52 protein-coding genes, 5 tRNA genes and 1 other RNA gene (2 of these 58 cut by a window edge) are annotated in these 57,671 nt (G+C 48.3%); 30 read left to right on the top strand and 28 right to left on the bottom strand.

Translation table 11 applies throughout. The annotated features are described in order from the left end of the window. Positions 1-571, bottom strand: partial view of a substrate-binding periplasmic protein gene (locus JQX58_RS11130; protein WP_204146927.1) — the 5' portion only. The gene continues 257 nt to the left of window position 1, outside the view; 571 of the gene's 828 nt are visible here — the first part of the coding sequence; its start codon is at positions 569-571; the stop codon falls past the left edge of the window. 141 nt (positions 572-712) lie between these two features. Continuing rightward, positions 713-2,905, bottom strand: coding sequence for a penicillin-binding protein 1B (mrcB, locus tag JQX58_RS11125; protein WP_239090302.1), 2,193 nt, complete (start codon positions 2,903-2,905; stop codon positions 713-715). Positions 2,906-3,131: 226 nt separating this feature from the next. Between mrcB and JQX58_RS11120 the strand changes: the two genes are divergently transcribed. Both JQX58_RS11120 and JQX58_RS11115 read left to right on the top strand, forming a co-directional pair. Further along, positions 3,132-3,476 carry a Rieske (2Fe-2S) protein gene (locus JQX58_RS11120; RefSeq protein ID WP_204146925.1) on the top strand — a complete coding sequence of 115 codons (345 nt, stop codon included), beginning with the start codon at positions 3,132-3,134 and terminating at the stop codon, positions 3,474-3,476. 70 nt (positions 3,477-3,546) lie between these two features. Continuing rightward, positions 3,547-4,005, top strand: a complete 459-nt coding sequence (locus tag JQX58_RS11115) for a MarR family winged helix-turn-helix transcriptional regulator (protein WP_204146924.1) — start codon at positions 3,547-3,549, stop codon at positions 4,003-4,005. On the opposite strand, the gene JQX58_RS11110 is transcribed toward JQX58_RS11115, so the two are convergent. Together JQX58_RS11110 and JQX58_RS11105 are read right to left on the bottom strand one after the other, a co-directional pair. Further along, a complete protein-coding gene (locus JQX58_RS11110; RefSeq protein WP_239090301.1) occupies positions 3,968-4,639 on the bottom strand; it encodes an HD domain-containing protein in 672 nt (223 codons plus the stop codon). The genes JQX58_RS11115 and JQX58_RS11110 overlap by 38 nt on opposite strands. Before the next feature lie 3 nt (positions 4,640-4,642). Further along, positions 4,643-7,771: an EAL domain-containing protein gene (locus JQX58_RS11105; protein ID WP_204146923.1), complete on the bottom strand. Its 3,129-nt coding sequence runs from the start codon at positions 7,769-7,771 to the stop codon at positions 4,643-4,645. Between the two features lie 348 nt (positions 7,772-8,119). Here JQX58_RS11105 and JQX58_RS11100 point away from each other — a divergent pair, with 348 nt between their 5' ends. Next, positions 8,120-8,998: a putative bifunctional diguanylate cyclase/phosphodiesterase gene (locus JQX58_RS11100; RefSeq protein WP_204146922.1), complete on the top strand. Its 879-nt coding sequence runs from the start codon at positions 8,120-8,122 to the stop codon at positions 8,996-8,998. An 86-nt stretch (positions 8,999-9,084) separates the two neighbouring features. On the opposite strand, the gene JQX58_RS11095 is transcribed toward JQX58_RS11100, so the two are convergent. The 4 genes from JQX58_RS11095 to ectA form a co-directional block, all read right to left on the bottom strand. Continuing rightward, the gene (locus tag JQX58_RS11095) at positions 9,085-10,527 is read right to left on the bottom strand and encodes an aspartate kinase (protein ID WP_204146921.1); all 1,443 of its coding nucleotides are present in this window, start codon (positions 10,525-10,527) and stop codon (positions 9,085-9,087) included. A gap of 158 nt (positions 10,528-10,685) precedes the next feature. Continuing rightward, positions 10,686-11,075 (bottom strand): ectoine synthase, encoded by a 390-nt coding sequence (locus tag JQX58_RS11090; protein WP_204146920.1) that lies wholly within the window; start codon positions 11,073-11,075, stop codon positions 10,686-10,688. Positions 11,076-11,089: 14 nt separating this feature from the next. Next, positions 11,090-12,400 carry a diaminobutyrate--2-oxoglutarate transaminase gene (gene ectB / locus JQX58_RS11085; protein ID WP_204146919.1) on the bottom strand — a complete coding sequence of 437 codons (1,311 nt, stop codon included), beginning with the start codon at positions 12,398-12,400 and terminating at the stop codon, positions 11,090-11,092. Between the two features lie 39 nt (positions 12,401-12,439). After that, positions 12,440-12,934 carry a diaminobutyrate acetyltransferase gene (gene ectA, locus JQX58_RS11080; protein ID WP_338040734.1) on the bottom strand — a complete coding sequence of 165 codons (495 nt, stop codon included), beginning with the start codon at positions 12,932-12,934 and terminating at the stop codon, positions 12,440-12,442. A 487-nt stretch (positions 12,935-13,421) separates the two neighbouring features. Here ectA and JQX58_RS11075 point away from each other — a divergent pair, with 487 nt between their 5' ends. Then, on the top strand, positions 13,422-14,771 hold the full coding sequence (locus tag JQX58_RS11075; protein ID WP_204146918.1) for a sodium-dependent transporter: 1,350 nt from the start codon (positions 13,422-13,424) through the stop codon (positions 14,769-14,771). A gap of 91 nt (positions 14,772-14,862) precedes the next feature. Here the strand turns inward: JQX58_RS11075 and argH are convergent, their stop codons facing one another. Then, positions 14,863-16,263 carry an argininosuccinate lyase gene (gene argH, locus JQX58_RS11070; protein ID WP_204146917.1) on the bottom strand — a complete coding sequence of 467 codons (1,401 nt, stop codon included), beginning with the start codon at positions 16,261-16,263 and terminating at the stop codon, positions 14,863-14,865. Between the two features lie 157 nt (positions 16,264-16,420). Here argH and hemC point away from each other — a divergent pair, with 157 nt between their 5' ends. From hemC to JQX58_RS11050, 4 genes are read left to right on the top strand one after another with little or no spacing between them, the layout of a single operon-like run. Further along, positions 16,421-17,347 carry a hydroxymethylbilane synthase gene (gene hemC, locus JQX58_RS11065; protein WP_204146916.1) on the top strand — a complete coding sequence of 309 codons (927 nt, stop codon included), beginning with the start codon at positions 16,421-16,423 and terminating at the stop codon, positions 17,345-17,347. A gap of 10 nt (positions 17,348-17,357) precedes the next feature. After that, positions 17,358-18,113, top strand: coding sequence for a uroporphyrinogen-III synthase (locus tag JQX58_RS11060; protein WP_204146915.1), 756 nt, complete (start codon positions 17,358-17,360; stop codon positions 18,111-18,113). A gap of 1 nt (position 18,114) precedes the next feature. Next, positions 18,115-19,293, top strand: a complete 1,179-nt coding sequence (locus tag JQX58_RS11055) for a uroporphyrinogen-III C-methyltransferase (RefSeq protein ID WP_204146914.1) — start codon at positions 18,115-18,117, stop codon at positions 19,291-19,293. After that, positions 19,290-20,525: a heme biosynthesis HemY N-terminal domain-containing protein gene (locus JQX58_RS11050; protein WP_204146913.1), complete on the top strand. Its 1,236-nt coding sequence runs from the start codon at positions 19,290-19,292 to the stop codon at positions 20,523-20,525. Before JQX58_RS11055 ends, JQX58_RS11050 begins: the two co-directional genes overlap by 4 nt. A gap of 50 nt (positions 20,526-20,575) precedes the next feature. Here JQX58_RS11050 and JQX58_RS11045 read toward each other — a convergent pair whose 3' ends face one another. The 3 genes from JQX58_RS11045 to JQX58_RS11035 form a co-directional block, all read right to left on the bottom strand. Beyond that, positions 20,576-22,123 carry a methyl-accepting chemotaxis protein gene (locus tag JQX58_RS11045; RefSeq protein WP_204146912.1) on the bottom strand — a complete coding sequence of 516 codons (1,548 nt, stop codon included), beginning with the start codon at positions 22,121-22,123 and terminating at the stop codon, positions 20,576-20,578. Between the two features lie 178 nt (positions 22,124-22,301). Next, the gene (locus JQX58_RS11040; RefSeq protein ID WP_204146911.1) at positions 22,302-23,219 is read right to left on the bottom strand and encodes a hypothetical protein; all 918 of its coding nucleotides are present in this window, start codon (positions 23,217-23,219) and stop codon (positions 22,302-22,304) included. A gap of 24 nt (positions 23,220-23,243) precedes the next feature. After that, positions 23,244-23,447 carry a hypothetical protein gene (locus JQX58_RS11035; protein ID WP_204146910.1) on the bottom strand — a complete coding sequence of 68 codons (204 nt, stop codon included), beginning with the start codon at positions 23,445-23,447 and terminating at the stop codon, positions 23,244-23,246. Positions 23,448-23,535: 88 nt separating this feature from the next. On the opposite strand from JQX58_RS11035, the gene yaaA reads away from it, so the two are divergent. Further along, on the top strand, positions 23,536-24,312 hold the full coding sequence (yaaA, locus tag JQX58_RS11030) for a peroxide stress protein YaaA (RefSeq protein WP_204146909.1): 777 nt from the start codon (positions 23,536-23,538) through the stop codon (positions 24,310-24,312). 25 nt (positions 24,313-24,337) lie between these two features. On the opposite strand, the gene prmC is transcribed toward yaaA, so the two are convergent. Genes prmC through hemA form a run of 3 tightly spaced genes read right to left on the bottom strand, consistent with a single transcriptional unit; the run spans position 24,338 to position 27,567 of the window. Continuing rightward, the gene (gene prmC, locus JQX58_RS11025) at positions 24,338-25,186 is read right to left on the bottom strand and encodes a peptide chain release factor N(5)-glutamine methyltransferase (protein WP_338040733.1); all 849 of its coding nucleotides are present in this window, start codon (positions 25,184-25,186) and stop codon (positions 24,338-24,340) included. A gap of 24 nt (positions 25,187-25,210) precedes the next feature. Then, positions 25,211-26,299, bottom strand: coding sequence for a peptide chain release factor 1 (gene prfA, locus JQX58_RS11020; RefSeq protein WP_204146908.1), 1,089 nt, complete (start codon positions 26,297-26,299; stop codon positions 25,211-25,213). Beyond that, positions 26,299-27,567 (bottom strand): glutamyl-tRNA reductase, encoded by a 1,269-nt coding sequence (hemA, locus tag JQX58_RS11015; protein WP_204146907.1) that lies wholly within the window; start codon positions 27,565-27,567, stop codon positions 26,299-26,301. The genes prfA and hemA overlap by 1 nt, the downstream gene beginning before the upstream one ends. Before the next feature lie 230 nt (positions 27,568-27,797). On the opposite strand from hemA, the gene JQX58_RS11010 reads away from it, so the two are divergent. The 13 genes from JQX58_RS11010 to JQX58_RS10950 all read left to right on the top strand — a co-directional run bounded on the left by JQX58_RS11010 (position 27,798) and on the right by JQX58_RS10950 (position 35,643). Then, positions 27,798-29,537: a tetratricopeptide repeat protein gene (locus tag JQX58_RS11010; RefSeq protein ID WP_204146906.1), complete on the top strand. Its 1,740-nt coding sequence runs from the start codon at positions 27,798-27,800 to the stop codon at positions 29,535-29,537. Next, a complete protein-coding gene (gene lolB / locus JQX58_RS11005; RefSeq protein WP_204146905.1) occupies positions 29,534-30,109 on the top strand; it encodes a lipoprotein insertase outer membrane protein LolB in 576 nt (191 codons plus the stop codon). The genes JQX58_RS11010 and lolB overlap by 4 nt, the downstream gene beginning before the upstream one ends. After that, entirely contained in the window at positions 30,106-30,963 is an 858-nt protein-coding gene (gene ispE, locus JQX58_RS11000) for a 4-(cytidine 5'-diphospho)-2-C-methyl-D-erythritol kinase (RefSeq protein ID WP_204146904.1), read from the top strand. Before lolB ends, ispE begins: the two co-directional genes overlap by 4 nt. 55 nt (positions 30,964-31,018) lie before the next feature. Further along, the gene (locus JQX58_RS10995) at positions 31,019-31,966 is read left to right on the top strand and encodes a ribose-phosphate diphosphokinase (RefSeq protein ID WP_204146903.1); all 948 of its coding nucleotides are present in this window, start codon (positions 31,019-31,021) and stop codon (positions 31,964-31,966) included. 68 nt (positions 31,967-32,034) lie between these two features. Then, positions 32,035-32,610 (top strand): 50S ribosomal protein L25/general stress protein Ctc, encoded by a 576-nt coding sequence (locus JQX58_RS10990; protein WP_204146902.1) that lies wholly within the window; start codon positions 32,035-32,037, stop codon positions 32,608-32,610. 16 nt (positions 32,611-32,626) lie between these two features. Then, complete coding sequence (gene pth / locus JQX58_RS10985) at positions 32,627-33,211, top strand: aminoacyl-tRNA hydrolase (RefSeq protein WP_204146901.1); 585 nt, start codon at positions 32,627-32,629, stop codon at positions 33,209-33,211. A gap of 23 nt (positions 33,212-33,234) precedes the next feature. Beyond that, positions 33,235-34,326 carry a redox-regulated ATPase YchF gene (gene ychF, locus JQX58_RS10980; RefSeq protein WP_204146900.1) on the top strand — a complete coding sequence of 364 codons (1,092 nt, stop codon included), beginning with the start codon at positions 33,235-33,237 and terminating at the stop codon, positions 34,324-34,326. Positions 34,327-34,433: 107 nt separating this feature from the next. After that, positions 34,434-34,508 (top strand) — tRNA-Gln (locus JQX58_RS10975). 13 nt (positions 34,509-34,521) lie between these two features. Next, positions 34,522-34,598 (top strand) — tRNA-Met (locus tag JQX58_RS10970). 12 nt (positions 34,599-34,610) lie between these two features. Then, a tRNA-Gln gene (locus JQX58_RS10965) sits at positions 34,611-34,685 on the top strand. Positions 34,686-34,706: 21 nt separating this feature from the next. Then, positions 34,707-34,783: transfer RNA gene (locus JQX58_RS10960), tRNA-Met, on the top strand. A 14-nt stretch (positions 34,784-34,797) separates the two neighbouring features. Further along, positions 34,798-34,872: transfer RNA gene (locus tag JQX58_RS10955), tRNA-Gln, on the top strand. A gap of 114 nt (positions 34,873-34,986) precedes the next feature. Then, on the top strand, positions 34,987-35,643 hold the full coding sequence (locus tag JQX58_RS10950) for a TIGR04219 family outer membrane beta-barrel protein (RefSeq protein ID WP_204146899.1): 657 nt from the start codon (positions 34,987-34,989) through the stop codon (positions 35,641-35,643). 66 nt (positions 35,644-35,709) lie between these two features. On the opposite strand, the gene clpB is transcribed toward JQX58_RS10950, so the two are convergent. From clpB to rluD, 3 genes are all read right to left on the bottom strand, one after another. Next, positions 35,710-38,313, bottom strand: a complete 2,604-nt coding sequence (clpB, locus tag JQX58_RS10945) for an ATP-dependent chaperone ClpB (protein WP_204146898.1) — start codon at positions 38,311-38,313, stop codon at positions 35,710-35,712. Between the two features lie 99 nt (positions 38,314-38,412). Then, complete coding sequence (pgeF, locus tag JQX58_RS10940; RefSeq protein ID WP_204146897.1) at positions 38,413-39,144, bottom strand: peptidoglycan editing factor PgeF; 732 nt, start codon at positions 39,142-39,144, stop codon at positions 38,413-38,415. A 52-nt stretch (positions 39,145-39,196) separates the two neighbouring features. After that, positions 39,197-40,177 (bottom strand): 23S rRNA pseudouridine(1911/1915/1917) synthase RluD, encoded by a 981-nt coding sequence (rluD, locus tag JQX58_RS10935; RefSeq protein ID WP_204146896.1) that lies wholly within the window; start codon positions 40,175-40,177, stop codon positions 39,197-39,199. A gap of 107 nt (positions 40,178-40,284) precedes the next feature. On the opposite strand from rluD, the gene JQX58_RS10930 reads away from it, so the two are divergent. Beyond that, positions 40,285-41,127, top strand: a complete 843-nt coding sequence (locus JQX58_RS10930) for an outer membrane protein assembly factor BamD (RefSeq protein WP_204146895.1) — start codon at positions 40,285-40,287, stop codon at positions 41,125-41,127. A gap of 60 nt (positions 41,128-41,187) precedes the next feature. Here the strand turns inward: JQX58_RS10930 and dapB are convergent, their stop codons facing one another. The 3 genes from dapB to pomA form a co-directional block, all read right to left on the bottom strand. Beyond that, a complete protein-coding gene (gene dapB / locus JQX58_RS10925) occupies positions 41,188-41,988 on the bottom strand; it encodes a 4-hydroxy-tetrahydrodipicolinate reductase (RefSeq protein ID WP_204146894.1) in 801 nt (266 codons plus the stop codon). Between the two features lie 105 nt (positions 41,989-42,093). Then, on the bottom strand, positions 42,094-43,104 hold the full coding sequence (locus JQX58_RS10920) for a flagellar motor protein MotB (protein WP_204146893.1): 1,011 nt from the start codon (positions 43,102-43,104) through the stop codon (positions 42,094-42,096). Between the two features lie 33 nt (positions 43,105-43,137). Beyond that, entirely contained in the window at positions 43,138-43,893 is a 756-nt protein-coding gene (gene pomA, locus JQX58_RS10915; RefSeq protein ID WP_204146892.1) for a flagellar motor protein PomA, read from the bottom strand. Between the two features lie 171 nt (positions 43,894-44,064). Between pomA and JQX58_RS10910 the strand changes: the two genes are divergently transcribed. The 4 genes from JQX58_RS10910 (at position 44,065) to JQX58_RS10895 (ending at position 47,942) form a co-directional block, all read left to right on the top strand. Next, positions 44,065-44,307 (top strand): exodeoxyribonuclease VII small subunit, encoded by a 243-nt coding sequence (locus tag JQX58_RS10910; protein ID WP_204146891.1) that lies wholly within the window; start codon positions 44,065-44,067, stop codon positions 44,305-44,307. Beyond that, the gene (ispA, locus tag JQX58_RS10905; RefSeq protein ID WP_204146890.1) at positions 44,304-45,185 is read left to right on the top strand and encodes a (2E,6E)-farnesyl diphosphate synthase; all 882 of its coding nucleotides are present in this window, start codon (positions 44,304-44,306) and stop codon (positions 45,183-45,185) included. The genes JQX58_RS10910 and ispA overlap by 4 nt, the downstream gene beginning before the upstream one ends. A 47-nt stretch (positions 45,186-45,232) precedes the next feature. Next, positions 45,233-47,116, top strand: a complete 1,884-nt coding sequence (dxs, locus tag JQX58_RS10900) for a 1-deoxy-D-xylulose-5-phosphate synthase (RefSeq protein ID WP_204146889.1) — start codon at positions 45,233-45,235, stop codon at positions 47,114-47,116. A gap of 175 nt (positions 47,117-47,291) precedes the next feature. Next, complete coding sequence (locus JQX58_RS10895; RefSeq protein WP_204146888.1) at positions 47,292-47,942, top strand: SDR family oxidoreductase; 651 nt, start codon at positions 47,292-47,294, stop codon at positions 47,940-47,942. A gap of 48 nt (positions 47,943-47,990) precedes the next feature. On the opposite strand, the gene JQX58_RS10890 is transcribed toward JQX58_RS10895, so the two are convergent. The 4 genes from JQX58_RS10890 to prfB all read right to left on the bottom strand — a co-directional run bounded on the left by JQX58_RS10890 (position 47,991) and on the right by prfB (position 53,693). Continuing rightward, positions 47,991-49,484, bottom strand: coding sequence for an acetyl-CoA hydrolase/transferase family protein (locus JQX58_RS10890; RefSeq protein ID WP_204146887.1), 1,494 nt, complete (start codon positions 49,482-49,484; stop codon positions 47,991-47,993). Positions 49,485-49,879: 395 nt separating this feature from the next. Beyond that, positions 49,880-50,938: a histidinol-phosphate transaminase gene (gene hisC, locus JQX58_RS10885; RefSeq protein WP_204146886.1), complete on the bottom strand. Its 1,059-nt coding sequence runs from the start codon at positions 50,936-50,938 to the stop codon at positions 49,880-49,882. A 121-nt stretch (positions 50,939-51,059) separates the two neighbouring features. Further along, entirely contained in the window at positions 51,060-52,562 is a 1,503-nt protein-coding gene (gene lysS / locus JQX58_RS10880) for a lysine--tRNA ligase (protein WP_204146885.1), read from the bottom strand. Between the two features lie 35 nt (positions 52,563-52,597). After that, positions 52,598-53,693 (bottom strand): peptide chain release factor 2 gene (prfB, locus tag JQX58_RS10875; RefSeq protein WP_204146884.1). Its coding sequence is split into 2 segments (ribosomal slippage): positions 52,598-53,620 and positions 53,622-53,693, totalling 1,095 coding nucleotides; the frame shifts between segments, so codons are not numbered across the junction. 143 nt (positions 53,694-53,836) lie between these two features. Here prfB and JQX58_RS10870 point away from each other — a divergent pair. From JQX58_RS10870 to JQX58_RS10860, 3 genes are all read left to right on the top strand, one after another. Beyond that, positions 53,837-54,130 carry a cell division protein ZapA gene (locus JQX58_RS10870; protein ID WP_204146883.1) on the top strand — a complete coding sequence of 98 codons (294 nt, stop codon included), beginning with the start codon at positions 53,837-53,839 and terminating at the stop codon, positions 54,128-54,130. Between the two features lie 122 nt (positions 54,131-54,252). Then, positions 54,253-54,430, top strand: a non-coding RNA gene (ssrS, locus tag JQX58_RS10865) — 6S RNA. Between the two features lie 6 nt (positions 54,431-54,436). After that, positions 54,437-55,003 carry a 5-formyltetrahydrofolate cyclo-ligase gene (locus JQX58_RS10860; RefSeq protein WP_204146882.1) on the top strand — a complete coding sequence of 189 codons (567 nt, stop codon included), beginning with the start codon at positions 54,437-54,439 and terminating at the stop codon, positions 55,001-55,003. Between the two features lie 18 nt (positions 55,004-55,021). Here JQX58_RS10860 and JQX58_RS10855 read toward each other — a convergent pair whose 3' ends face one another. The 3 genes in view from JQX58_RS10855 to JQX58_RS10845 are tightly spaced (each overlapping or abutting the next) and all read right to left on the bottom strand, a layout consistent with a single transcriptional unit that may run on beyond the window. Then, positions 55,022-55,570: a PqiC family protein gene (locus JQX58_RS10855; protein WP_204146881.1), complete on the bottom strand. Its 549-nt coding sequence runs from the start codon at positions 55,568-55,570 to the stop codon at positions 55,022-55,024. Then, the gene (pqiB, locus tag JQX58_RS10850) at positions 55,567-57,222 is read right to left on the bottom strand and encodes an intermembrane transport protein PqiB (protein ID WP_204146880.1); all 1,656 of its coding nucleotides are present in this window, start codon (positions 57,220-57,222) and stop codon (positions 55,567-55,569) included. Before pqiB ends, JQX58_RS10855 begins: the two co-directional genes overlap by 4 nt. Then, positions 57,219-57,671, bottom strand: the final stretch of a protein-coding gene (locus JQX58_RS10845) for a paraquat-inducible protein A (RefSeq protein ID WP_204146879.1). Its footprint extends 603 nt past the window's final position; only the last 453 of its 1,056 coding nucleotides appear in the window; its start codon lies off the right edge, out of view; the stop codon is at positions 57,219-57,221. The genes pqiB and JQX58_RS10845 overlap by 4 nt, the downstream gene beginning before the upstream one ends.

Here is a 57,671-nt window from a genome sequence, read left to right as displayed (position 1 = left end):
CAGCTAACATTGAGAAGGCTTGTTCGACACTTGCTACAGATAAGATATTTAGATTTTGCTTAGCGTAATTATCAAAGGTTTGGCCAAAACTGTTGTTTATAACCGTCACTCCCCAGCGCCCTTTTAAGTCTTCCCAACTGTGGTATTCGAAGGTGGCATCATGGGCTTGCCAGACAGAGCTTTTGGTATACATCATCGGAGTGGCAAAATAGCTCATGTAATCCGCTCGACCAGAGGTATAAAACGCGCCTGCCATCAGGTCTGCACGTCCTGATCGGATTTCTTGCTGCGCCCGAGACCAAGGCCCAACATACACAGTCTCTATCTTTATGCCAATGCGTTTCGACAACTGGTCTAGCAACTTCACTACCGCGCCATGTAAGTGCCCACTTTCATCTTTACCCCATAAAAATGGCGGATACTCAGGATTACCTGTCGCAGTCAGCAGCTTGCATTGCTGCACTTCTTCCTCCGCCTGAGCCGCTTGAACGCTGCTTAATACCAATAACGCAAAGCAGGCAAAAGGCTTAAAACGACGAACAATACTGTGACAAAAACAACGTGTTAACATTGAGCTTCAATCACTCCATCGGCTAATACATTAATGCAGCTCTTTTCTTAAACTCAAAGGCAAGAATCTGATACTACTTTTTTTGGATAGTAGCAGACCTATGTTAACAATTCATTGACTTCATCAATAATTAAACGCTATTTAAAATGGCCAAAAACAACTGGTTGATTCACGTGGCTGAGTGCCTTCAATAAACGGCAAACTCACCTTCTCATCGCAACGATCTGCAGCGATTTTAAACTCATCAGTTTTCACCTGATAATAATTTGCGCCCTCTGGCAAAGCCCGCTGTAGAGAGTTTTGTGGCAATTGTTTGGCAAAATCGATCCATACCCATTGCGCTCCCGAACTGCCCGTAATACTCATGGGGCGATTATCATCTTGGCCAAGCCACACGGTCGCCAAATAATCATCAGAAATCCCCACAAACCAGCTGTCGCGTTGGTCATTGGTGGTGCCCGTCTTAGCAGCAAAGCGTAAGTTAGGTAGCTGGGCTTGAGCAGCCCGCGCCGTCCCCATTTCAGGAGATTTGGTCATGCCTGCTAGAGTGACTCCTAGCGCCGCTTGCGTAAATGGCACATCAGTACTGCGATCAAAGCGCTTGAGAACTTTACCTTCTTGATCCATGACGGACAAAACGATCCCCAGCTCGCTACTCACACCTGTGGAAGCGATCGGCTGATACAATCGCGCCACCTCAAACGGCGACAATTCAAGTGATCCTAACGCCACCGACGGATACATGGTAAAGGGTCGTTTAACACCTAACTGACGCAACGTCTGAGCAATTCGATCAAACCCTAGCTCACTGGCCAAATCAATGGTGGCTAGGTTATAGGACTTGGCTAAGGCCACATACAAAGGCACCTCGCCATGAGTTTTACGACTGTAGTTTTGTGGCTCCCAAATATCTTGTCCTACTCGAAAACGCTTGGGCTCATCTTGCAGACGATCCCACCAGGTGTAGCGCCCTGAAGCGATTGCGGTTAAATAAATCGGCGGTTTAGCCAGCGAACCGATGGGCCGCACGGCACCCAAAGCGCGGTTAAAGCCACTGTAATATTCATCAGATGAGCCAACGACCGCGCGCACTTGCCCAGACAAGCGATCGGTCACCACCATCGCACCTTGCAGCCCCTTGAGCGCTTGGCGTTCTTTGGTTAAGCGCGCTACCTGATCATGCATCGCCGCCATCGCGGCACGCTGGGCTCGCACATCAAGACCGGTGTAGATACGCAAATTTTCCGTCGCTAACGTCGCTTGATCAAAGTCGCGCTCAAGCTGCATCGACACTAAGTCTAAGTAATCGCCAAACACCGAGCGTTGGCGTCCTTTATCAGCCAAGCGTAACGGTTGCTTTTTAAGTACCGCCGCATCGGTCGCGGCTAAACGCCCCTGCTCAACCAACAATGACAACACCACATTGCGGCGTTGTTGGGCGCGCTCAGGATTGCGTCTAGGATTGTATAACGAAGGGCCTTTGACCATACCGACCAATAGAGCTTGCTCATCAATGTTGAGCTCGTTTAACGGGCGACCAAAAAAATGCTGACTGGCCGCTGCAAAACCGTGCAACGCATTACTGCCATCTTGGGCCAAATATACCTCATTAACGTAAGCCGTCATGATGTCTTGCTTGCTATAACGGTACTCCAACAAGAGCGCCATAAACACTTCCGTAATTTTACGGCGGTAGGTGCGCTCAGAGCTCAAAAACATATTTTTAATCAGCTGCTGAGTCAGAGTCGAGCCCCCTTGGCGACGACTACCAGAGGTCACGTTTACTAGCGCAGCACGGGCAATCCCCGTGATAGAAATGCCCATATGCTCGAAAAAGTCGCGATCTTCCGTCGCCACTAAGATTTGGATTAAACTTTTGGGGATCTGCTCATAAACCAGAATGTCACGGTTTTCGGTATTACCACCATATAAGTAGCCAATTTTCTGTGGCTCCAACGTGGCATAGGGATAGCGTTTGCCCGACACGTCTTGGATCTGCAACCGCCCGTTAGGGAAAGAGAATACCCGCCTAGCCGCCGGATGGTATCCTTCGTGATCGGTATAAGCGCGCAAATGCGCACTCACCTTAGTTTGACTACGAGCCGCCCAGCCAACTTTCTCGCTGTTACGCCCAAAACGATAGCCGACATCCATCAGCAAGGCCTCTAAATCCGCTTTGCGCCAAAGCGAGCCATCCCTCAATACGGTAGGCGCACTGTACACCTCTGCGGGCACCTGCCATTTTTGGCCCTCAAAACGTGCCACCACTTGTTTATCCAGCCACCATATCCAAGCAGCGAAAGGCACACTGGCCAATAGACCAATGATGATCAACCACTTAAATGACGTGCGTAACCAAGACGAGCGCTTTGCGCCCTTTGTCGTCTTCTTGTTAGACTTTTTGGGAGTGCGCTTTGCCGACGTTTTTTTTGCTGATGGGGAGGATTTTTTAGTCATGGGGGCGAGTATAAAGGGGTCACAAGCACTCAGCAATTGAGTAATATGGGCGATTATTAGAATTTTCAGTATCGATACGTTTTCCTAACAATTAGACCACATCATGAGCCTACCGCCACTGCTTTTACCAAAAGCGATTACGCACCATATTGACGCCCTGCAAGACGATCAAGATCTGGTCTTTTCCGTACAAGAGTACAGTTTTATCGCTTTGAAACACGCAGGTAAGCTGTACCTCTATCGCAACCAGTGTCCGCACCAAAATAAGCGACTAGGCACAGAGCACTGTCTTGATGACAGCGCGTCACTGATCGAGTGCCAACATCATGCTGCGCAATTTTTACCGCACACTGGTCGTTGTATCAGTGGGCCATGCCAAGATATGACCTTGACCGCCTACGTTATGAAACAAGACCAGTCTGAAACGTTTTTGATTGAAGCTACATAATGACACAGCTATCAAAGCGAATTTTTGTTAAGCTTGGTCCACGAAGCATGAATAAAATCGAGTACTGATCATGACGAACCACGATAAAGAACGCGATATCCAAAGCGCTATCATTAACATTATTTCGAGCTTACGCCGCGCCATGCGTTTTGCGATGGAACAAAATAATGTGCCGCTGTCTCCCTTGTATTTCATCATGCTCAAATTAATCCATGATAACGACCGCTGCACAGCCCTACAGCTGGCGCATCTTTCAGGGCGTGATAAAGGTCAAATCACGCGCTTAATTAAAGAGCTCGAAGCGCAAGGGTTGATATTTAAATGTCAGAATCAAGAGGATAAACGCAGCTTTTTTCTGGAGCTATCTAATCAAGGTCGCGCCTGCTTCAATGAACTTGAGCAATATGACCTAGAAGCGCTCCACGCCATGACAAAAGGGATCGACGAGCAACAACTGACGCAATTTCTAGCCACAGCCGAACGCATGGCGGTTAACCTAAGTCAGTATCCCAACCAAACTCGGGACTGATCTCGTGCTTAAGCTGTCCTAAAAATTGGCGCATAAACTGAGTGCGCTGGGCCGCCTCTTCACGTCCAGCTTGGGTCGTAAAGCTTTGCTCAAGTCGTAATAATTTCTGATAAAAGTGATCCAAGGTAAAGGCCTGATCATCAGGCGCACGCTGCTGACAGAAAGGATCCTCAAAATCATACAGTGCCCGTTGCAAGGCACCACCCACCATAAAACAACGCGCCATGCCTATGGCGCCCAACGCATCCAATCGATCCGCGTCCTGAACAACCTTCGCCTCGATGGTTTGCGGTGCTATCTTGGCACTGAAACTGTGAGCGGCTATGGCATGCTGTACGGCCTCGATAAAGGTTTGCGGAAGCTGTTGTTGCGCCAACAATGTACCGGCCTGCTGCGCCGCCGCTTGCGACGCTAACTGTCGCTCAGGGTGATGTTTGGGATAATTGACCAGATCATGCAACCAAGCAGCAACCGTGACGACCTTGAGATCCGCCTGCTCTGCTTGCGCTAAGCGCTGGGCAGTAGCCACCACCCGTTGCAAATGCGCCCAATCATGGGCACTGTCTTGAGGCATTAGCGTCTTAACCCAAGTGTGACACTGGGCCACTAATTGCTCTAACGAAAGATTAACCAACGCCTATTGCTCCTGCTCAAACACTGCATCGTGACACCAACGACGATACCAACTAAGCACCTCATCCGCCGGCATCGGTCTTGAAATACAATAGCCCTGCCCTAGCTCACACCCTAGCTCTAATAAGCGCGCCATATGCTCTGGCGTTTCCACGCCTTCGGCAATGACTTTCAACGAGAACGCTTCGGCAAAACCAATAACCCCTTTAATGATCGCTAAATCGTCTTTGACTTCGAGCATATCCCGCACAAAGCCGTGATCAATTTTCAATATATCCACCGACAGCTCTTTCAAGTGGCTTAAGGTCGAGTAACCAGTGCCAAAGTCGTCCAATGAAATGGTCATTCCCATATCCTTGCAGGCATCGATCACACAGGACACGGTTGCTAAATCTTCAATCGCACTGGTTTCCAAAATCTCCAATTCCAACGCCTTCACGACCGATTCAGGATAGTCCTCTATCAAGGATTTGAGTTCATCGATAAAATTTGGCTGTTGTAGTTGATAGCCAGCTAAATTGACACTGACGCCTTGCAGAAAGCCTTGGCGCTGCCATTGATCAATTTGCGCTAACGCCGTCTTGATCACCCAGGTACCAATCTGTAACTCCAATGGCTGATTAGATACCGCTGGCAAGAACGCCGCCGGTGCCATGATCCCATGCTCGGGATGCTGCCAGCGAATCAAGGCCTCATAGCCAATCACTTCTTGGGTACGCATATTCACTTTCGGCTGATAATAAAGGCAGAACTCTTCTCGGGCGTAAGCCGTTTGTAGCTCCTCATAAAAGCGGTGTTGCTCTACCAAGATACTTTCTTCACTTAGATCAAATTGTCGCAGGCGATTGCGCCCGGTAATCTTAGCTTGATACATCGCCTGATCGGCTTGCCTAATGAGCTGATCGGCCTCTACCGAACGCTCTTGAGGATAGTAAGTCACGCCGATACTGGCACTGATCTGCAAGCTTAGCCCTGTCACACTAAATGGTGCTGATAGCTGCTCAAGCAGCGTATTAAGCATGGTTTCGATATCGCTATGCGCGGCATCAATCGGCATCAAGAGTACAAATTCATCGCCACCGAAACGTGCCACAGTCGAGCTATCGCTTAGAGTCGCCAGCATACGCTTAGCAACCTCAATTAACAGCAAATCTCCGATTTCATGACCAAAGGTATCATTCACTTCTTTAAAGCCGTCTAAATCAAGAAAAGCCAACGCAAACTTCTCATTTCCCCGCTCTACACGAGCGATACTTTGGTTCAAGCTGGAAGTTAAGTTGGTGCGATTGGCCAAACCTGTTAGAGAGTCGTAATAGGCAATATGCTCCAGTTGCTCTTCATTGCGTTTTTGTCGGGTAATATCAGAGAACAGTGAAATATAGTGCGAGACACGCCCTTGGGCATCTCGTACAGCGACGACAGTCAAGTTTTGTGCGTAGATATTGCCATCTTTGCGTTTGTTCCAAACTTCCCCTTCCCAGAAGCCCATGTTGACAATCTGATACCACATCGCCTCATAAAACTCGCGACTCTGTCGCCCTGAATTCAAAATACGTGGATTCTCACCCAAAATTTCTTCACGCGTGTAGCCTGTAATGCGTGAAAAGGCCGTATTCACATCCAAAATATCACCACGCGGCGTGGTGATTGCTATGCCTTCACGCGCATTAGCAAAGACACTCGCCCAAAGTTCTAACTGCTCTTCACTTGAGTGTCGCTCGGTCACATCCGAATGTGAGCCAACCAATAAAACGATTTCTCCTGCCTCATCACGAATAGCCTGTAAGCGATCTTCGATCCAGATCCAATCATCTTGTTTTTGCAAGCGGTAAGAAAAAACCAAGGTCCCGGTACATCCTTTCAAGCGCCATTCACGAAACGTACCCAACACTCGTGTTAAATCCTCATCGTGAATGGGACGTTGCCACCAATTATCCGCTTTTTTTAAAGCATCTGCCGAGACGCCGTACAATGACGAACAATTACTGCTGATGTATTTGGCCTGAAACTGGTCGGGATCAAGGGAGTAAATAACCGTTGGGCTACTCGACAACAATGTATCGAGTTGTTGATTACTTTTGGTCAGCAGCAGTTGCGCTTCTTTTTCTTTGGTCACTAACTTGGATAAGTGTTGATTTTGACGATAAGTAAACCAAGACAAAAAGATCAGCACGACGGCCGCGATGCTTAGCAACAAAAAGTACGGCGCATAGTGTTTGATAAACGCCCACCACGTGTCTGACACGTCATCATAAGGCCTCACAGATAACGCCTTAAAAGTCGACTCAGTCGCTAAATAATCCCGTGCCGGTACAAAGCCATAATAACCCGCTTGATCTTGGCTTTGACTGACGATCGAGAGATCTAAAAGCGTCGCAGCGACACGCTGAACGATATCCGCATCCAGCCCAGAACGGGCGACAAAAGTCCATTCTGGATACAGGTCTGTCGAGTGTTTAAAAGGATAATCGCCCTGCGGCTGATCATTTAAGATACGTAAGTCGTGCCATGATAGCTGCCCTGATTGCACTAATTTTTCCAGCACTCCAGTGCGCACAAACCCTATAGGATCGTGTTCTTGTAGTACCGCTTCAACCACTTGCGCAGCACTGTCATAGAGCGTTAGTTCATCTTGCTCCGGCACCTTATAACCCAGACTCTGCAGGGCATATGCTTGTGCCGGGTAATTTTCCAAAAATTCTGGGTGCGTCGCAGCGATACGATAATGAGCTAAATTTTTCAGCGTAACCGCATGATTGTCTTGGCGCGTAAACATGACGCCACCCAATTGACTAGTCGTTTGACCTTGATAACCGCGTTTAAGGGTTAACAATGCTGCATCGAGCTTGCCATCACGACGAGCTTTTAAATAGTGTGCCGGATCGAGTAATAAAAAATCGTATGTTGGGTTAATTGAGGAGCTATTGAGTTGTTTTGGAGTAATGACATTGAGCTCAAATTCATGCGCAGGAAACTGTTGCTCTAAGATATCAATAGCGGGTTGGTAATTGGCCATTAGCATGACATCAGCATGGTAGGCTACTACCGCAACACGTAAAGGTGGCTGGGCATTCACTGACCCTGCCAACACATACAACATTAAAAAACCCAATATCCATTTATTAAACAGCATAATGATACCTAGCCAATGCGCACCGTTGCTTTCGATCTTACTTGATCATTTGTAGACCTTTTCTACCTGCACCCTAGTTGGCGTGCAGGATTGCCCTGAGTGAAACGGTATGTATGTCACTCATCACCTTTAACCGGAGCAAAACTTTAACACATTATCTGACTAGGCCGCCCCTTAGCCTGATCAATATTCGACTTTTTGATTCGCATCAAGCACTGACAAATCAAATGACCCTTAAGCGACATTCTTTATTGAATCGTAAAAACACGCTTTGCGTCACCCACTTTCATAGGCATACTCAAACTTCGTGCAATAATAATGAAAGCTATATGAGTTAATCTGTGCAGGATGGCTGGCGCAGGGCTCTACGAGGCCAAGCGACGCGGTAAAAATCAATATGTGCTGTTTACTGAAGCAATGCGTAACCGCTCCATTCACTCACATCAAGAAGAGTTGGCACTCACCAAGGCCATTGAATCAAAGCAGCTGGTCCTCTACTTTCAACCGCAATTAGACCTCGACCATCACACTATTGTAGGTGCCGAAGCTTTGGTGCGCTGGAACCACCCTAATAAAGGAGTGGTTTATCCAGACCAATTTATTCCCTTAGCCGAACAATCTGGTTTGATTCTAGATCTGGGCCGCGATGTGATTGAGCAAAGTTTCGCCTACCAAGCACGCCGCCATCAGCTTGGCTTGTTTTCCATCAAGCTACACATCAATTTATCGGCGGTACAACTAAGTGATAGCGAGCTAGTGCCCTTTGTAGAGCAAATGATGCGCCGCTATGGCATACCTGGCCATCTGATTGGCTTTGAACTGACAGAAACGACTTTATTAACAGACCTAAAGCTGGCCCAAACGACCCTGCAACAACTTAAGGATTTAGGCATTTCGATCGCTGTGGACGACTTTGGCACCGGCTTTTCATCGCTGGGTCAGTTGAAAAACCTCCCTGTAGACTTACTTAAAATTGACCGTAGCTTTGTGCAAGAGATGGAAATCGATAAAGATGACAAAATGATGGTAGAAGCCATCATCGCCATGGCTCACAAGTTGGACATTATGGTCGTGGCCGAAGGCGTAGAAAAGTCGGATCACCTAACATTATTAGCCCAACTGGATTGTGATATGGCCCAAGGGTATTACATAGCTAGGCCGATTCCTGAAGCGGATTTCAATGAGTTTTCAGAGCACTTTACCTTAGCGACTTCTTGCAATAAGTAGATAAACCTAGACATTAAAAAACCCTAGGGATCTTTGGCCCCACAGCCATTGATCACTAGGGTTTCGAGAGCGGCGCTAAGTATAACTTATGATGCTAAACAGATTGCTCGGCCGTGGTTATGAGATTCGACCAAGGCTTCGTGCAAGCTGCGAATCGCCACTTCGTAATCCTCTTCATCAACGACAAACTGCATATCTACCTGACGCATTGACTGGTGCATCGCGATCACGTTGATCTGTTGCTCTGAAATCGCTTTAACAGCGCTTGCTAGCATACCGGTCGTCTTCATATCCGAGCCAATCGCAGAAACAATCGCTACTTTGCGTTGTACGATGTCAGCACCTGGGAACTCTTCACCCAAAATGCGCATCACACGCTTGAGCGTTTTCAAGTTAACCGCTAGATAATGCGTAATACTGTTAGCATTAATATCTTTGGCGATGATGTGCGCCCCCAGCTGGTTCAAGACGCGCAAAATGCCCATATCGAAGGTATCGATTTCGCCAGCCATTTCTTGGTCAAATAACTCAACCGCATACACGCCACGGCTACCCGCAATGATCTCGACGCAGGGTGCGTCCGACACGTAATCACCAGTAATCAAGGTACCCGTATGTTCTGGTTCAAAGGTATTTTTCACACGCAGTGCAATCTTGCTTTGACGTAAGCCTTTCGCCGCTTTCGGGTGAATCGCTTCCATCCCAAGATTGGCTAACTGGTCCGCCACATCGTAGTTGGTACGGCCAATTGGCACGGCTTTGTCTTCGCCGACCAAACGCGGGTCCGCACTGCTTAAGTGGAACTCTTTATGGATGATGGCTTCACGCGCCTCAGTTAGGACTGCGATACGACTAAACGTCATTTCAGAGTAACCACGATCAAACGTGGTCATCAGACCTGTTTCACTGTGCGCATAACCCGTCGCAATCGGCAGCTGAGTCGCCAAATCAACGTCTTTAAAGGCATCCAAAATACGCTCGTCAAGCGACATGTGTGTGTCTGTATTCCAGCCCGTTAGGTCAACAAATACGGCATTGACACCATCACGCTGAAGTAAATGCGCCATGTTCCAAGCACTGTGTGCTTCACCTAAACTTGCCAACATCTCACGTACCGTAGAAAGATGCTCGCTGATAGCAAAGTGACCGTGAGAACACAAACGGCTCAGATCTTCTAACGCTTCTTGTGCTTGATCTAAGCGCTCAACCAAAAAGCCATTGGCTTCTTTTAGCTGTTCACTCTCGCCAAACAAATCGCGGTTAATGTCGAGCATGGTTTGACGAACATCGGCAAACGCATCACGCCAGCCGCTTTCTTTGCGGTCTTGAGCGAAATGCGCATAGATGCCAGCGTCACCTGTTTTCTTGTGTTCAAGCAGCTTATCTGTGATGCCGCCGTAGGCAGATACGACGAAAATACGTTGATATAGATCTTCGCTGCCTGCCGCTTTAAAAATTATGTTATCTCGAACCGAACGGTAGTCGCTCATGGACGTGCCGCCGATTTTATCAACTGTATGTTGTGCCATTTCTTATCCGAATATCTTATTGGGCCGAAGAGGCTCCGACCTAGTTTGAGCGCCGCCGCGTAGTGTGTCATAAGGACGCTTAAATATTAAGCATGAATTACACTTTTCTGAAGTATAGATGACACTTTTTAGCCCGCATTGGCGCTCTTTAGCGCTAGTTATTCAACCAGCTCATAGGCGCCTTCTGCGTTATGCACTTCCTGCCCTGTAACTGGTGGATTAAAAACACACGCGAGTGTTAATTCAGTAAACGCACGTAAGGTGTGACGATCATGTTGATCTAAGTTGTACAGAGTGCCCGGCTTAATCGCATACACACGGCCATCTTCGCGGCTTTCGATCTCACCTTCACCAGCGATGCAGTACACGGATTCCACATGATTCTGATAGTGAAACTGACATTCCTGCTCTGCGAAGATAGTCGTTATGTGAAACGAATAGCCCATGCCATCCTCTTTGAGCAGCATCCTAACACTTTGCCACTTGCCATCTGGGGAGGTCACTTTGCGAGCATTTTGCTCACATTCATGCAGTGTTCGTACAATCATTAAAACCTCCTTTTTTAAACGGCAATATCATAGTTTTCATCAAAATAATGGCGCTCTTCTGGCATATCATCGGTCTTGGCACACACCTCGCGAATCGCCTGCTCGACAATGTCGAGACCTTGTTTAAGCTCTTCCTGTGTAATAGTTAATGGACATAAGAACTTCACTACCTGATCCTCAGCGCCTGAGGTTTCTATCATTAAATGCCGCTTAAAACAGGCACGTGTCACTTGGCTGGCAAATTCACCACTGACGCAATTAATACCGCGCATCATGCCACGCCCACGCACACTAAAAGTCCCCTCACCAAGCTCTTCGACTACGGCGTTAAGTCGGTCTTCAATGTATTGGCCTTTTAAACGTACTTGCTCTGCGAAGGCGTCATCACGCCAGTAGGTTTCCAGCGCAGCTTTCGCCGTCACAAAGGCTAGGTTATTGCCTCGAAATGTGCCGTTATGCTCGCCAGGCTTCCATTGATCCAGCTCTGGCTTAAACAACACGATGGCAAAAGGTAAACCGTAGCCACTAATAGATTTAGAGAGCGTCACGATGTCGGGCTTAATACCTGCTGGTTCAAAACTAAAGAAGGTTCCTGTTCGGCCACAACCCGCTTGAATATCATCAACGATCAATAACACTTGGTGCTTTTTACACACTGCCTCAAGATTCTTAAGCCACTTTAAGCTAGCAGCATTGATACCGCCCTCACCTTGCACCGTCTCCACTAAGACAGCCGCGGGCAAATCCACCCCACTGGAAGTGTCTGTAAGTACTTTGTCCAAATATTCCGTGGTTTCGATATCATCACCTAGGTAGCCATCGAATGGCACTCGAGTCACCCCACCGAGGGATGTGCCAGCCACGCCGCGATGATGAGCGTTGCCCGTCGCGGCAAGCGCGCCCAAGCTACAACCATGAAAGCCATTGGTAAAGGTGATAATGTTTTCTCGACCGGTGACATTACGCGCCAGCTTCATCGCGGCTTCGATAGCATTAGTGCCCGTAGGTCCCGTAAATTGCATGCGGTACTCCAGCTGGCGAGGATCAAGGATGCATTCTTTGAACGTTTCTAAGAATTCACCCTTTGCTTTGGTGTGTAAATCCAAGCCATGAGTAATGCCATCTTCTACTATGTAATCAACTAATCGCTGCTTTAGTATTGGGTTGTTGTGTCCATAATTAAGCGTCCCAGCGCCTGCTAAAAAATCGAGATACTGCGTACCCTCCTCATCGTACAAGTAACTGCCTTGGGCTTTATGAAACACACGTGGGAATGAACGGGCATAAGACTGTACTTCGGATTCGATCTCCTCGAAAATTTTCATAACTCATTGTCCTCTATGGTTATTAACTATTTTGGTCACTCACAAAGTAAGCGGGCCTATTCGCACCAAATACTCAGTGGCGTGTCGACCTTGAAAATGCGCTTGTTGTTCAAACATGACAGACTCAGATAAAGAGGCCTGCAATTGACGGGCTAAGCTTCTAAACAGTGCCCAAGAGGCTTCGTTGTCTCGCGTGATAGTCGTTTCAATGTACTCAATATCAGCCATATGGGGTCTGGCTAATACGTCTAGCAACATTTGCTTCGCTAAGCCTAAGCCACGCGCACTGTCATCTACTGCCACTTGCCACACAAACCAGGTCGGTGAAGTGCTATTTGGCAAGCGATAACCCGTCACGCTGCCTACTAACTGGCTTGCTCTATTCGCTACCACCGCTGTGTCGGAAAAATGGCTAACTTGCAGTAAGTTGCAATAAGATGAATTCGTATCCAGCGGCGAGCAACGCGCCACTAAATCAAACAGCGCCATACCGTCAGTCGCCTCAGGCGGGCGTAAAATAAGCTTTTCTTTCACCAAATCCTCCTTTTAGCTGTAATGTTTTATTTGGCAAATAAACCAAAAAATTGAACTATAAAGCGCCCAATTAGATTACAGCTCTAAATATTTATATCAACAGTTATTTTGAGCTCTAATGAATTAACAGTCTTTTCTTCGCACCACAGACAACCATCAAACCACTACCTGCACCGTCATAACGCAGGAAAACTGACCACCTCGACAGAATTAGCTTGAAAATTATGGATAAAATTTGCAAAATCGCCGGTTACATCAGAAATAGGACATTATGAGTCGTTTCCTGTGGGGGCAAGACTCAAAAGTGGTACATCAATTGCTTACGCACCGAGGTGTATGTCTGCCTATTTTTGAATGCAGTCTTCCATTAACTTAACAATAAGCAAGTGGTCCGATTGAGCAGTACGGATCGTCGCAATCCGCGACACCACCTATATTTGCCCCACAAAGGCAGATATAAATTGCTTAGCAAAAACAAGAGAATCTTATGCAAGAGAAAAAGTCTATCCATGGCTCTTGGGCTAGCCGCTGGATCTTCATCTTAGCCGCTACAGGGTCAGCAGTGGGTCTTGGTAACATTTGGAAGTTCCCTTACATAACCGGTGAAAATGGCGGTGGCGCCTTTGTTTTGGTTTACCTATTGTGTATCGCGCTAGTGGGTATTCCGATCATGGTCGGTGAGGTCTTTATTGGTCGCCGTGCTCGCCAAAGTCCAGTCAATGCCCTAACGGATCTGGCGCAAGAGTCAGGTCAAAGTAAGAAATGGGGCTTAGTCGGCTTAATGGGTATGCTCGCAGGCGTACTGATTTTCTCGTTCTACTCTATTGTTGCGGGCTGGGTTCTTCAGTACATCTTCTCAACGGCATCGGGTGCGCTAAATGGTATTTCCTCAGAAGCCGCAGGAGCATTGTTTGAAGGCCTTTTAGCCGACCCAACAACTCTACTGATGTGGCACACTGTCTTTACCATTATGGTTTTGGTTGTGGTCTCTGCAGGTGTTAATGCCGGTCTTGAGCGTGCTACACGCATCATGATGCCAGCCTTGTTTGTTCTACTACTGGTACTACTAGGGTACGCAATGAGCACGGATGGTTTTTCTGCTGGTTGGCACTTCATGTTTGACTTTGACGTCAGCAAGCTGTCTTGGGACGCTGTACTAGTCGCACTAGGCCACTCATTCTTTACCCTATCTTTGGGTATGGGCAGCATCATGACTTACGGCTCTTACATGCCAAAACGTGCCTCGATCGGCTCTACCGTACTGACCATCGGTATTCTTGATACGTTAGTCGCTTTGGTGGCAGGTCTAGCGATCTTCCCTATCATTTTCTCAAATGGCATGGATCCAGCTGCAGGCCCTGGTCTGATGTTTATCTCGCTACCCGTTGCATTCGGTCAAATGGCCTTCGGTCAATTATTTGGTTTCCTATTCTTTGTCTTGATTGGTGTGGCCGCTTGGACCTCAGCTATCTCACTAATGGAGCCAACCGTAGCCTTCTTGGTAGAGCGTGTTGGTATGACGCGTAAAAAAGCAACATTGGCACTAGGTACCGTTGCTTGGGCTCTAGGTATCCTATGTCTAGGCTCTTTCAACTTCATGTCAGACTTCACGCTGTTCGGCAAAAACACCTTCGATTTCTTAGATTACCTAACCGCTAACATTATGCTGCCTCTAGGCGGTATCTTTGTCGCGCTATTTGCCGGCTGGGTTGTGAAAGAGAAATTTGCTAAAGACGAGCTAAGCTTCAAATCTGAAGCACTGTTTAAGGTGTGGAAGTTTATCGTTAAGTTCATCGCACCAGTTGCTGTGACTGTTGTGTTCATTTTGAACCTATAATCACTGGCACTTGTCAATGCACTAAAAAAGCCCCTCTCCAAATGGAGAGGGGCTTTTTTTGCGCTGTTTATGCGCTGTTTAATAGCGTTAATTAGCGCGTAGCAAGCTCATCTTGAGCACGTTTGATTGCTGCTTTTACTTGCGCTGGGGCAGTGCCACCGATGTGATCACGGGCTGCGACAGAGCCTTCAAGTGTCAACACTTCAAACACGTCTGCGCCGATCATATCGCCAAACTGTTGTAGCTCTTCAAGTGTCATCTCAGAAAGGTCACGCTCTTGCTCAACACCAAAGCCAACCGCTTTACCAACGATCTCATGGGCATCACGGAAGGCCACACCTTTACGCACTAGGTAATCCGCCAAATCGGTAGCAGTACTGAAACCACGGCGCGCTGCTTCGTACATGTGTTCTGAACGCGCTTCGATCGCTGGAATCATGTCAGCAAACGCACGCAGTGAGCCACGCAAGGTATCCGCCGTATCAAATAACGGCTCTTTATCTTCTTGATTGTCTTTGTTGTACGCCAGACACTGAGATTTCATCAGCGTCAGTAGGCCCATCAAATGACCGTAAACACGACCTGTCTTACCACGCACCAACTCTGGCACATCTGGGTTTTTCTTCTGCGGCATGATGGATGAGCCAGTACAGAAGCGGTCTGGTAGATAAATGAAGTTAAACTGCGCTGACGTCCACATTACCAACTCCTCTGCCCAGCGCGACAAATGCATCATGATAATTGATGCTGCCGACGTGAACTCGATCGCAAAATCACGATCGCTAACAGAGTCTAGCGAGTTGTACGTTGGGCGTTCAAAGCCTAATAGCTCAGCTGTCATGTTGCGGTCGATTGGGTAAGTCGTCCCAGCTAACGCTGCCGCACCAAGAGGCAAGATATTCACACGTTTACGGCAATCAAGCAGGCGCTCGTAATCGCGCTGCGCCATCTCGTACCACGCCATCAAATGATGACCAAAGGTCACCGGCTGAGCCGTTTGCAAATGTGTAAAGCCCGGCATGATGGTGTCCGTATTACGCTCAGCAAGAGACAAAATACCTTGTTGTAGACGCGTCACTTCTTCTAATAAGAAGTCAATTTCATCACGCATGTATAGGCGAATATCAGTCGCTACTTGGTCGTTACGCGAACGGCCTGTATGCAGTTTTTTACCCGTGATACCAATCTTCTGCGTTAGGCGTGCTTCAATGTTCATATGCACGTCTTCAAGTTCAATCGACCACTCAAATTCACCATTGGCAATTTCTTGTTCAATTTCGCCAAGGCCTTGAATAATCTGATCACGCTCGTCTTCTGTCAAAACACCCACTGCGGTCAGCATTTTCGCGTGCGCGATTGAACCCTGAATGTCTTGTTTTGCCATGCGCTGATCGAACTCTACTGATGCAGTAAAGCGTGCCACAAAGGCATCTACAGGCTCAGAAAAACGGCCACCCCATTGTTGGTTAGTGGTTTTGTTGGTATCTGTCATGTCGTCATTTCCCAGTGTGAGATCAATGTTGCGGCAAGATTACCTGATGCGACGCCCTTTATAAAGGGCTCTGGGATGACGCCTAGCAGGCAAGGGAGTATGATATAGCGAAATTTTATCGTGATATGCGCGCATAATGTCGACTCTAGGAGAGAATGTGAGAAATAAAATCGTCATTGCAACCCGTGAAAGCCAACTGGCCCTTTGGCAAGCAAACAACGTAAAAGCGTCCCTTGAAGCCCTCTACCCTGAGATCCATGTAGAACTGCTGGGTATGACGACTAAAGGCGATCAAATTCTCGACTCCCCATTGTCCAAAATTGGCGGCAAAGGACTATTCGTAAAAGAGCTTGAAAAGGCCCTATTAGATGGCGAAGCAGACATCGCTGTGCACTCCATGAAAGACGTACCGATGGAATTCCCTGAAGGGCTCGGCCTAAGTGTCATCTGTGAGCGTGAAGACCCAAGCGACGCCTTTGTGTCGAATACCTACGCCAACATTGAAGAGCTACCAGAAGGCGCTGTAGTCGGCACCTCCAGCCTACGCCGTGCTTGTCAGTTACAGATGCACCGCCCTGACATCCAAATCAAAAACCTACGCGGCAATGTTAATACTCGCCTACGTAAACTGGATGATGGCGAATACGATGCCATCATTTTAGCCACCGCAGGTCTTGTGCGCCTTGAAATGGCCGATCGTATCAAAGCTCGCATCAGTGACCATTTCTCTCTACCAGCTGGCGGCCAAGGCGCCATGGGCATCGAGTGTCGTAGCGATGACGCTGAGCTGATCGAACTGTTAAAACCACTACAACACCAAGCCACTGCCTATCGCGTCACAGCAGAGCGTGCTGTTAACAAACGCTTAAATGGCGGCTGCCAAGCGCCGATCGCCTGCTTTGCCGTGCTTGAAGGTGACGAGCTGTATGTGCGCGCACTGGTGGGTAGCACCGATGGCAAACGCATGGTACGCAGTGAACTGCGCGGCCCGAAAGAGCAAGCCGAGGCATTGGGCATCGAGCTAGCAGATGAACTGCTTGCTAAAGGTGCTCAAGCGCTATTGGACGAAGTCTACCAAGCTTAAGGACGCCCTTATGAACGGCCTTAAAGTGCTCGTCACGCGCCCCCAACCAGAGAACCAAATCACCTGCCAAGCGCTTACGGCGCTTGGCGCCACTCCCCTTGCTTTGCCTATGCTTAGCATTGAGCCGCTGACGGATGATCCTGACATCAAACGCGCTATTCACTCTAAGCTGTTTGACCTAGATCTTTATCATTACGTTATCTTTGTCAGCAAAAATGCTGCACGCCTTGGGGCAGAAGTCATTGACGAGTGCTGGCCCATGCTACCCGCCAAGACACATTGGCTTGGTATCGGCCAAGGCACCACGGAGACTTTGCGTCAGCAGCAAATCCCTGCGCTCAGCAACCCGGGCAATAACACTGAAGCAATGCTTGAATGGCTTAAGCCAGCTAAGATGAGAGAGCAAAAGGTCTTGATTGTCCGTGGTAGTGGCGGTCGCCCTGACTTAGGTAAAGCACTGGCCGATCGCGGTGCCATTGTCGACTATTTAGAACTCTATAAACGACATACACCTACCTATACGGCACAAACTTTTTTATTCTTAGAGCAACCTGACGTAATATGGGCCACAAGCGGTGAGAGCTTGATCAACTTAACGCATTATCTTGATCATCATGCACCTGCGCTCAAACATTCGACTTTATTTGTTCCTAGTGAGCGTGTCGCCCAACAAGCACACCAACTAGCCTGGCAACAAGTAATCTGTGCATATGGCGCTGACGATAACAGCATGATCGCAGCCACAAAGCAGCATTTAGGACAATAATATGACCGACAAAAAAGACAGCGCTTTACCAGACAACACGGACCAGAGCAGCGATAGCACTTCAACATCTTCTAGCTCGGCGAACACTAGCACTCCTCAAGCTCAGAAGCGCCCTGGCAAAACCTTACCAACATTAGCTCTGTTGGCAGGTGTTGCAGCACTGGGGCTAAGCGGCTGGCAGTACTACCAAGACAACTACCTAAATGCCGACCAAGACCTAGAAGCTGCGCAAGCGAAAATCACTCAGCTAGAGACCAAGCTAAGCACACTCGATCGCTCAGTGACACGCAATAGCGACTCAGCCAGCCAAGTCGCTGCGCTGATTGATAATATGGCGCAAACTCAAGCGCAAGTGGCCGAGACTAAACTGGCTACCGAGCAATCCTTGGTCGAGCTATCGAGCAAAATCAATAAGCTAAGCAACGCCGATAAAAACGACTGGTTGCTTGCAGAAGCGCAGTACCTAGTACGTCTGGCCAACCAGCGCCTACTGCTCGAAAAAGATACTCGCAGTACTATCATGTTGCTGACTAATGCCGACAGCATTCTTGAAAGCCTTGAAGACCCACTGGTATTTGATACGCGCAAAGCCATTGCCAGCGACATTCAAGCCCTAAAATCCGTTGCCGCTTTTGACTTAGAAGGACGCTACCTGCAACTAGCAGCCCTTTACGATCAAGTCGCACAGCTACCACAGCGCGAACCCTCTAAAGCATGGCAAGCGCAACGTAATGATGAGACCGAGCAAGACAGCGCACCTGGAGCAAACAATGCCTCCGCGGTTAAGCGCCTATTTACCGAGGCATGGCAAGGCATCAAATCTTTGGTGGTAGTGAACTACAACCAAAAACCAATCAAACCATTGCTGCCGCCAGCTGAGTATCAAGAACTGGTGACTGGCATCCAATTACAATTGGACGTCGCGCAAGTCGCCTTGATGAAAGGCGAAGACGCCATCTACGAAAAAGCGCTGAGCCGAGTTGCAGAAGTGGTTACCCAGCACTTCGATACTAACTCTCAAGTCACGATCGCCTTTACCACGACCCTGACCTCCTTGCAGCAAGTGAACCCAAATCCAGATGTGCCAATGCCGCGCGCTTCTTTACAAGCAATGAAAAAGCTTATGCAAAACTGGAATAATAGCGCCGCAGGCGAAACAGCAGGAGGCACATCAGAATGAGAAAAGTTCTTTTATCTGTCATTGCCGTACTGATTATCGGTGGTGCCAGTGGTCTGGCCATGAAGCAAGAGCCTGGCTACGTCATGATCGCCTTTCAGGGCGTGACCATCGAAATGAGCCTATGGGTGATGTTAAGCATCGTACTGCTTGGTTACATCGCGACCATGGTTCTGTTTAAACTGGTTTGGGTACTGTTACACCCTAACTCTTCTTTGGCCAAATTGACGGGCACCTTGTCCCATAAACGCGCCCTTAAAGCAACGATCAAAGGTATGCTGGAATTAGCTGGCGGCAACTGGTCAAAGGCCGAGAAGCTGCTAACAACCTCTGCCGACAATGTATCTTATCCGCTGCTTAACTACATCGGTGCAGCGTATGCTGCCAGCGAGCAAGACGAGCACGAACGCTCTAAAGAACTACTGCGTGAGGCTCATAAAACCTCGCCCGATGCCGAGTTTGCTATCAGCTTTGTGCAAAGCCAACTGCAGCTAAAACAAGGTCATTATGAAGGTGCTCTGGCATCGCTTAAGCGACTGCATGAGATGAAGCCGAAGCACCGTCAAACCCTAAAAATGCTGGTGACTGTGTATACCAAACTAAAAGATTGGGAAGCGCTACAAGCACTCACACCCACTCTTAAGAAACAAGGTATTTATACGCAAGAGAATCTACTTGAGCTGGAAAAGAATGCCTTTTTGGCCTTGCTTGAAAAGTTGCGCTTTCGCCAAAAAACCGGGCATGACTCACAAACTCTGTTGAATGAGCTGCAAACCATTTGGAAAAAGCTTGATGGCCTTGCCAAAGATGAGTCGATGCAAGTTGTGTACGCCACAACTCTGATCGACTTCGGTGACGAAGCCAAAGCAGAATCGTTCATTCGTCACTCATTGAACGATCAATGGTCCGATCAGCTCGTCGCGGTCTATGGCTTACTCACCGATGTCTCAATGAAAAAGTCGCTTAGCAACGTCGAAACATGGATTCGCCGCCATCCTGACAGTGCACCATTGCACCTAACCGCTGGTCGTATCTGTCAGCGCCTACAACTCTGGGGCAAAGCTCGTGATTACTACGAGCGTGCACTGCGCATTGATGCCGCTTCGGATGCGATTGATGAGCTTAGTCGCCTACTAGAAGCCATGGGCGATGTAGACATTGCGCACGATCTCATCGTGAAACGCATCAGCCATAACACGGCTAACCTAGAACCCTTACCGTTACCCAGCAAATAATAAAAAGGCGGCCTTCTGGCCGCCTTTTTTGTCACTGCATTGTTAGCGGTTTAGCGAAAACGTACGACCAGCTCATGCATTTCCAACGCCACTTCCTTCAGCTCCAGCATATTCTGCATGGCCGCATCCGATTCTTCGCCACTCTCAACAGCCAAGTCGGAGATTCTTACTAGCTGCTGATTAATTTCTTCTGCCACTTGGGCTTGCTCTTCAACTGCCGCTGCCATCTGTGTCGACATGTCCGAAATGGCGTTCACTACTTCGACAATGGCTTGCAAGGCTTGTTGTGCGTCGTGCATTTTCTGCAAGCCTTCACTGGCACCTGTTTGACCTTTTTGCGCTGAACGCTCTGCTTCTGAGGCACCGCCACGCAGCCCCTCAATGATTTGATGAATCTCTTTGGTGGAGTCTTGCGTCCGCATTGCCAACTGTCGCACTTCATCCGCGACCACCGCAAAACCACGGCCATGCTCGCCGGCCCGCGCCGCCTCAATGGCCGCATTTAAAGCAAGTAAGTTGGTCTGCTCGGCGATTTGATCAATCATAACCGCCACTTTGGCAATGTCTTCAGACTGTTTCGCCAATGCCGACACGGATTGCGATACCTGCTCAACCAATGACGCTAAAGACTGCACTGCCGCTAACGTTTGCTCCAAGATTTGATCGCCATTGGTGGCGATATTACGTGACTCGACCGCTTTATTAGCGGTTAACTGTACATGCTTAGATACATCGCCCACCGTGGTGGTCATTTCATGCATCGCCGCAGCGACTTCTTGGGTTTCACTTTGCTGTTGCTTAATTTTCTGGGAAGCGCTTTCGGTGCGTTCAAGGCCAACCTTAGAGCGCTGAAACACTTCATTAGATTCGTCTTCGATACGTGTCAGCACGGTATCTAAATGCATCTTCTGACTTTTGATCGCGACTTCTAATGTGGCGATATCAAGATTGTTGTGAGAATAGGTATGCGCCGCTACAGGGTGCGTGAAGGCATGGCTTAAAGCATGTTGAATAATGTGATTGAGCTTACGACGAGCAAATAAACTCTGTGCGCTAACGCCCACCAAGCCCGCCATCGTCGGCACCCAAGCGTAGTCTATTTGTGCCAGCGCCATCCACGTTGATGCTGCGACGGTTGCAGCCAATACGCCCAGAGACACGTAAGTGCCTGATAATGCCTTCGGCATGCGGCCGTTACGAATCATGGCATAGAGTTTTTCTGCGCGAGCAATGTCAGCACGACTAGGACAACTGCGAACGGATTCGTAACCGACTACTTGGCCGCTTTCTGTGACTGGCATGACATACGCGTCAACCCAGTAATAATCACCATTTTTACTGCGGTTTTTAACCAACCCCATCCAAGGCTTACCTTGTTTAAGTTTCTGCCACATAATCTCAAATGCCGCTTCCGGCATATCTGGGTGACGCACAAGGTTATGAGGCGCACCGATAAGCTCTTCTTTATCAAAGCCACTGATATCAATAAATGCCTGGTTAGAGTGTTTGATGCGCCCTTTTAAATCGGTTGTAGAGATCAGCTTGACCTCTTGAGCGAATGTACGCTCGACGTTTGTCACTGGTAAATTCTTGCGCATAATTCCCTCGCCCAACTAAAACTACTTCACCATACAAAAATTGCTTTTAAGTTTTTAACTTGAAACCGAGTTATTAGTTATCTCTTATCAAAGAGTAGTCGCATTTTTATAGCTTGCGTAATCTCCATGCAAAAATAGTGGATATAGAAGCACAGTTATAAGCTATTGATAGTGGCTATTATTTTTTCTTAGCGAAGATTCGATGTAAGCGCTTTGTCATGACTGGCAATAAATAAGTCGGTACTTGTAGCGCTCCAGCTAACGGTAAAAAGGCAGGTCCTAGCAAACTCCCCGCGATCGAGTAAGTCAGCAAAACATTGCGATTACCGGCAGTAATGGCAGCCGTTAGCGCCTCTTCAAGGCCTGCCTTTCGATAGCATAGAAAGGTGACAAAAAAGAAGACCATTACCAATACGACTGACAAGAGTAAGTACCACAGTGCTAGCGAAGCTTGCTGATCCCACAAACCGCGATAGCTACCGATCAGGCCAAACGGGAAGGCAAATACTAACAAGATCGTATAGGGAGAAATTTTGACAAGTGTGCGCTTTAGCCATTCCTGCGGCAAAAAACGATGTGCTAAATACGAAAATAAAATAGGACCGGCAATGAAGATCAGTAAACGTATGCCGTAAGTGACAAAATCCAACCCACCTTCAGATAGATGAATCCATTTGATCGGAATAAACAACGCAATCGGCAACAGCAAAGTTGTTACTATCGTCATCGCCATGGCTTCTAAGCTATCAAACCCTAACGCCCTAACGATCGCTGGCGTTGCAAATAAAGAGCCCGTCGCGCCGACACCCAAGACAGCGAGCAGCAACTCATCAGATACCTCAAAAGCTAATCCGATCGCCGTGAATAGAAGCATAAAAAAAGCGCAATGCAGCAATCCATAACACCACATAGCACGATGCATCACACGGCGCATCAAGGCTTGCATCGGCATACCTAAAAGAGTCAAGAGCATCAAGGTGAAGAGAACGTAAGGCAAGACTGGAAACAGCCAATTAGACGCTGCTGGCAACAAAAAGCCCAACAGAGCACACAAAAACATCCCCACTAAGGAGTGTTTGACAACAAAAGCCAACACTATGGTTACCCCAATCCTTGGTTATTATCGCTTAGAAGAATGAGCGCACTTGCGGTTTTGTTCAGGCAATTCCGCCATTTCTAATGGCCAATGCTTACGCGCCTCATCAAAGGCTTGGCGTAGCTTTATCAACTGGTGAGTTTCTGGCATATCCACGTCCTCAGCGGTGCGCACAACGGCCGAGTGGTTGCTGTGTTTTTCAGGGAACTGTATTAAGTTGTCCTTCATACAATATCTCTATCAAGGCAATTAGTGGATATCTATCTTTACTCTATGGATAATCTTGTGCAAACGCAACGATTAGCAGGGTTAGATCATGAAATATTTAATCTCTCCAGCCAAAACGCTGGATTTAGACAGCTCCTTACCTATTAACACCACCTCTGAGCCTGTATTCCTCGATCAGGCGCAACAGCTGATCGATACGATTAAGCCATACTCTCCAGCAGACATTGCCACACTGATGAAACTAAGCGATAAATTAGCGACGCTCAATGTCGAACGCTACCAAGCTTGGCAAAAAGCACACGACCAAAACAATAGCCGCCCAGCCATGTTTACCTTTATGGGCGATGTTTATACAGGCTTAGATGCTTATAGTCTGACGCCAGAGCAAATTCATTACGCACAGTCCCATCTCAGAATGTTAAGTGGTCTATATGGATTGCTCAAACCGTTAGATTTAATGCAGCCATACCGCCTAGAAATGGGCACCAAGCTTGCTAACCCTAAAGGCGACAATCTTTATCACTTTTGGTCGGATATCATTGCTCCGGCCCTGAACGAAGAGCTTGAGCAAGATGAGTTGCTGGTTAACCTCGCCTCAACGGAATACTTCAAAGCGGTCGACAAAAAAGCCCTTAACAACACGATCATCACACCTAACTTTTTAGATGAGAAAAACGGTCAATACAAAGTGATCAGCTTCTACGCTAAAAAAGCTCGTGGCCTAATGGTACGGTATTTGATTGAAAATCAAGCCACTACATTAGAAGAGATTAAAGGATTTGATTTGGCTGGCTATCGCTATGACCCAGAACGCTCAAAGGCCAATGAGCCGGTCTTTATCCGCGCCGAAGGCGTGACTGAGTAAGCGACTAAATTGAGTAGGGCTAAGGTTATTCCTTACGCCCTATTGTAACTCGATCGTTATCACCTAAATCTTGAAAGGTTTCGACCGCGCTAAAATTGGCCGCCAACAGCAGCGCTTGCACAGCTTGAGCCTGGTCGTAGCCGTGTTCAAACAGCAACCAACCAGAGTGATTAAGATAGTCGCTTGCTTGGCTAATAATATGTCGAATATCCGCCAACCCCTGCTCTTGTGCCACTAACGCCGATAATGGCTCAAAGCGCACATCGCCCTGCTCTAAATGCACATCATCAGGGTCAATATAAGGCGGGTTCGATACAATGATATCAAAGCGCTCTTGCGCGCCAAGTTGTGCAAACCAATCACTCTGTTTAAACCTAGCATTGCTGATCACATTTGACTCAGCGTTACGACGTGCTAGCGCCACCGCTTCAGCACTGTAGTCAATGCCTAACACATCCGCTTCAGGTACTTCTTGAGCAATGGCCAAGGCAATCGCTCCAGTCCCCGTACCCAAATCTAGCACCTTAGGTGCAGACATGCCTTCAAGTTTCTCCAGCGCTACTTCCACCAAGCGTTCGGTATCCGCCCGCGGAATCAAAGTACTAGGAGACGTCGCTAAGGTCAGCGTCCAGAAGTCCTGCTGACCTAAGATATAGGCGATCGGCTCGCCTTGCTCACGACGCACCAGTAGCGCATCAAACGCCACCTGCTGATCATTACTTAATACTTTATCCGGCCACGTATAAAAATACGCTGTCGACACATCCAGTACCTCAGTGAGCAAGAGCTGGGCGTCTAACTGCGCGGTTGGACTCGTCGCCGTCAGCCTTTGTGTTGCTTGGCGTAGCGACTCTGCTATGGATAGATCACTCACTGAGGTACTTTGCATCATGTCGAATTAATTTTCACCGCTTAAGGCCGCCAACTGCTCTGCTTGGTATTCATTCACCAGCGGATTCACCAAGGCATCCAAATCGCCTTGGACGATTTCATCGAGTTTATACAAGGTCAAATTGATACGGTGATCGGTCACACGCCCTTGTGGGTAGTTGTAGGTACGAATACGTTCCGAACGGTCACCACTGCCCACCAATGAGCGACGCGCCTCAGATTGCTCTGAAGCCGCTTTGTCTTCTTCAGCGGCTTGCAGTTTAGACGCCAACAGGGCCATGGCTTTGGCACGGTTCTTATGCTGTGAACGCTCGTCCTGACATTCTACGACCACCCCGGTTGGGATGTGCAAGATACGAATCGCTGAGTCAGTTTTGTTGACGTGCTGACCACCGGCACCGGACGCACGGAAAGTGTCGATACGCAGGTCAGCTTTGTTGATGTTAACCGCTTCAACTTCGTCCATCTCTGGCAAGATTGCGACTGTACAGGCTGACGTATGGATACGACCTTGTGACTCGGTTGCTGGCACACGCTGCACACGGTGAGCGCCCGACTCGAACTTAAGTTTCGAGTAAGCACCATCACCTACGATACGGGCAATCACTTCTTTGTATCCACCGTGCTCGCCTTCACTCTCACTGACGATCTCTACGCGCCAGCGCTGCGTTTCGGCATAACGTGAATACATGCGGAACAGGTCACCTGAGAAAATAGAAGCTTCATCACCACCGGTTCCGGCACGAATCTCTAGGAATACGTTTTTCGAATCATTTGGGTCTTTCGGCAGTAGCAACTTTTGCAGATCCAGTAACAACTGCTCTTTTTGCTCTTGGCCAGCTTTGAGCTCTTCTTGCCCCATTTCTTTGATATCTGGGTCACTGTCGCTCAGCAACAGCTCTGCTTCTTCTATGTTTTCTAATACCTGTTGGTACTCTTCAAAGCATTTCACTACAGGCTCAAGCTCGGCGTACTCTTTGCTGTAATTACGGAACAAATCTTGATCCATAATCACATCAGCGTCACTGAGCAATGCGGCTAGTTCTTCGTAGCGCTCAGCCAAACTTTCTAATTTAAACTTAATCGATTCTTTCATTAGGATTCTTTCGTGTCGGTTATTCCCAGTACATCGGCGGCGGCCTGCAGAGCCTCTTGATCGGCATCAGCGCCAGCTTGGCGTAAATACTGTGTCGGGGAATGGATCAATTTATTCATTAGCCCATGGGCCAACTTATTTAATACTTGCTCAGGTGATTGCCCTGCTTCTAAGCCTTTTACAGCACGCTCAAGCTCTGCCTGTTTAATCGCATCTGCCTGGGCGCGGTAGCTTACAATTAGATCAGCAACTTTGCGAGACTCTTGTTTGCGTTTGTACTCGCCAATGCCTTCTTCGATAATCTGCTCGGCCGCCTGCGCTGCCTCTTGACGCGAGCGTACGTTTTCTTCGATGACTGAATGCAAGTCATCGACGGTATACAGATACGCATCTTCCACGTCTTGCACTTCAGGTTCAATGTCACGCGGTACAGCAATGTCTACCAGTAGCATAGGCTTATGACGACGCTTACTGGTAGCGCGTTCGATCATCCCCTTACCAATAATCGGTAACTGACTGGCGGTTGAGGAAATGACAATATCCGCTTGCGGCAGATAATCACTAATATCGCCCAGCAAAATAGCCTCAGCACCTAACTCTGACGCTAGGATTTGCGCTCGTTCCAAGGTTCGGTTGGCGACAATAATACGCTTAATGCCTGCCTCTTTTAAATGGCGCGCCACTAACTCGATGGTTTGCCCTGCGCCAATCAACAGTGCCGTACTACGTTTGACATCGGCAAAGATGCGTTGCGCCAAGCTGACCGCCGCAAAGGCAATCGATACCGGGTTTTCGCCAATCGACGTATCAGTACGTACTTTTTTTGCCACCGAAAAAGTCTGCTGAAATAACCCTTGTAGCTCAGCACCAATGCACTGGCCTTCTTGCGATACCGCATAGGCTGATTTCACCTGCCCTAGAATTTGCGGCTCACCCAATATCAATGAATCAAGACCGGATGCCACACGCATCACATGTCGCACACCTTCGTCGCCATGGTGGGTATAGCAGAACTGGCCTAACTCAGCAGGCTCGATTTGGTGATACTGGCCTAACCAACGAATAATTTGCTCTTCCTGCACACCGTCTTCCACCGCACAGTACAGCTCGGTGCGATTACACGTCGAAACGATGACCGCTTCTTTGGCATCGGCTTCGGATACTAAAGAATTGAGCGCTTCCACCATTTTTTCTGGGGCAAACGAAATTCTTTCGCGAATGGATACGGGTGCAGTTTTGTGGTTAACGCCCACAGTGATTAGCGGCATTCAGGAACTCTTCTCACAGCTTGAGATCGAATTAATGTCTTTTGCCATGCGCAAGCATTGCTTGTACATAACCATGATGGGCCTATTATAAGTGGAATTTTTAGCTATTCGCACCCCATCAAATCAATAAATCTAAAGGTTCCTTACACTCTCTTGCTCGACAATGGGCTGACAAGCCCGCTTAAGCAGAGCTAACATAGCGTCTAAGGATTAAAATTAGGCAGGTCATCATGCAAAGAATGCAAGCTCATTTCTCATTTAAGAAAACGCTACTCGTGTCAGCGTTATCAGTGTTTGTCAGTGCCTGCTCTACCCAGCCTACAACCGCTTTGCCAGTAGACAACAGCTGGCAACCGATTACTCGCTCAGAGCGCGCTGAGCGTTTATCACAACTTTTAACAGCTGAGTTTACGCTTCAACGTCAAGGCAGTACCAAGGCGTCACAACTGTACTACGATGCCGCGCAAGCAACACAAGATGCCGCCGTTGCCAAACGCGCCACCACCGCTGCTATGATCAGCGAAGACAACCAGCAAGTACTGCAAGCCAGTGAGCATTGGCTAACGCTTGAACCTGACGCGGCGCAAGCCTATCCCGTTCGACTGCAAGCGCTATTGATTGCACAACAGGCCGAGGCCGCACAGCAATTATTGATTAACGCCACCGAACAGCAAGTCTCACTTGCTTTCTTACCGGACTTTGTTGATCAAAACGTGCGCAACAATCAAGTAACCGCCACACTCTTTCAAGCATTAGACACACCTAAGCTTAACGACAACACATACGTTCAAACGGCACAATTTCATTTGCTGTTTCTCAAAGGCCGCTATCAGACCATTGTCGACACCATTGATCCATTGCTAGCGCGTGTTGCAAAAAAAGAGCAAGAAGCCTTACTGATCATCAAAGCAGTCAGTCAAGACCATATGGGCCATCCAAAACGTGCTCAAAAAACCTTAGCTGACGCCCTTGAACGCTTTCCTAACAGCGAGCGTGTCCTAGGCAATTTGCTCGAGATCATGGTCAAGAATGGTTACACCAAAGAGGCAATCACAGCCTTTCATCAAGCCGACCTATCCGATGCTATGCGCCAACAGATCGGTCTGGCCCTAGGGCAACAATTGCTGATGGAAGGTCAAGCACAGCAAAGTGCAGCGCTGCTTAGTGATCTGCCCCAACAAGGTGGACTGCACAATCAAATTCAGTTTTTCCTTGCCAATGCTCAACAGCAACTAGGTCAATACGACCAAGCACTGCGTAACCTTGCCAATGTATTTGGCCCTCTTAGCTGGAACGCCACCGAGCTGCTGGTTGAATGGTTTTACCAAGCCGACCAAAGTGACCAAGTCAACCCGATCATTTTACAGCGTGCGGCGGCTGAACAAGAGCCTGGGCACATTATCGGCGTGAGTGAGATCCATGAGCAAAATGGCCGTCCAGATCTGGCGCTGGGATTACTCAATAACGCGCTTGCCACCTTCCCAGAGCTTGATTCAGTGCGCTACAAACGCGCTATTTTCTTTGACAGTCAGCAACAGTGGCAAGCGGCCATCAAAGACCTTAAGATTTTAGTCGACAAACATCCCGAAGACGCGGCGTACATCAACGCGCTTGGCTACACCATGCTCGTGCGCCAACCCGACCGCTTTGATACTGCGTTTGACTGGATTAAAAAGGCTTATACTCTAGAGCCCGAAGACCCCGCGATCCTTGATAGCATGGGTTGGGGTTACTATTTACAAGGGGATTTGCAGCAAGCCGAGCGTTTTCTCGCACAATCTTGGCAAGCACTCGATGATGCTGAAATCGGCGCCCATTATGGCGAAGTACTCTGGCAACTTGATCAACAAACACAAGCCATCGCTATTTGGCAGCAAGCGTTGCGTAACAACGCACAACTCCCAGCCCTGCGCGACACTGTGCAACAGTATGCGCCGCAACTACTCAATACGGGTAAGGAAAACTCATGAAACGCATTTTAATAGGCGCCAGCACACTACTTATGCTGGCTGGCTGTAGCCTAACCCCCACCACGCCGAAAGCGCCTTTGCCAGACTCCGTAGCAGGCATAGAAACTTGGCACACCGAAGGTCGTGTCGGCATTCGTACCGCAGACGATGCAGTGTCAGGCAATTTCAATTGGCAGCATTCGCCAAGCCAATACCAAATCAATATTTACGGCCCTTTTGGCCAAGGCGCCACGCGCATTGAAGGCTTAAGTGACGGCACCACTACCCTCAAATACGATGACAAGACCCTAACGGGCCCAAGCGCTGAAGCCATGCTGTACCGTGAATTTGGCTGGCAATTTCCTGTTACACAAGTGAAGTACTGGATCCGCGGTTTACCCGCACCAAGCTCCCAAGCTGATATCCAAGTCGGTAGTGATGGTGTGACGCCCACGCAAATCACTCAAGATGGCTGGACCATCAATTACCGTGAGTTTACCCAGATCGAGCACTTGACCTTGCCACAAAAAATTCAAGTGGCCAAAGCGCCTTATCGAGTTAATCTCATTATTACGAATTGGGACCTGCAATGACCACGTTGACACTCCCCGCTCCCGCTAAGTTGAATTTGTTTTTGCACATCACAGGGCAACGAAGTGACGGTTATCATGAGCTGCAGACCTTGTTTCAGTTTATCGATGTGTGCGATCAATTGAGCTTCACTTTGACCGATGATGACCAAATTGCGTTGACCCCCGCCATTGCAGGCGTAGCCTTTGAAAGCAACTTAATTGTCAAAGCCGCACGTCTGTTGGAACCCTACAAATCTGCCACCTCAGGTGTATCGATTCAGCTTAAAAAAGTTCTCCCCATGGGCGGCGGCATTGGCGGTGGCAGCAGCGATGCCGCTACCACATTGTTAGCACTCAACCAGCTTTGGCAATGCCAACTGCCATTAGACAAATTGGCCGAGCTTGGTAAGACCCTTGGGGCGGATGTCCCCATCTTTGTTTTTGGTCATGCGGCGTACGCCGAAGGGATTGGCGAGAAACTTACCCAAACCACGCCAGAGACCCCGTATTACGTGCTTTTAAAGCCCAATTGCGAAGTCCCAACTGTGCAAATTTTTACCGATAAATATTTGACAAGAGACACCCCTGCGATCAGAATATCGCACGCTTTGAAACTGGATGGGCATAATGACTGTCTCGAGGTCGTCAGAAGGCTCTATCCTGAAGTGGACGACGCGTTCATTTGGCTATCGCAATTTGGCGAAGCAAAGTTAACCGGCACCGGCGCGTGCTTGTTTATGGCTTGCTCGTCTAAAGAAGAAGCTGAACGAGTCAAAGCCGCTGTGCCAGAGAAGTGGCAAACTTGGGTTTGTCATGGCTGTAATACTTCTCCAGCTCATGATGCATTAAACCAGTGGATTGCAGCTCAGCATTAATGCTGGATACACACCAGTCTATTTTTCAGCGCTTTAAATACAAAGGGTATATACAGTGTCCAAGTTGATGGTTTTTACCGGTAATGCTAATCCGGAACTTGCTCGTCGAGTTGTTCGTCGCCTAGGTCTGCCAATCGGTAACGCTACCGTTGGACAGTTTAGCGACGGCGAGATCACAGTTGAGATCAACGAAAATGTACGAGGTAAAGACGTTTTCATTATTCAATCAACCTGTGCTCCGAGTAATGATAACCTGATGGAACTGATTGTCATGGCCGATGCCCTGCGTCGTGCGTCAGCTACCCGTGTTACGGCTGTAATTCCGTACTTTGGTTACGCTCGCCAAGATCGTCGAGTACGTTCAGCGCGTGTGCCAATCACGGCCAAAGTGGTCGCAGATATGATTTCTGCGGTGGGCATCAACCGTGTTTTGACGGTCGACCTTCACGCTGACCAGATTCAAGGCTTCTTTGATATTCCGGTAGACAACGTGTACGCCACACCATTATTGCTAGACGATCTACAACGCCAAGGCTATGAAAATATTGCCGTCGTATCACCAGATGTCGGTGGTGTGGTTCGAGCGCGTGCGTTTGCCAAGTTACTGGACGATGCGGATCTAGCGATCATCGACAAACGTCGCCCACGTGCCAACGAAGCGCAGATCATGCACTTGATCGGTGATGTCGAAGGCAAAACCTGTGTCTTGGTTGACGACATGTGTGACACCGGTGGCACCTTATGTGCCGCGGCTAAAGCACTAAAAGAACACGGCGCATCAAAAGTCCTTGCTTACTGTACTCACCCAGTACTGTCGGGTAAGGCAATTGAGAACATCAGCAACTCTGTGCTGGATGAACTAGTGGTAACCGACACTATCCCACTGTCAGAAGCCGCACAGAATTGCCCACAAATCCGCCAATTGTCTATGTCAGACATTATGGCTGAGGCTGTTCGTCGCGTATGCAACGAAGAGTCAATTAGTGCCATGTTTGGGGCCTAAGCCAAACATTTACGCTCGGAACGGGTCGCAGTTCTGGGCAAACTTAACTTTATTTAGGATATCTAAAAATGTCTCTAGTACTAAATGCTGTAGCACGTAAAGAAGAAGGTAAAGGTGCGAGCCGCCGCCTTCGTAACCAAGGTCTAGTTCCTGCTGTTGTATACGGTGGCAACGCTGAGCCAGTTTCTATCACTTTCAAAGAGAACGAAGTTAACAAAACTGTTGGCACTGAGTTCCTTACAAGTGTTGTAACAATCACTGTTGATGGCGCTGAAGAGAAAGCAATCGTTAAAGCTCTACAACGTCACCCAGCTTCTGGCGATGTTATGCACATCGACCTTCTACGTGTTCAAGAAGATAAGAAAATCGTTACTCGCGTACCTCTTAACTTCGTTAACGCTTCTAAATCAGAAGGTGTTAAATCTCAAGGTGGCCGTCTAGTGGTTGAAGCGAAACTTGCTGAAGTTCGTTGTTTCCCACAAGATCTTCCACAAGCTTTGACTGTTGACACTATCGAAGGTCAACTAGGTCAAATCTTCCACCTTTCTGATGCTCAACTACCAGAAGGCGTTGAATTGGTTGCTCTTCTTAAAGGCGAAGACCACGACCAACCTATCGCTCGTATCGGTAAAGCTAAGCGTTAATCATTGAGGCAAGTCTGTGGCAGGTTTTAGATTACTCGTTGGCTTGGGCAACCCAGGCTCAGAATATGAAGACACCCGCCACAATGCTGGCGCACAATGGATAGAAGCACTGGCTCGCAGGAGCCAGTGTTCTCTTCGAGCAGAGAAGAAATTCTCTGGTCAATTCGGCAAAGTTTTTATAGGTGGGCAGGAATGCTACCTTCTTATTCCTACGACCTATATGAATTTAAGCGGCAAAGCAGTCCAAGCCGTTTGCCAATTCTATAAAATCCCTCCCCAAGAAGTCCTAGTCGTACACGATGAACTAGACATTGCCCCCGGCACCGTAAAGCTTAAAAAAGGCGGCGGTCATGGCGGTCACAATGGTCTTAAAGACATCATCAGCAAACTCGGCAACAACCGTGAGTTTGGACGCGTACGCATAGGCATCGGTCACCCAGGGCACGCCAGTCAAGTGGCAAGCTATGTCTTGAAAAAAGCCCCGAGTGACGAATACCAAAAAATCGAACAAACGATAGATGAATCTCTGCGCTACAGTGACGACATTATTGGCGACAACTGGAGCGGCGTTATGAATCATCTGCACAGTTTCAAAGCATAATTAACCAGCTTTAGGAATTCTTTATGGGCTTTAATTGCGGTATCGTCGGCTTACCAAACGTCGGCAAATCAACTCTATTCAACGCACTCACCAAAGCCGGTATCGGTGCTGAGAACTTCCCTTTTTGTACTATTGAACCCAACGCAGGCGTCGTACCGATGCCAGACCCACGCTTAGATGCGCTATCAGCCATCGTTAAGCCTGAGCGCGTGCTAGCAACGACTATGGAGTTCGTCGACATCGCAGGCTTGGTTGAAGGTGCCTCAAAAGGCGAAGGCCTAGGCAACAAGTTCTTAGCCAATATTCGTGAAACCGATGCTATCGCTCACGTTGTGCGTTGTTTTGAAGACGACAACGTCATTCACGTTTCTAACCAAGTGAATCCTAAAGCGGATATCGAGGTTATCAACCTTGAGCTGGTCTTTGCCGACCTTGAGTCAATCGAGAAGCAAATTGTCCGCACTGCGAAAAACGCCAAAAGCGGCAACAAAGAAGCCATCGCTCACAAAGAGTTCTTAGAGCGCATCAAAGCGCATCTAGAGGACGGTCTACCTGTGCGTGCCATGGAATTGACCGACGATGAGAAAAAAGCGGTGAAGCTTTTACACTTGTTGACGACCAAGCCAACCATGTACATCGCTAACGTATCGGAAGATGGTTTCGAAAATAACCCTCACCTAGATGTCGTACGCGAAATTGCAGCTGCCGAAGGCGCTACGGTTGTGCCGATCTGTAACCAGCTAGAAGCTGAGATTTCTGAACTCGATGCAGAAGAGATGCAAGATTTCCTTGATGAGATGGGTATGGAAGAGCCAGGTCTTGATCGTGTAATCCGCGCTGGCTACGAACTATTAGGCCTGCAGACGTACTTCACAGCGGGCGTAAAAGAAGTTCGTGCGTGGACTGTGAAGCAAGGCGCTACCGCACCACAAGGCGCTGGTGTGATCCACACAGACTTCGAGAAAGGCTTCATCCGTGCCGAAGTAGTGGCTTACGATGACTTCATCCAATACAACGGTGAAAACGGTGCTAAGGACGCAGGTAAGTGGCGTCTAGAAGGTAAGGATTACATCATCAAAGATGGCGATGTAATGCACTTCCGTTTCAACGTTTAAAATTTTTTTTAAAAAAAGTGTTGACCCATTAACGGGTTATATGAATAATATCGCGCCACAGACACAGCGAAGCAACGAATTCAAAAGTGTCTGTGTTGCGAGATTGTTGGGGTATAGCCAAGCGGTAAGGCAACGGGTTTTGATCCCGTCATGCGTTGGTTCGAATCCAGCTACCCCAGCCACTCTCTTGCAAAAGGCTATGTAGCTCAGTTGGTTAGAGCACATCACTCATAATGATGGGGTCACTAGTTCGAATCTAGTCATAGCCACCAATTTTGATGAATTGGGGTATAGCCAAGCGGTAAGGCAACGGGTTTTGATCCCGTCATGCGTTGGTTCGAATCCAGCTACCCCAGCCATCAAGATCACAATTTAGCAAAGGCTATGTAGCTCAGTTGGTTAGAGCACATCACTCATAATGATGGGGTCACTAGTTCGAATCTAGTCATAGCCACCAGCTTTTAGATAAGTTGGGGTATAGCCAAGCGGTAAGGCAACGGGTTTTGATCCCGTCATGCGTTGGTTCGAATCCAGCTACCCCAGCCATCTACTTATCTTACTTCTCTACGACTTCCCGATAAATTTATTTCCCGCGTTAGCTTTTTCATATTGCTTCGATATACTCTGAACATTGTTAATATGTTTACAGGGAATACTTTCATGAAGAAAACATTTGCTACCGCCGCCCTTTTACTGGCGACTACCGCCGCACAAGCAGACACCCTAGGTCTTACCGCTGAAGTCGGTCACTTCTCTCCAGACATGTCCTTTAAAGGCACACTTGATGATAATTACGCCAACACAAATTTTGATGGCGAAAACGACACCTATTTTGGCATCGCGTTTGAACATCTAGTGCCACTAGTACCTAATGTACGCCTGCAGAGCGTCACCTTCGAAGGCCGCAATGATGATGTAGCAGCAAAAATCGATACGGTTGACTACACTCTTTACTACGAGATCTTAGACGACCTCACATGGCTTAATTTGGATGCCGGCCTGACATTACGTCAAATGGATGTTGATGCCCGTGTCGGCAATGAGAGAGCCTCTGAAGACGGTGTTATTCCAGCGGGCTACCTATCGGCTTATGTATCGATTCCGACGCTTCCCATTCAGGTAGGCGGTGAGATCAAAGCGATTTCGGCAGGCGATTCCAGCATGAAGGATACAACCTTCAAAATTAAGTACCAATCACCTTTCGTGGTGGGCATTGAAGGCGGCTACCGTGATGTGAGCTTTGATATCGACGAAGGCCGTATCGATTCGGATCTAGACTTTGACGGTTTCTTTGTTGGCGTATACGCAGACTTCTAAGCCTTACAGATATAAAAAAGCCAGAGCAAATGCTCTGGCTTTTTTGTTGACGGGGTTTAAACAAGTTTAAGACGCTTCTAACTCTTCTTTCAAAGCCGTGAAGGTCATCGACTCCCCTTCTACATCCACCTTGATTAAATCACCGGCCACAAACTTGCCACCTAGTAACTCATTCGCCAATGGGTTTTCGATCCACTGCTGAATGGCTCGCTTCAATGGACGCGCACCATAAACTGGATCATAGCCAACCTCGGCTAGACGCTCCATGGCACTGTCACTTAGGTTCATTGACATGCCCATTTCTGCCAAACGTGCATTGAGATGCGCTAGCTGAATCTTAGCAATGCCTTTGATTTGCGATTGCATCAATGGATGGAACACCACCGTCTCGTCGATACGGTTAATAAACTCAGGACGGAAATGCGTACCCACAACTTCCATCACTTTGTTTTTGATCGCTTCGTATTCATCATTACTACGGTACTCTTGGATCAGATCTGAGCCCAAGTTTGACGTCATCACAATGACGGTATTACGAAAATCGACCGTACGGCCTTGGCCATCCGTCAGACGACCATCATCGAGCACTTGCAATAAGATATTGAAAACATCTGGGTGCGCTTTCTCTACCTCATCCAGCAACAACACCGAGTATGGGCGACGACGCACGGCCTCTGTTAGATAACCACCCTCTTCGTAGCCCACATAGCCTGGCGGTGCCCCAATCAAGCGCGCCACCGAATGCTTCTCCATGAACTCCGACATATCCACTCGCACCATGGCCTGTTCGGTATCAAATAAGAATTTCGCCAGTGACTTACATAGCTCAGTCTTACCGACACCGGTTGGCCCTAAGAACAGGAATGAACCATTCGGACGATTTGGGTCTGCCAAGCCGGAGCGGGAACGACGCACGGCATTTGAGACCGCATTCACGGCTTCGTCTTGACCGATCACGGATTCATGCAACGCATCTTCCATACGTAGTAGCTTATCGCGTTCACCTTCCAGCATTTTATCAACTGGGATACCGGTCCAACGCGAGACCACCGTAGCAATCTCTTCTTCGGTAACGCGGTTTTTAAGCAGCTGTGTCACGGTTTCGCTTTCTTCCGCCAGTGTCGCTTTTTCGATCTCGGCCTCAAGCATCGGAATAACACCGTATTGAAGCTCCGACATCTTCGCCAAGTTGCCCTGACGACGTGCTTCTTCCATTTCTTGGCGTACCCCTTCAAGCTCTTCTTTGAGCTTCTGAGCGCCTTGTACGGCCGCCTTTTCAGCACTCCAGATCTCTTCTAGGTCGGAAAATTGCTTTTCTAGCCCAGCAATCTCATCTTCAAGCTCAGCAAGACGCTGCTTGGAGGCTTTATCTTTCTCTTTTTTCAGCGCTTCTTGCTCAATCTTCAACTGGATCAAGCGACGCTCAAGGCGGTCCATTTCTTCTGGCTTAGAATCCATCTCCATGCGAATACGGCTGGCTGCCTCATCCACCAAATCAATCGCTTTGTCTGGCAGCTGACGATCGGTGATGTAACGCTGCGATAGCTTCGCCGCTGCGATGATTGCCGAGTCGGTAATATCTACCCCATGGTGCACTTCGTAGCGCTCTTTAAGACCACGTAAGATGGCAATCGAGTCCAGTACGCTTGGCTCTTCTACCAGCACCTTTTGGAAACGGCGCTCAAGCGCAGCGTCTTTCTCAATGTATTGACGGTATTCATCCAGAGTCGTTGCCCCAACACAGTGCAGCTCACCGCGAGCCAGCGCAGGTTTTAGCATGTTACCCGCGTCCATCGAGCCTTCTGATTTACCGGCGCCCACCATGGTATGGATTTCATCAATAAAGAGAATGATCTGACCTTCTTGCTTCGCCAGCTCATTTAGCACCGCTTTTAGACGCTCCTCAAACTCACCGCGATATTTGGCACCGGCAATCAAGGCGCCCATATCAAGCGCCAAGACGCGCTTATTCTTGAGGCCTTCAGGCACTTCGCCGTTAATAATGCGCTGCGCTAAGCCTTCGACGATGGCGGTCTTACCGACACCAGGCTCACCGATCAACACGGGGTTGTTTTTACGACGACGTTGTAGCACTTGAATAGTACGGCGGATCTCATCATCACGGCCGATCACAGGGTCTAGGCGACCTTCTGACGCACGCGCGGTAAGGTCAACCGTATACTTATCAAGTGACTGACGACTCTCTTCGGCGTTCGGATCATTCACGGCCTCACCGCCGCGCACTGAGTCCACCACGGCTTCGACATCTTTTTTAGTGACGCCGGTTGCTTTCAAGGCTTTGGTTACATCGTCTTTGCCTTCAAACATCGCCAACAGTAATAACTCAGACGAGATGTATTGATCTTTGCGCTTCTGAGCTTCTTTGTCCGCCAAGTTGAGCAAACGCCCAAGCTCAGGTGACATTTGTACGTTGCCATCGTGGTTCGCTACTTTTGGTAAGCGCTCCATGATGCGATTTAGCTCTTCACGAAACTTGGCAACATTGACACCTGCTTGTTGCAAGATTGGGCGCACAGCACCGCCCTGCTGATCCAACAAGGCTTGCAACAGATGCGCCGATTCAATGTAAGAATGATCTTGGCCTAAGGCCACAGATTGCGCATCTGATAAGGCAATCTGTAATTTACTGGTTAATCGATCGATTCGCATGTTTGACCTCCGATAAATCGATTGAAACTGTGTTATTACCGATTTATAGGTGCACTCTTGTGCTTTTCAATGGCTTGACTGTCATTTTTTTGACACCCGTCACTTTTCCAGCCAAATCAAGCTCGCCATGCGCCCAGTTTGCTGATCACGACGATAAGAGTAAAACCGCTCAACATCGCTGTAAGTACACTCATTACCGCCATATATTTGTTCACAACCTGCTTTGATCAAGCGCTGGCGCGCCAATTGATAAAGGTCCGCCAGCCACTTGCCTGGCTGGTCACGCTTAGTAAACGCTGCCTCTGCTGCAGGGTCTACGCTTACAAACGCCGCACGCACCTCATCACCTACCTCAAACACCTGCGGCCCGATCGCCGGCCCAAGCCAAGCGACCACTTCAGTAGGTTCGGAAAATTGCGCCAAGGTATTTTCTAACACACCATCGCATAAGCCACGCCAGCCAGCATGAGCCGCAGCCACTTGTGTGCCAGCCGCATCCGTCATCAGAACCGGTAAGCAATCTGCCGTCAGCACCGCACACACAACATTAGGCTGCGCTGAAAACGATGCATCAGCGGCGCTCAATGACTCTGCGGGTAACGTTGCAACCTCAGCGCTGTGGATTTGATTAAGCCATTGCACCTCGCCTTTAAAGCCTAGCAAAGCTTTGAGCTGCTGACGGTTATGCGCAACATGGCTTGGATCATCGCCTACATGCGCGCCCAAATTAAAACTATTAAAAGGCGCTTTACTGACGCCTCCTAAGCGGGTTGTTGTATACGCCTTTACATGTGCTGGCGCCGGCCACTGCGGTGTTATTACCTGATCCATGACTGTCCTTAAAACTGATAATAAAAAGGCAGCTTAGCGCTGCCTTTAAACTCTATAACATGTAGTCGTTTTGGCCACCATTATGGAGGTCCGACTCTAGTACCGCCAATAAGTCTTGCATATCTTGCGGCAAGTCTACTTCCCATTCCATAAAATCACCGGTAATCGGATGCGCCAGCTCTAGTTTCTTGGCGTGCAGCGCTTGGCGACGGAAGCCGCGTAACGCGTCTTGCAGCTCAGGTGAGCAGCCTTTTGGCATTTTCAAACGCCCAGCATATTGGGGATCGCCCACCAATGGGTATTGTAAGTAAGCCATATGCACACGAATCTGGTGCGTACGCCCAGTTTCAAGCTTAAGACGAATGTGCGTATGGTTATTGTAGCGCTTCACCAAACGGTAATGCGTGATCGCGTCTTTACCATGCACTGGTTCGACAGCCATTTTCTGACGATTATGCGGGTGACGTCCGATTGGCTCATCCACCACGCCACCACCTGTCATCGCACCGATGGTAATCGCCTCGTATTCACGCCCCATGCTGCGATCTTGTAGCTGGGCCACCAAATCGGTCTGAGCTTCAATAGTTTTGGCAACCACCATTAAGCCCGTGGTTTCTTTGTCTAGGCGATGCACGATGCCCGCACGCGGCACCATCGCAGTCTGCGGCGCATGGTGAAGAATGGCGTTCAACAAAGTGCCATCACTGTGCCCTGCTGCAGGGTGTACCACTAAGCCTGCTGGCTTGTTTACAATCAAGATATCATTGTCTTCATAGACGATATCCAGTGGGATTTCTTGAGCATCGTGGTCCGCTTGCTCTTCTAATTCCACATTTAAAGTAATTTTCTCACCACCAAACAGTTTCTCTTTTGGTTTAGTCTGTTTACCATCTACCACTAACACGCCTTCTTTGATCCAACTTTGGATGCGTGAACGTGAGTAATCTGAAAATAATTCGGTAGCAATTTGATCAAATCGCTGTCCGGCGAAATCCAAGTTAACTTGGGCTTCTTTTACTATGCGCTCTGCCATACAATAAACTTTCTTTTGCTCGATGCTGCGTCACTTTGACGCCAAATATGTCAACCGCATAGCCACTGTGAACATGCTATGCCTCTTTTACTAGGGTTGTATTATACATGGGATTTAACAAGACACTGTCACGAATTCTGACAATCGGTACTTTTTACGCCGCACTGACAGCCTGCTCAACGCAACCAACCGTAGAGTCTGACCTGCCAGAGGAAGAGTACTTCCGTCAAGCGCAGGAAGCGCTGGAAAACGATCTGCCAACCACCGCAGCCGAGCAGCTGAAAGAGCTCGAAACTCGCTACCCGTTTGGCGACTATATCGAGCGTGCGCGCCTAGACTTAATTTATGCTCACTACCAAGCAGAAGATTACATCTCAGCCCATGCTACAGCCGATCGTTTTATCAAAAACTACCCTGATAACGACGCATTAGATTACGCTTACTACATGCGCGGTCTATCGACTTACAAAGCAGCTGAAACCTTCTTAGGGCGCTACTTAAACCTAAACCCTGCCGATCGCGATACCACAGAGTTTGATAAATCGTTCAACGAGTTTGCTGACTTCTTGCGTCGCTTCCCTGAAAGCCAATACGCACCCGATGCCAAAGCACGCATGATTTATCTACGTAATATGATCGCGGAGCATGAAGTGGCCATTGCACATTACTACTTCAAGCGTAAAGCACCGCTCTCTGCGCTACGCCGTGGCCAAGAAGTGGTACAAAGCTACCCATCAACGCCTGCCGTAGAAGAAGCTCTTGCCGTCACCGTCCAAGCCTTTATGGATCTTGAGTTGTACGATGATGCCCAAAAGAACCTAGCCGTATTGAAACAAAACTTCCCTAACAGTGAATTTGTTGACGACCAAGGTAAGTTCATCCCATTTGAACTGCCTCGCTCAGCGGATCCAGATCTTCTGTACTGGGTCAGCTTAGGCTTGATCGACTAAGCTACTCACCATAAAAAAGCCGAGCGTAATGCTCGGCTTTTTTATGTTCAATACCGCGAACTATTTTAAGTTCAATACATCCTGCATATCGTACAAACCGTTGCCCTTACCAGACAACCAACCTGCGGCACGTACTGCACCTTTGGCAAACGTCATACGGCTACTGGCTTTGTGTGCAATCTCAATGCGCTCGCCTTCCGTAGCAAACCAAACACTGTGCTCACCCACAACATCGCCTGCACGAATGGTTTCAAAACCGATCTCTTTCGTCGTACGCGGACCGATTTGACCTTCACGGCCATACACTGCGCACTCTTTAAGATCGCGACCCAATGCTTCAGCCACCACTTCACCCATACGTAGCGCCGTACCAGAAGGTGAATCCACTTTGTGACGGTGGTGCGCTTCAACCACTTCCACATCGTAATCATCACCTAAAATCTCAGCCGCCAATGACAACAGCTTCAGTGTTAGGTTAACACCAACACTCATATTAGGCGCGAAGACAACCGAAGTCTGCTCTGCCGCTTGAGCCAATTGCGCTTTTTCATCATCGTTAAGACCAGTGGTACCGATCACAATGGCTTTTTGGTGCGCTGCACAGAAAGCCACGTTTTTAACGGTTAGCGCAGGTGTGGTGAAATCCACCAGCACATCAAAGTCTGCAACACAGTCAGCCAAATCACTCACAGCCTGCACACCTAATTTACCGACACCTGCCACTTCACCGGCATCCGCGCCAACCAAAGAGCTACCTGGCTCAACAATCGCTGCGCCCAGCTCCACGTTATCTGCATCTTGAATGGCTTGGATTAAAGTTTTACCCATACGTCCAGCCGCGCCAATTACTGCAATACGCATTTTTTCTACCCTTAAAATGAATTTTTGAGAAAGATAGCAAAATTCCGTTTAAAACTCAGCTATAGAACGAAAAAAGCGACTCGAAAGTCGCTTTTTAGTGGTTACCTAAAAGATTTCGTCGGGAGCTAACTGGAAGCCACCATCACCTTCGGTAAATAAGTCGTCGGTATTGCTCTCCGCCTCGGTACTTTGCGGATACTCAGGTTCGATCACATTGGTACGCATCAAGTCATTTTGACGAATGACAATCTCTACACGGCGGTTGGTGGCCCGATTCGTCGGCGAATCGTTCGGTACTAACGGTCGAGTATCGGCAAAACCTGTTACCGAAAAACGCCCTTGATCAAGCTGCCCGGTCGAAAACAGCTCTTCTGCTACCGCAATCGCTCGTGCAGAAGACAGCTGCCAGTTGGATCGAAATTGCGAGCTGGCAATGGGAATATTATCCGTATGCCCTTCTACAGCGATGGTCCCATCGATCCCCACCAGTACATCGCGCACCATATCAATGATCGGAATAAAGTCATAATTAAGCTCCGCCGAGCCAGACTCAAACGAGCCTTGATCTTTAAGACGAATGGTAATCATGGTCTCTTGGGTTTCGACCTCGACTGTGCCTTTAGAGATTTCTTCGCGCATCACAGAGGCAACCTGCTGCGCCGTTTCTTCGGTCTGCTGAATTTGCTGCTCACGCTGCATATCCGCTTGTGACATATCCACCGAATTCACTGGTGACGGCTGACCTGCGCCCTCTTGTTCATTGAGTTGTGCAGAGTCTGGCTTACACATTACCTCAAGCGTATTCTCTGGTACATCATCCGCTTTTTGACGCACTTCGTTAATCGGTGTGGGTTCTGGTCGACCTGGGCTAAACTCTTGCGCAATAATCGACGTTCCCATCGGGATAGATTCCGCTTCGATTTGCTTCTGCACCCCAAACGCCATGCGCATAGAGCCCGCCAATTGCTTAAACTTCAATACGTCCATCTCAGCAAAAGATAACAGCAACACGAAGAAACACATCAGCAACGACATCAAGTCGGCAAATGTCCCCATGTAGGCCGGTAGGCCCTCTATACACTCGGGGCAATCGTTTTCGTCTTCTTCATCACTCATGATACTAAGATCCAGTTATCACTTAGAAACAGATTATTCGCGCTCAACACGCTTGCCTTCGGCAATGTAGGTTTTTAGAGCACCATCTAATACACGCGGGTTTTGACCTGCCTGAATCGCTAGCAAAGCATCTAAGATGAGCTTTTGGCACAACAATTCTTCATTGGCACGGTTAGTCAATTTGGCTTGGATAGGCAGGCAGACCATGTTGGCCAGTACAGCACCATAAAGGGTCGTAAGAAGAGCGACCGCCATCGCGGGACCGATGGCTTTCGGGTCATCCATGTTGGCTAGCATCTGTACTAGACCCACCAAGGTACCGATCATTCCCATCGCCGGCCCAGTGTCACCAAAGGCTTTAAATACCTTGGCACCATTGTCGTGGCGGGTAAACGCTTGGTTCATGTCTTTGGAAAGTTGCGCTCGTACCACCGAGCTATCATGGCCATCCACCAGCATTTGAATGCCTTTGGACAAAAATGGGTGGCTGACTTCTTTACCTTCAAGGGATAGCAAACCACCTTTACGTGCTTCGTCTGCAAGACCGTAGATTTCATCAATCAGGGTATCCAGCGGCACGCTTTTGAACATAAAGGCCTTAGCAGCCGACTTGCCCGCCCCTAAAAACTGCCCGAGCGGGTATTGCATCAACACAACGAAAGTAGAACCGATCAATACGATAAGTACCGATGCAGGGTCCAAGAACATCCCTGCCGAACCACCCAAAAGTATGGCCATCAAGACAATGACAAAGGCACCAATAAGGCCTAATAACGTTGCGATATCCACACACGTCTCCTACGAATAAAGCTATAATGCAACTCAGTACAATCCATTTTAAAACAAATAGTAGCGTCGCGTCTTAGTTAGACGCTACTATTTTGTAACTTTAGAGTGACATCACTCGTGAATTATGCGGAATTCTGTTACAAATTGTAGGTTATCAAAAGAGAAGTATTTATGTCTCGTAAAACAAGCGTTCGCCATTTCGAAGACAACCTATCGGAACTGGAAAACATCGTCGCCCAATTAGAATCCAATCAACTGTCCCTTGAGGACGCCCTAAAAGCCTTTGAAAAAGGCGTTAAGCTAAGTCAAGACTGCCAGTCTGTGCTGACTCAAGCAGAGCAAAAAGTCCAAATCTTACTTGAAACCAATGACGGCGAACGCCTAGAAAACTTTGACGCGGAAACAGAACAGTGAACCTAGAGCAATTCTCGTTGTATGCCCGTGAGCGTGTGAATCGTTACTTAGATCAATCACTGACGGACTACCCACTCGCAGCCACCTTACAAGAAGCCATGCGCTACAGCCTATTTAATGGTGGTAAACGTATCCGCCCAATGCTGACATACGCGGTAGCCGAGCTGTTTGGTGAAGCCAATACTCTGACGGATGCCAGTGCCGCTGCAATCGAATCGATTCACGCTTACTCACTGATCCATGACGATCTTCCGGCGATGGACGATGATGACCTACGCCGCGGTAAACCGACCTGCCATATTCAATACGACGAAGCGACCGCCATATTAGCCGCCGATGCCTTACAAACGTTTGCGTTTGAATTATTAAGCCAACCAGAGCTTAATCAAGCGGCGACACAACTGAGTTTGATCCAAACCCTACAGCATGCGTCTGGTCGCTTTGGCATGATCACAGGGCAAATGATTGATTTATCCAACGTCGATAAAGATATGGATCTTAGCGACCTAGAGCAGATGCATCGCCACAAGACTGGCGCCATCATTCGTGCAGCGGTGAAAATGGGCGCGCAAAGTGTGGGCGTGACAGAAGCTTCAACGCTGCAAGCGCTGGATAACTACGCCGCCGCAATTGGTCTCGCTTTTCAAGTGCAAGACGACATTATCGACATTACCAGCGACACCGAAACCCTCGGTAAAGCACAGTTTTCTGACACGGACGCCAACAAACCCACTTATCCAAAATTGCTAGGATTAGATGGAGCCAAAGCCCTCGCCAAACAACTTCATGACGAAGCGATTGCCGAAGTGGCGCCTTTTGGAGCAAAAGCAACACCATTAGTAGAGCTTGCGAACTATATTATTGACCGCAACCACTGATATAATGCTCCGCTATTTTAGACAGAATAAGTGACCTCTTGGTGCCCATGTTCGAAACGATACCCACTTCGCGTCCAGTGACGCCATTACTAGACCAAATCGACAGCCCAGCAGATCTACGCCAATTGAGCAAAAAAGATCTGCCTGTATTGGTGCGCGAACTGCGCGAGTTTATGCTTTACAGCGTGGGCCAAACTGGCGGTCATTTTGGCGCCGGTCTTGGTGTGGTCGAATTAACCGTTGCCTTACATTACATTTTTAACACGCCAGAAGATCGTATTGTCTGGGACGTGGGTCACCAAGCTTATCCGCATAAGATTTTAACAGGGCGTCGCGATGCCCTACTCACGATTCGTCAAGAAACCGGTATCTCTGGTTTTCCTAAACGTGAAGAAAGCGTTTACGACACCTTTGGCGTAGGCCACTCAAGCACTTCGATCGGGGCGGCATTAGGCATGGCACTGGCGGCACGACAGCTCGATACTGGCCGTAAAGCCGTAGCCGTGATCGGCGATGGTGCTATGTCGGCGGGCATGGCATTTGAAGCCCTCAATCACGCCGGCCATGTTGAAGCCGACATGTTAGTCATTCTAAACGACAACGAAATGTCGATCTCTAAGCCAGTGGGCGCACTGTCTAGTTCTCTAGCACGCATTTGGGCCAGCAAAACCTACGAAAACCTTCGCGAAGGTGGTCGTAAGGTCTTCTCTGGTTTGCCTTCAGCCCTAGAGCTGGCGCGCAAAGCCGAAGAACATATGAAAGGCATGGTCGCGCCAGGCACCATGTTTGAAGAGCTTGGTTTCAATTACATTGGCCCAATTGACGGTCATGACATCGAGCTTCTGACGCAAACCTTGCACAACCTGAAAGATCGCAAAGGCCCGCAGTTTCTGCATGTGATCACCAAAAAAGGCAAAGGCTTTGAGCCAGCCGAAGGTGACCCGATCGGCTACCACGCCATCAACAAAGTGGAGCCCGACCCGCAGCCAGCCCCACAAGCCAGCAAACCTAAATTGCCTAAATACAGCAATATTTTCGGCCGCTGGGTTTGCGATGCCGCGGAGCAAGACGAGCGCCTAGTGGCCATCACGCCAGCGATGAAAGAAGGCTCTGACCTGATTGAATTCGCTGAGCGCTTCCCCGAGCGTTACTTTGATGTTGCCATTGCCGAACAACACGCTGTAACTTTGGCCGCTGGTATGGCCTGTGATGATTTGAAACCAGTCGTTGCCATCTATTCCACTTTTTTACAACGTGGCTACGATCAACTGATCCATGATGTTGCGCTACAAAACTTAGATGTTTTATTTGCCATCGACCGCGCCGGCTTAGTCGGCGAAGATGGTCCAACCCATGCGGGTGCATACGATCTAAGCTATCTTCGCTGCATCCCCAATATGGTTGTCATGGCACCGTCCGATGAAGACGAATGTCGCAAACTACTGCACACAGGTTACCAACACCAAGGCCCAGCGGCAGTACGCTACCCGCGTGGCACAGGGCGTGGCGTTAGTATTGGCTCAGAACTTGACACTGTTGCTATTGGTCAGTCGCGCGTGCTTCACCAAGGCAGTGGCGAGGTTGTTATTTGTGGCTTTGGTCGCCCGACTTACGATGCTCTAAAAGCCGCGCAAGCACTCAATGCCACCTTGATCGATATGCGCTTTGTGAAGCCTCTAGACGAAGCAGCGATCTTGTCCCACAAAGACGCCAAGCTGTTTGTCAGCGTCGAAGAAAATGCCATCATGGGCGGCGCAGGATCAGCTTTGAATGAGTTTTTGCAGTCGCAAAATATCACCACGCATGTGCTGCAGCTTGGTTTACCTGACCGCTACGAAGAGCATGCCACTCATCAATCAATGTTACGCCATGTAGGCCTAGATGAAGATGGTATTCTGCAGGCGATTAAACAAAAGCTCGCTACTATTTAACGTAACCTCACACTAGATACTTATTTCATCAAAGATATGTCAAAGGCTTACCATGCACAGCCTTTGACAGATTCCTCAAAACTATCAAGAGACTATGAAAACAGCGATTTGTCCACAATAGCTGCTTAGTTTTTGTATAACCTTATGGCAGATTCTTTAATAGGAGACCTAAGCTATGAATACTATTTTAGTAATCGGTGCTACCGGTCAAGTAGGACAAAAAGTTTGTCAAAAATTGGCCTATAGAGGCTATCAAGTGCGCGCCTTGGTGCGCGACCTCGATAAAGCCACTGAAATCCAACACAGCAATGTGGAGCTGTTTCAAGCCAACCTTGAAGACGACTTTAGTGACGCCTTTGATGGGGTGCAAAAGGTTGTGTTTGTAGCAGGATCAGGCGCCGATACTGGATTTGATAAAACTGTTATGATTGATCTTTGGGCCGCACGACGTGCTGTTGATTACGCCGAAGAAGAGCCTAGTGTCGAGCACTTTGTACTGCTCAGCTCCTATGGTGCCCACGACCCAGAGGACATGGACGGCAAGATAAAACCTTACATCATCGCCAAACACTTGGCCGACGAATATTTGATGGACAGCACTGTTCCTCACACCATATTACGTCCTGGTCCACTCACCGATGAGCCAGCACAAAATGGCTTCTCTAATGAACGCCCTGACAGCTTGGCATTTGAAGATATGCAAATCTCCCGCGCCGATGTCGCTGAAGCACTCTACTTCTGTGTTGAGCAAGATTGCAGCAAAGTCAAAGTGATCGAACTATTCAGCGGGCACGCTTCCCCTTACGAAGCCATCTGTTTGCAATAACGTTTATCATAGTGAAAAAAGGCGCCCTAGGCGCCTTTACTTATGGTATCAATCTAGCTTCATTGAGCCTTGCTGCTCCAAGTTAAGATGCCAAGCAAACGCTTCTTCCAGCAAATGTGGCGTGTGACCACCGCGTGCACAAGCGCGCTCATAGTAGTCTAGCAACTGGTTGCGATAATCAGGATGCACACAATGCTTGATCACCTGCACGGCACGCTCACGGGGCGCTAGGCCACGTAGATCCGCCAAACCTTGCTCAGTCACTAAAATATCTACATCGTGCTCGGTATGATCCACATGACTCACCATTGGCACAACACTGGAAATAGCGCCGTTTTTAGCCATCGATTTGGTCACGAAGATCGACATATGGGCGTTACGCGCAAAGTCTCCAGAACCACCAATACCATTCATCATTTTGGTACCACTAACATGCGTCGAGTTAACATTGCCGTAGATATCAAATTCAAGTGCTGTGTTAATAGCAATGATACCCAAGCGACGCACTACTTCTGGGTGGTTCGACATTTCTTGTGGACGTAAAATCAGCTTATCTTTATACGCTTCAATATTATCGAACACCTTGGCATTCATACGCTCAGATAAAATAACTGAACAGCCTGAAGCAAAGCGCATTTTACCGGCATCAATCAAATCAAAGGTAGAGTCCTGCAACACCTCAGAGTACATGGTTAGGTCTTCAAAGTCCGAATCCAACAAGCCCATCATCACTGCGTTAGCAATACTGCCGATGCCAGCTTGCAACGGCCCTAAATTGGTTGCTAAACGCTCATCAGCCACTTCTTGTTTAAAAAACGTAACTAAGTGCTGAGCAATCGCAGCGGTGTCTTGGTCAGGATCAGTTACCGTAGAGTAAGAGTCCGGTGTGCTGGTGAAGACAATACCCGCGATCTTCTCCGGGGGGATAGGGATCGCGGTTTGACCAATGCGGTCATCAACTTTAACAATCGGGATAGGCGTGCGCTCAGGGCGGTAGGTCGGAATATAAATGTCATGCAACCCTTCTAGCTTGTCGCTGTGCAGGGTATTGATCTCAACAATGACTTGGTCAGCAAACACCGCAAAACTTGCCGAATTACCCACCGAGGTTGTCGGCACAATATGGCCTTCTTCAGTGATTGCGACGGCTTCGATAATCGCCACATCAGGGCGCGTCAGTTGATGGTTACGTAGCTGCTCCACCATCTCTGACAAATGCTGGTCGATAAACATCACCTCACCTTGGTTAATGGCTTTACGCAAGGTGGTATCTACTTGAAACGGCATACGTCGCGCTAAACTGCCCGACTCCGTCAAAATCTTATCTAAGTCATTACCTAGTGACGCCCCCGTCATCAGGTTAATTTTAATCGGCTGCTCACTGACTCGCTTCGCCAGTGCTGTAGGGACTGCTTTGGCTTCTCCAGCACGAGTAAAGCCACTCATGCCCACCGTCATACCATCTTTAATAAACTCACTGGCCTGCTCTGCCGACATGACCTTATCGTGCAAACCGTTATGACGAATTCTCTCTAACTGCATCTCAAGACCTTTAACTATTTTTTATTGGTTTTCTCTAGGAACAATACAAATTCTTTTACGCCCCGCCGTTTTGGCTCAACAAAAAAGAATGAATACTGATGGCGATTGAGGGCATTGAAACGCCTGCTCATGACCATCCGCCTATTTTAAAGGTCGCGTTTAGCTAGGTAATTTGAACTAAAGTCGTACTTAGAGCGCTTTCCTTAAAGCGGGAAAATTTAGACTTATATTTTCTAATTTAGAACATATTTAACTAACTAAGATATAACGTTTTAGAAGTGATGTAATACAAATACATATCTTGGCAAGCACTTTTGCTAAGCCCACAAAAAAGGGCTTAATAAGTAGTCTACCTATTAAGCCCTTATCGCTCAGTCAGCAATATAGCGACGTCACTAGAAGTTTTTCAGTGCTGTCACTAGAGCCGCCATCTCGGCATCGGTACCGATAGTGATGCGCAAGAAGTTGCCGATACGCGGTTTATTGCCAAAGTAACGCACTAAAATACCCTGCTCTTTTAGCCCTAGATATAAGCTTTCAGCCGCTTTATCTGGGTGCGTCACAAAAACGAAGTTAGTGGCCGAAGGCAACACTTCAAAGCCTAGCTTCTCAAGCTCTGTCACGGTCCAATCACGCGTGGTCACGGTGCGCTTGCAGATGTCTGCAAGATACGCTTCGTCTTCCACCGCTGCCGTCGCACCCGCTAACGCAATGCGATCAATTGGGTACGAGTTAAATGAGTTTTTAAGACGCTCTAAACCTTCGATTAAGTCTGGATGCGCAATAGCATACCCTACGCGAATCCCCGCTAAAGCACGTGATTTAGACAAGGTTTGCGACACAATCAAATTCGGATATTGGTTCACCAGTGTGGTGGCACTTTGGGCACCAAAGTCGACATAGGCTTCATCCACTAATACCACGATATCAGGGTTAGCTTTCAGAATATGCTCGATATCTGCTAAGGGTAGAGCTTTACCGGTTGGCGCGTTCGGATTGGTGATGACAATGCCAGATACGTCTAGGTTATCGTAGTCGCTTGGCACAATATCAAACTCATCGTTTAGCGGTACGATATCTGGTGTAATGCCGTATAGGTTGGCGTACACCTTATAAAAGCTATAAGTGATGTCAGCAAAGGCTAGTGGCTTACCACCAGCAAAGTAACCCATAAACGCCAGTGCCAACACCTCATCAGAACCATTACCGACGAATACTTGATTAGGCTCTACCGCGTAGGATTTGGCGATCGCATTTTTAAGCACCTGACAGTTTGGATCAGGGTATAAACGTAGCTTCTCTGTCACCTGCTCCTGCATCGCTGCGATGGCTTTTGGCGACGGACCATACGGGCTTTCGTTGGTATTTAGCTTAATGTATTGCTTATCTTGTGGTTGCTCCCCTGGCACATACGGGTCAAGGGCGGCAATTTTATCAGTCCAAAATCGGCTCATTACAACGCTCCATTTGCAAAGGCCTGAGCCTTTACGATTAAAGTTTTAAAGAAACCATAAAATAAGGCCTCATAAGAGGCCTTAAAATAGTCGTTTATTACTTGCTAACGCGCGCCTCAGATTAGTCTTGTGGGCGCATATGCGGGAACAACAACACGTCACGGATCGAAGCCGAATCAGTGAACAACATCACCAAACGGTCGATACCGATACCTTGGCCAGCTGTCGGTGGTAGACCGTATTCTAGGGCATTGATGTAGTCTGCATCGTAGTGCATGGCTTCATCATCACCCGCGTCTTTCTCTTCTACCTGACGGCGGAAACGCTCCGCTTGATCTTCAGCATCGTTAAGTTCTGAGAAACCGTTTGCGATTTCACGACCACCAACGAAGAACTCAAAGCGATCAGTAATGAAAGCATTATCATCGTTACGACGTGCTAGAGGTGATACTTCAGCTGGGTATTCGGTGATGAAAGTCGGTTGAATCAACTTGCTCTCAGCAGTTTCTTCGAAGATTTCCGTCCAAAGCTTACCAAGCCCCCAGATCGGCTGAACATCAATGTGCAGTTTTTTAGCCACTTCAGTCGCTTTCTCAACCGTATCAAGGTCGTCAGCACTCAACTCAGGGTTGTAGTGCAGGATCGCTTCTAACATTGTCATGCGAGCAAACGGTGCACCGAAATCAAATTCGTGCTCGCCGTACTGTACAACGGTTTTACCCAATACTTCTTCAGAAACCGTGCGCAGCATTTCTTCGGTCAGGTCCATCAGATCTTTGTAATCCGCGTACGCTTGGTAGAATTCGATCATAGTGAATTCAGGGTTGTGGCGCGTCGACACACCTTCGTTACGGAAGTTACGGTTGATCTCAAATACACGCTCAAAACCACCGACGACCAAACGCTTCAGGTAAAGCTCAGGAGCGATACGCAAAAACATGTCCATATCCATGGCATTGTGATGCGTCACGAAAGGACGCGCTGATGCACCACCAGGGATCGTTTGTAGCATTGGAGTTTCCACTTCCATGAAACGACGATCTTCTAGGAAGCGACGAATCGTAGAAATGATTTTTGAGCGTACTTGGAACGTCGTGCGCGACTCTTCGTTAACGATCAAGTCTACGTAACGCTGACGGTAACGCATTTCCATATCCGCCAAGCCATGGTGCTTGTCTGGTAATGGGCGTAGCGATTTGGTTAGTAGCTCAACCGATTGCATATCCACGTACAGATCGCCTTTACCAGACTTGTGTACCGGACCGGTGACACCAATGATATCGCCAAGGTCCCAGCTCTTGATTTCTTTCAATAGCTCAGGATCTAACGCTTTACGGTTGATGTACGCCTGAATCTGACCGCTCATATCTTGCAGCAACATGAACGCACCACGATTACGGATAATACGGCCAGCAATGCTTACCACATGATTCTTTTCTTCTAACTCAGGCTTTTCAAATTGGCCCAGCTCCGCTTGCAAGTCTGCCGCATAGGCATCGCGACGGAAGGTATTTGGAAAGGCATTGCGCTGTTCACGGATCGCCGCCAATTTTGCGCGGCGCTCAGCCACTAAACGGTTATCTTCGCTGTTTACGTTGCTATCGTTTTGCGTTTCGTTAGACATGGTCTTGTTATGTACTCTTCATCAAATGGTGTGCGTTACAGGCCTTGCTTAAGGCTTGCCACAATAAATTGGTCTAGGTTGCCATCCAATACCGAGCCGGTATTAGAGCTTTCAACGCCAGTACGTAAGTCTTTAATACGGGACGCGTCCAGTACATAGGAGCGAATTTGGCTACCCCAACCGATATCCGACTTACTATCTTCTTGTGCTTGAGCTGCTTCCGTACGCTTTTGCATTTCCAACTCGTACAACTTGGCACGTAATTGTTTCATGGCGAAGTCACGGTTAGCGTGTTGCGAACGCTGGTTTTGACATTGCACTACGATACCCGATGGATCGTGGGTAATACGCACCGCTGAATCCGTGGTGTTGACGTGCTGACCACCGGCACCTGATGAACGGTAAGTATCAATACGCAGATCCGCTGGATTGATATCAATCTCGACGTTGTCATCGATCTCAGGCGATAAAAATACCGAGGCAAAAGACGTATGACGGCGATTACCCGAGTCAAACGGTGATTTACGGACTAAGCGGTGTACGCCCGTTTCAGTGCGCAACCAACCAAATGCGTATTCACCTTCAAAGCGTACTGAAGCCGATTTGATGCCTGCCACTTCACCTGCTGACACCTCAATGATCTCAACTTTGAAGCCTTTATCTTCGCCCCAACGCAAGTACATGCGCAGCAACATATTGGCCCAATCTTGAGCTTCCGTACCACCCGAACCAGCTTGAATATCCAAAAAGGCATTATTCTGGTCCATTTCACCCGAAAACATACGACGAAACTCTAGGGTACCCAGCTGTGCCTCAAGCTCTTCAAGCTCAAGTTGTACTGCTTCGACAGACTCTTCGTCGTTTTCTTCGACGGCCATCTCAAGCAAGGTATTGGCATCATCCACACCGGTTTCAAGGTTATCGATAGTGGACACAACACCTTCTAATGTTGAACGCTCTTTACCCAATTTTTGGGCATAGTCAGGGTCGTTCCAAACATTGGGATCTTCTAACTCGCGGCTAACTTCTTCTAGACGCTCTTTCTTTGACTCGTAGTCAAAGATACCCCCGGAGCACTTGAGTACGCTCAGAAAGGTCTTTTATCTTTGAAATAATCGGATTAATTTCCATTTTTACGTCAATTTGCTATAAATTTTAGGTGGATTTAACGAATCGCCAATTGTAACGAATTTACCTGCGGCATAAAATGTTATTCGTTGCGAAAATCATGGAAATTCAACTAATTTAACGCCTATCTAGCTGTCGGAGATATCATGGAAAAGCCAACTATTGCTATCGACATTCTGGGCAAATCTTTCAACATCAACTGTCCGAAAGGCCACGAGACTGAATTAAAAGAAGCCGCAGAATATCTGAATAATCAAATGCGTGAGCTGCGAGCAAGCGGAAAGGCTGTCGGTCTTGAAAAAATTGCTATCATCGCCGCTTTAAACATCACCCACGATTTGTTATCGAGCCGCCAATACGCTCGCTCAAACGAGCAACAGCTGCGTGAGCTAACGTCACAGCTGGATTCTGCGCTGGGCCAACAAAACAAAGCAGGCTAATTATACAAAGTCAGGTTACAAGGCGTTTAGCAAGTGATTTGTTCACGAAAATTCTTCAAGTCGCGCCCAGCAAGCCCAGAATCTTAAGATGATTTTTTGCCATCCCTCCCCTATACTAGCGGTGTTTCCTGGGTTGTACGAAGCGGCTTAACGCCCTTGAGCCTATGAGCAATAACCCGGAATGATACTGCAGATTCGGTGAGCAAGTCCGTGCGACGGAAAGCCTAAAGAGTCTCAGTGACTTCCACCTTGAACCACTGGGTTCAAGGCCAATAGCCGAAACGGCAACTTGGGAAACTCTTTTCTATGTCTCTAGATCGACAAGCACTTCGCAAACATCTTCGCTCACAACGCCAACAGCTAACCGAGTCCGAGCAAGCACTAGCAGCCGAGCAAGTTACGCAAACCTTTTTATCAGCTTTAGCGAGCAACTTACCTAAACAAGCCAATCTTGCTTTATATCTCACTAACGATGGCGAGATTTCTCCCAGCGAGATTTGTAAGTGGTGCTGGGCGAATGATATCAATGTCTTCTTACCGGTACTCGACGGCCAAGCCCTCGTGTTTGCTCGCTATACCAGCGACTGTGAGTGGCAAAAAAATAGCTTTGGTATTCTTGAGCCGATTGATCCTAACCCTGCCACGGGCAGCGATATGGATCAGGTACTCATGCCATTAGTTGGATTTGATGCCCAAGGCGGACGCCTAGGCATGGGTGGAGGTTTTTACGATCGCACTTTTGAGCATAAAGCCGAACGCACTCAACTCATCGGACTGGCGCACGACTGCCAAGAAGTAGAGAGCTTACCAATTGAGTCTTGGGATGTTCCGCTGGGCGGCATTTTAACCCCTAGTCGCTTTATCCCTTGCTAATACTTTCTAGCCAAAGTGCTAACGTGCACTTTGGCTGATTTGCACCTGCTGCAGAATCTCTTTACCTAATCGCTCCACCAACTCTGACATCACCGATACCGCATATGGGTAACCGGACTCATTCAGCGGTTGCTGCAGTGAAAAGCGCTGCTGCGTAAGCGTGCCGTCTTGGCCCTCTACCGAATAATGCCCAGCCAAAATCACTGAATCCTGATCAATAATATGGAAGTAATCGACGTTAAGCTCTAATTCTAACGCCGCTTGTGACGCATCCTGCACTAACCACAACTGATTGGCTAAGGCCTTTTCAATACCAACTTGTAACGGTTCTGCCCATAAATGATTGGTCGAAAAAAACAGTTCGTGCTCAGACACCTGCAACACCATATTAGAGCTTTGCAAATATTCAGCCAGCGTAATAGAACTCAACTCTATTGGCGTGACCTGCTGGGTTGACTCTGTGGCTTTAGGTGCACCATTCAAGACATAATACTTAGGTGGTTCTAGTGTGCTGGTGGCACAGGCACTGAGCAACACCATACATAGCACTGCGGCAAAAATCTTCATCGTTTCACTCCTTGTGGCTCAATATCTGGCGCGACTTGGCTCTTAAAAATCAGACTGTTTGGAGCACTGTTCATTTTTTGCAATAGCGGCTTCAACTCGCGAATCGCCTCTTGAATCTCGGTCATGGTTTCATTAACAGAAGACATACCCTGCTCGTCTTCAGATAAATTGGTGAGCAAAGTATTCAGACTTGCCAAGGTGTCATTTAGACCGCGCATATCCAGTTGATCAAGCTTAGTAGTGAGTGAGTTGCTGGTGTCATTAAATGCTTGCGCGCTACTGGCAAGATCTTGCAACAGAGTGCGTAAATCTTGGGCAACGCCATTGATTGGCAGATCATTCACCTTCTCAAGCGTGGTATTAATCTGCTCCGCCAGCTGCATAATTTGCCCCGGTACAGTCGGAATCACGGTATAACCCGCTACCTCACCCAAGCGTGCAGACTCAACATCATCGTAGTGTTGTAAATCGACGAATACCGACCCTGTGAGCAAGTTTCCAGTTTTTAAGGAAGCACGCAAACCGCGCGCCACCCACGCTTCTAACTGTTGTGCAATGCGTTGTTTACCCTGCTCATCATCGGTTAAATTGGCTCGTCCTGGCTGAATTGAAATGAGTACCGGAATTTTATACGCATCGGCCTGAATCTCACGATCATCGCTTTCAAGCTTTAAATTAACCTCTTCAACTTGGCCAATTTTTAACCCTCGATACTCCACTGGCGCACCTTCAACCAAACCACGCACTGAGCTTTCCACTAAAATAACGTAGTACACCGTTTGTTCATAACGGTGCGCCACGGCGCTTTTCTTAGTGGGATAAATGTGGAACACACGGTCTTCACTTAAGGGCTCTACCGGTGGCATTTCGTTAGGTTCATCAAAGGTAATACCGCCCACTAACAAAGATTCTAAACTTGAGGTGGTCACACCTAGCCCCTCAACACCAAGCTCAAGCTCGATGCCACTTGAATTCCAAAAGCGTGTGTTAGAAGTAACCAGTTGATCGAAGGGCGCTTCGATAAAGGCACTGTATTCAGCGCGGCGTGATTTTAGGTCGTATTCCACGGTTTCAATACGTCCGACTGACAAGCCACGGTAGATCACCGGATCGCCTACTTTAGCGGTAAATGACTGCTCACTTTGTAGGTACACGCGTAAGCCAGGTGTGCCGATTGGCGTCACTGGCGGATCACTTAACCCTTTAAACTGACGCGCTGGTTCACCCTCTACCCCTGGCGACATATCAATGTAAGAGCCTGATACTAACGTCTGCAAGCCAGAAATTCCGGCTAAAGAGACTTGCGGTGAAACCACCCAAAAACGCGTATCCGTGCGCAGGTACTTTTCCGCATCACTGTCTAGATTAGCGGTCACTAAAACACTGGAGGAGTCATCGCTTAAACGGATGTCGTCGACCCGTCCGATCACTACGTCTCGAATTTTCAACTGCGTTTTACCAGCTTCAAGACCCGCCGCCGTTTCAAACTCTATTTCAATACTGACACCTTGCCCTTTGATATCTTGGAAGATAAACCAAGCCCCCAAGATAAGAGTCACCAAGGGAATCAACCAAATCTTAGAAATATTGCGGGTACTTTTCACGACGGCCACAGCTCCTTTGTTGGCTTGATGGTCTTTGGTTGAACTCATGACTCTTGCTCCCATAACAGACGACTGTCAAACGATAAAGCGGCCAGCATGGTCAAGATAACGACCGCACAAAATGCCACCACAGCGGGCCCAGGAAAGACACTCATGGTGCTGCCTAATTGCACTAACCCCGCTAAGATCGCCACCACAAACACATCGATCATCGACCAACGTCCCATCAATTCAGTGACACGGTATAAAATATAACGTTGCTGGCTACTGAAAGAGCGGCGCGATTGCACCGAATAACTTAAAAAGGCTAATGCTAAAATTTTGAAGATCGGCACCATGATACTGGCGATAAAAATTACCATGGCGATAAAGTAAGAACCGTTTTGCCACATGGTAATTACCCCCGCGACAATAGTAGAAGGTTCTGCGTCGCCTAAAAATTGAGTGGTCATAATTGGGAGTAGATTAGCGGGCAAGTACAGTAATACTGACGTCAG

The sequence above is a fragment of the Marinomonas ostreistagni genome (assembly GCF_016888445.1).
Lineage (GTDB): Bacteria > Pseudomonadota > Gammaproteobacteria > Pseudomonadales > Marinomonadaceae > Marinomonas > Marinomonas ostreistagni.
This window is presented reverse-complemented; position numbering and strand designations above follow the sequence as displayed.

Coding starts and splice junctions, on each gene's coding strand:
- prfA (WP_204146908.1), bottom strand. CDS start 26,299: ATGAAAGAATCGATTAAGTTTAAATTAGAAAGTTTGGCTGAGCGCTAC.
- JQX58_RS10950 (WP_204146899.1), top strand. CDS start 34,987: ATGAAGAAAACATTTGCTACCGCCGCCCTTTTACTGGCGACTACCGCC.
- hemA (WP_204146907.1), bottom strand. CDS start 27,567: ATGCCGCTAATCACTGTGGGCGTTAACCACAAAACTGCACCCGTATCC.
- rluD (WP_204146896.1), bottom strand. CDS start 40,177: ATGGCAGAGCGCATAGTAAAAGAAGCCCAAGTTAACTTGGATTTCGCC.
- JQX58_RS10910 (WP_204146891.1), top strand. CDS start 44,065: ATGTCTCGTAAAACAAGCGTTCGCCATTTCGAAGACAACCTATCGGAA.
- lolB (WP_204146905.1), top strand. CDS start 29,534: ATGAAACGCATTTTAATAGGCGCCAGCACACTACTTATGCTGGCTGGC.
- JQX58_RS10920 (WP_204146893.1), bottom strand. CDS start 43,104: ATGAGTGATGAAGAAGACGAAAACGATTGCCCCGAGTGTATAGAGGGC.
- yaaA (WP_204146909.1), top strand. CDS start 23,536: ATGAAATATTTAATCTCTCCAGCCAAAACGCTGGATTTAGACAGCTCC.
- JQX58_RS11115 (WP_204146924.1), top strand. CDS start 3,547: ATGACGAACCACGATAAAGAACGCGATATCCAAAGCGCTATCATTAAC.
- JQX58_RS11100 (WP_204146922.1), top strand. CDS start 8,120: ATGGCTGGCGCAGGGCTCTACGAGGCCAAGCGACGCGGTAAAAATCAA.
- JQX58_RS10860 (WP_204146882.1), top strand. CDS start 54,437: ATGTCTCTAGATCGACAAGCACTTCGCAAACATCTTCGCTCACAACGC.
- JQX58_RS11105 (WP_204146923.1), bottom strand. CDS start 7,771: ATGCTGTTTAATAAATGGATATTGGGTTTTTTAATGTTGTATGTGTTG.
- JQX58_RS11090 (WP_204146920.1), bottom strand. CDS start 11,075: ATGATTGTACGAACACTGCATGAATGTGAGCAAAATGCTCGCAAAGTG.
- ectB (WP_204146919.1), bottom strand. CDS start 12,400: ATGAAAATTTTCGAGGAGATCGAATCCGAAGTACAGTCTTATGCCCGT.
- dapB (WP_204146894.1), bottom strand. CDS start 41,988: ATGCGTATTGCAGTAATTGGCGCGGCTGGACGTATGGGTAAAACTTTA.
- hisC (WP_204146886.1), bottom strand. CDS start 50,938: ATGAGCCGATTTTGGACTGATAAAATTGCCGCCCTTGACCCGTATGTG.
- pgeF (WP_204146897.1), bottom strand. CDS start 39,144: ATGGATCAGGTAATAACACCGCAGTGGCCGGCGCCAGCACATGTAAAG.
- lysS (WP_204146885.1), bottom strand. CDS start 52,562: ATGTCTAACGAAACGCAAAACGATAGCAACGTAAACAGCGAAGATAAC.
- JQX58_RS11010 (WP_204146906.1), top strand. CDS start 27,798: ATGCAAAGAATGCAAGCTCATTTCTCATTTAAGAAAACGCTACTCGTG.
- ychF (WP_204146900.1), top strand. CDS start 33,235: ATGGGCTTTAATTGCGGTATCGTCGGCTTACCAAACGTCGGCAAATCA.
- JQX58_RS11055 (WP_204146914.1), top strand. CDS start 18,115: ATGACCGACAAAAAAGACAGCGCTTTACCAGACAACACGGACCAGAGC.
- JQX58_RS10870 (WP_204146883.1), top strand. CDS start 53,837: ATGGAAAAGCCAACTATTGCTATCGACATTCTGGGCAAATCTTTCAAC.
- JQX58_RS10855 (WP_204146881.1), bottom strand. CDS start 55,570: ATGAAGATTTTTGCCGCAGTGCTATGTATGGTGTTGCTCAGTGCCTGT.
- JQX58_RS10990 (WP_204146902.1), top strand. CDS start 32,035: ATGTCTCTAGTACTAAATGCTGTAGCACGTAAAGAAGAAGGTAAAGGT.
- JQX58_RS11060 (WP_204146915.1), top strand. CDS start 17,358: ATGAACGGCCTTAAAGTGCTCGTCACGCGCCCCCAACCAGAGAACCAA.
- pqiB (WP_204146880.1), bottom strand. CDS start 57,222: ATGAGTTCAACCAAAGACCATCAAGCCAACAAAGGAGCTGTGGCCGTC.
- dxs (WP_204146889.1), top strand. CDS start 45,233: ATGTTCGAAACGATACCCACTTCGCGTCCAGTGACGCCATTACTAGAC.
- JQX58_RS11075 (WP_204146918.1), top strand. CDS start 13,422: ATGCAAGAGAAAAAGTCTATCCATGGCTCTTGGGCTAGCCGCTGGATC.
- JQX58_RS11045 (WP_204146912.1), bottom strand. CDS start 22,123: ATGCGCAAGAATTTACCAGTGACAAACGTCGAGCGTACATTCGCTCAA.
- ispE (WP_204146904.1), top strand. CDS start 30,106: ATGACCACGTTGACACTCCCCGCTCCCGCTAAGTTGAATTTGTTTTTG.
- JQX58_RS10890 (WP_204146887.1), bottom strand. CDS start 49,484: ATGCAGTTAGAGAGAATTCGTCATAACGGTTTGCACGATAAGGTCATG.
- JQX58_RS11035 (WP_204146910.1), bottom strand. CDS start 23,447: ATGAAGGACAACTTAATACAGTTCCCTGAAAAACACAGCAACCACTCG.
- JQX58_RS10895 (WP_204146888.1), top strand. CDS start 47,292: ATGAATACTATTTTAGTAATCGGTGCTACCGGTCAAGTAGGACAAAAA.
- argH (WP_204146917.1), bottom strand. CDS start 16,263: ATGACAGATACCAACAAAACCACTAACCAACAATGGGGTGGCCGTTTT.
- JQX58_RS11120 (WP_204146925.1), top strand. CDS start 3,132: ATGAGCCTACCGCCACTGCTTTTACCAAAAGCGATTACGCACCATATT.
- JQX58_RS11050 (WP_204146913.1), top strand. CDS start 19,290: ATGAGAAAAGTTCTTTTATCTGTCATTGCCGTACTGATTATCGGTGGT.
- JQX58_RS11095 (WP_204146921.1), bottom strand. CDS start 10,527: ATGGCACAACATACAGTTGATAAAATCGGCGGCACGTCCATGAGCGAC.
- JQX58_RS10930 (WP_204146895.1), top strand. CDS start 40,285: ATGGGATTTAACAAGACACTGTCACGAATTCTGACAATCGGTACTTTT.
- clpB (WP_204146898.1), bottom strand. CDS start 38,313: ATGCGAATCGATCGATTAACCAGTAAATTACAGATTGCCTTATCAGAT.